We start from the raw sequence: 50,109 nt of genomic DNA on the forward strand, positions 1-50,109 counted from the left end.
CTTCGGTGCTTTCAGCTTCTCATTTCGTTCAGTCATGACCATTAGTGTCACTCCTTCAAATAGATCCGCAACCCCTTACACAGACCATCTGACACCCTCTTTTGGTGGGCACAACTCAGGGTACGTGGTCTTCCCCTTTCCGGGCCCGGGCCCGGAAACCGGGACCATGGTAGATCATGGGCCCCGTTGCCGAAGGTGGGCCCGGCGCGCGCGGGCAGCGGCAGCGACGCGAGCCGGCGCATCCGCTCGCCGCATTTCTCATGGTCCGCCCAGAGCCGCTCCGATAAGCTGGGCGCGCGGCTGTAGTTCACACCCGCCCCCGTACCGAGGAGCTTGTTCGTATGACTTTGATCGAGGAATTCCTCATGCCCGGCGGCGGCACGAGCATCAACACCCTGCCCAAGGTTTCGCTGCACGACCACCTCGACGGCGGTCTGCGTCCGCAGTCCATCATCGAGCTGGCCGACTCCATCGGATTCGTGCTTCCCACAACGGATGCCGACGCGCTCGGCGAATGGTTCTCCGACCAGTCCAATGCCGGCTCGCTCGTGGAATACCTGAAGACCTTCGACGTCACGACCGCCGTCATGCAGACCCGCGAGGGCCTGACCCGGGTCGCCCGCGAATTCGTCGAAGACCTCGCCGATGACGGCGTCATCTACGGAGAGATCCGCTGGGCTCCCGAGCAGCACCTGGCTCGCGGCCTCACCCTGAACGAGGTCGTCGAGGCCGTGCAGGACGGCATCGAAGCCGGCATTGAGAACGTCGAGCAGTCCGGCCGCAGCATCCGCATCGGCCAGCTCATCACCGCCATGCGCCACGCGAACCGCGGCCTCGAGATCGCCGAACTCGCCGTGCGCTACCGCTTCGACGGCGTCGTCGGCTTCGACATCGCCGGCGCCGAGGCCGGCTTCCCGGCCGGCAACCACCGCGCGGCCTTCGACCTGCTGGCCCGCGAATTCATGCCGGTCACCGTGCATGCCGGCGAGGCCGACGGGCTTGACAGCATCCGCGGCGCCCTCTTCGACGGCCGCGCCCTGCGCCTTGGCCACGGCGTGCGCCTCGCCGAAGACGTCACGATCGAACGCCAGGACGACGACAACACCTTCGTCACCCTCGGACCGGTCGCCCAGTGGGTGCGCGACCGTGAGATCACGCTCGAACTCAGCCCCTCCTCGAATCTGCAGACCGGAGCGGTCGCCGCCTGGGGCGAAGAACTCTTCGACCACCCGTTCGACCTGCTCTACCAGCTCGGCTTCAAGGTCACCGTCAACACCGACAACCGACTCATGAGTGACACCACCCTGTCCCAGGAACTCGCCCTGCTCTCGGATGCCTTCGGCTACGACCTCGGCGACCTCGAGACCTTCCAGCTCAACGCTGCCCACGCGGCGTTCCTGCCGCTGGAAGACCGCGAAGAACTCGTCGAAGCCATCGAAGCGGGCTTCGGCGACGCCTAGCCCCGCCGGCCAACCAAGGACGCCCCCGCATAACCGAAAGACACCATGCCACTCCCGCACCTCCCGCTTGACGCCATCACCATCGGCGCGCACGCTGACGACTGGACGGCGGCCATCACAGCCGCCGGCGACGCCCTCGTGCGTTCCGGCGCCGCCACATCCGCTTATACCGATCGCATGATCGCGGTGATCCACGAATTCGGTGCCTACATCGTTATCGCGCCGGGGCTCGCGCTCGCGCATGCCCGTCCGGGAGCGGATGTTCTCACCGACGGTCTCTGCGTCGTCACCCTGGCTGAGCCGGTCGCCTTCGGGCACCCGCACAACGACCCGGTCAGCGTGATCGTCGGCCTGGCCGTGGCCGGCGCCGACGACCACCTCCAGTTCGTCGCCGAACTCGCCAACGTGTTCAATGACCCGGCGGTGATTCCGGCGCTGGCCGGCGCGACCACCGCGGAATTCGTGCAGAGCGTCTTCTCGTGAAGATCGTCGTGATGTGCGGCGTCGGCCTCGGCACCTCGGCCATTCTCAAGGTCAACGCCGAGCGCGCGCTCGAACGGCTTGAGATCGAGGCGAGCGTACAGGCAACGGATGTCGCCGGCGTGCGTTCCGCCGCGGCCGACGCCCAGGTTATCCTGACCTCCTCGGAGCTTGTCGACGCGATCGGCAAAACCAACGCCGATGTGATCGTCATCAACAACTATTTCGACGTCGACGAACTCGTCGCCAAGCTCGACATCGCGCTGGGCTCCTAGCCCCGCCGCGTTCCGGGCCGCGTTTCTTTCCGGGCCCGGGCCCGGAAAGTGGGCCCATGATAGATCATGGGCCCAGGACCGTAAGGTGGGCCCGGCGGCGAACGCGCCGAGCGGCACGCCGGGCAGCACACCGACGGCCTGGACAGCGACGCCTCGAGCAGTGGCCCGAGCGCCCGCGACGGGCCTATGCTCAGCGCATGAGCGACAGCGTGAAGCAGGGTGCACGGGCCGAGCACCGCTGGCCGGCCGTACTGGGGTTGCTGGTAGCTCTCACGCTGTATGCCACCTTGCCGAGTACGTTCCTGCCCGGGCTGCGTTACACGGTCGTCGCGATCGGGCTCGCCATGCTGATCCCGCTCCTCGCCCTCAACCCCCACCGGCTGCATCGCGAAACCCGCTGGTCGAAATACCTCGCCACCGGCCAGGCGGTCTTGCTGGTCGCGGCCAACGAAGTCGCCCTCGTGCAGCTCGTGATCCAGCTCACGTCGGGCGGTAAGGATGATGGGCCGACACTGCTGCTCGCTGCGCTGCAGGTGTGGGTCACCAACGTCATCGCCTTCGCGCTGGTCTACTGGGAACTCGACCGCGGCGGCCCGGTCTCGAGGCGTCATGCCGACCGGGCCGACTTTCCGCCGGCTGATTTTCGCTTTCCCCAGGACGAAGACCACGACGCTATCGAGGAGGTCGCCGCCAGGTCGTCGCAGCGCACCGGTTGGGTCGCTTCGTTCTTCGACTATGTCTACTTCTCGTTGTCGAACTCCATGGCGTTCAGCCCGACCGACACGATGCCGCTCTCGCTCCGGGCTAAAGCGCTCATGGGGATCGAGTCGTTCGGCGGCTTCGTGCTGCTGGCCCTCGTCATCGCCCGGGCGGTCTCCCTGCTCGGCTAGCTCCTACAGTGCCGGGCGGGCCGCAGCATCCGTTCGCCGAGCCGTGAGTCTTGAGCGATTTCTCGCGCAAAATGGCCTCAAAGTCACGGCTCGGTGATTGAAACTCACGGCTCAGCGAAGCGGGTGGCCGACCCGACCCGCCGAGATCCCGCCATCGACGCGAGCGAATGCCCGCACCTACTCGATCAGCGCGCGCATTCCGCGGTCGAGCTCGTCGAGGGCAGCCTGCGCCGCGGCACGGCGCTCGACCTGGGTGCCGACCGTGCTTCGGGTGTCGATATACACCTTGAGCTTGGGTTCGGTACCGCTCGGGCGCACCATGACGCGCGATCCGTCGGTCAAACGGATGCGCAACACGTCACTCGGCGGCAGGTCACCCAGCCCCCACCGAAAGTCGTCGATCTCGTCGACGCGAATGCGTCCGACATGGGTCGGCGGGGATTCCCGCAGGCGCGTCATGACCAGGGCGATCGTGGAGACTTCGGAGACCCGCACCGAGATCTGCCCCGAGGCGTAGTGTCCGAACTTCTCACTGAACCGGTCAAGGTAGCCGGCGAGGGTCGTCCCTTCCGACTTGAGGTCGCTGACCAGCGAGAGCAGGGCGACCGCTGCCGAGATGCCGTCCTTGTCGCGCACGCTGTCCGGGTTGACCAAGTAGCCGAGCGCCTCTTCGAAACCGTAGACCAGGCCCGGCACCCGCGACACCCATTTGAACCCGGTGAGGGTTTCGACGAATCGCAGGCCGTAGGCATCCGCTACCGCGTGCAGAGCCGGCGATGACACGATTGAGCAGGCGAGCGCGCCCGGGTTTGAGGCGTCAGCAGTAGCCAGGGCTGCGGCGCGCCAGCCCAGAATCGCTCCGACCTCGTTGCCGCTGAGCCGGCGATAACCGCTCGCGCTTGAGAGGTCGGGAATGGCGACGGCAAGCCGGTCGGCGTCGGGATCGTTGGCAATAATGAGCTCGGCGCTCACCTCACGCGCAGTCTCGTAGGCGAGGTCCATCGCGCCGGGCTCTTCAGGGTTCGGAAAGGCGACGGTGGGAAAGGCCGCGTCGGGCGCGATCTGCGCGTCAACCAGGGTCGGCAGGTCAAAACCGGATTTTTCGAGCACGCGGCGGGTGGTGTCCCAGCCGACGCCGTGCATGGCGGTGTACACCGCATTCACCTGCGCCCGCGGTGTGTGGGCGATGCTGGCCGTTTCGGCGATGTAGGCCTGGACAACGGTTTCTTCGGCGGTCTCGTAGCTGGCGCGCGGCAGGTGCGGCACGTGCTCGTCGGCGGCGACGCGCAGAATCTCGTCCGAGATGGCCTTGTCGTCGGGGGAGACGATCTGAGCGCCATTGTTCACGCCGCCCAGATACACCTTGTAACCGTTGTCGTTCGGCGGGTTGTGCGAGGCCGTTACCATCACGCCGCAGCTTGCGTCGAGATGCCGCACGGCGAAGGCGAGCACGGGCGTGGGCAGCAGACGCGGCAAGAGGATGGCGCGCACCCCCGCGCCCGCCATCAGCGCCGCCGTGTCGGTCGCGAAGACGTGTGAGTTCTTGCGTCCGTCGTAGCCGATGACGACTGACGGGGTCACCCCGGGCGCAGCGTGTCGCAGCAGGTAAGTGGCCAGGCCAGTGGCGGCCTGCGAGACGAGCACGCGGTTCATGCGGTTCGGTCCGGCGGAAATCTCACCGCGCAGCCCGGCCGTGCCGAAGGCCAGCCGGGTATCGAACCGGGAATGCAGATTGGACAGCGCTGCGGTGTCGCCGTCGCCGACGGCATTGATGAGAGCGCGCAACTGTGCCTGCGTCTCCGGATCTGGGTCCTGGTTGAGCCAGGCCCGCGCGGCCTGTAACAGCGTCGCGGTGCGGTCGGTCGGGGTCTCCGGGGTCTCGTGGGCCACCGGCGCGGTCTCCGGGGTCTCGTGGGCCACCGGCGCGGTCGCTAGGTCGTCGATCTCAGCGCCATCGTCGGTCGTGATGGTCTGAATGGCAACCGTCGCTTCCACGGTGTCATCGTCGTTGTCCGGCACAATGGTCCGAATTGCGACGGTCGGTTCTGAGCCGGCATCGTCGCTGTCCTGCACGATCGGGAGGGCGCGGGTGGGAGTCGCGGTCTCGTCGGCCGGGTCGGCGTCGGTGACGTGCGGGGAAGCCGGCGTGCCTGGCGGGGTGACTTCGACAGTCGCATCCGCTGGCGGGCCGGAGTGCCGACCGCCACTACGTTCGACCGGCTGCTCGACGTTGTCGCGATCCGGGCCGCTCACAGCGCTGCCACGATCCGCGCGAGGAGCGCACTGATCACAGGTTCGGCCAGAGCACCGGCCTCGATAACCTCGCCATGACTGAGCGGGGTCGACTGAATGCCGGCGGCGAGGTTGGTAATGAGCGAAAGACCCAGCACCTCCATGCCGGCCTGCCGAGCGGCGATGGCCTCAAGCGCGGTCGACATTCCCACGATGTGGCCGCCGATCGCCTTGGCCATCTGTACCTCGGCGGGGGTCTCGTAGTGCGGCCCGCGAAACTGGCAGTACACGCCCTCATCGAGGGAAGGGTCGATGCCGCGCGCGACATTGCGCAGCCGCTTCGAGTACAAATCGGTCAGGTCAACGAAGTTCGCGCCCTCGATCGGTGAATCGAAGGTCAGGTTGATGTGGTCGCTGATCAACACCGGAGTTCCCGGCTTCCACGATTCACGGATGCCGCCGGCCCCGTTGGTCAGGATCATCGTCGTCGCTCCGGTGGCCGCTGCCGTGCGCACACTGTGCACGACCCGGCGCACGCCGTGACCCTCGTAGTAGTGCGTGCGGGCGCCGATCACGAGCGCGCGCTTGCCGCCGGGCAGCAGAATCGAGCGCAGGGTGCCGGCGTGGCCGGCCAGCGCGGGGGCGCTGAACCCGGTGATGTCGGCGGCGGCCACGGTGTGCGTGGTCTCGCCGATGAGGTCGGCCGCCTTGGCCCAGCCGCTGCCGAGCGTCAGGGCGATGTCGTGCCGGGGCACTCCCGTGATGCCGGCGATCTCCGCTGCGGCCGACCGAGCTGCCTCAAACGGGTCAGTTTCGGGCAGGTCTAACGGGTTGATCTCGTTCGTAAACATTTCACTACTCTAGAACCCCCGCCAACCAGGCGGAGATTTTGCGCGAATTCTGCTCATCGGCGCGCCGATCCGGCACTCTGGCGACAATACGGCTCGAATTGGGCCGATTTGGCGGACGATCCGCGCGCCGCGAACATACCCACGGTTTGGCGGGGGGTGCGCGGGCCACGAGAATGGAGTACATGGCCTATGAGTTCGAACGCAAGCAACGCATCGCAGTATTAGGTGGAGGGCCCGGCGGATACGAAGCAGCCATCGCCGGAGCACAGCAGGGTGCCGATGTCACCCTCATCGAAAGCGTCGGTGTCGGCGGCTCCGCCGTGATAACGGATGTTGTCCCCTCCAAATCCCTCATCGCCACCGCCGAGGCGTCCAACTCCATCGGAGAAGCTACCGACCTCGGTGTGCAGTTCTTCGTGCGCGGCGAAACCGGCAAGCCCACGCGCCCCGAAGTCGCCATCAACCTGGCCGCAGTGAACAAGCGCCTCCTCGCGCTGGCGCGCCAGCAGTCCGAAGATATGAAGGCCACGCTCATTCGCGCCGGTGTGCGCTACGTGCAGGGCCACGGACGGCTCGACGGCACCACCGGTATCATCGTCGCCACCTCCGGCGACTCGACCGCGACCGACTTCGACCGCATCGACGCCGACACCCTCGTCGTCTCCGTCGGGGCCAGCCCGCGCGTGCTGTCCTCCGCACTTCCCGACGGCGAGCACATTCTCACCTGGACCCAGCTCTACAACCTCAAGGCGATCCCCGAACACCTCATCGTCGTCGGCTCCGGCGTTACCGGCGCCGAGTTCGCCTCCGCCTACCGCGCCCTCGGCGCGAAGGTCACCCTCATCTCCAGCCGCGACCAGGTGCTGCCCGGGGAAGACGCCGACGCCGCCAACGTGATTGAGAACGTGTTCAAGCGCAATGGTATGACCGTGCTCTCCAAGTCGCGTGCTTCCTCGGTGGAACGCACCAAGACCGGTGTCGTCGCTACCCTCGAAGACGGACGCACGGTCGAAGGCAGCCACTGCCTCATCGCCGTCGGGTCGATTCCGAACACCGCGAATATCGGCCTCGAGCAGGCCGGCGTGCAGATCACCGAGTCCGGGCACATCCAGACCAACCGGGTCGCCCGCACCTCCATTCCGAACATCTACGCGGCCGGGGACTGCACGACCGAGCTCCCGCTGGCATCCGTTGCCTCGATGATGGGCCGCACCGCGGTGTTCCACGCCATGGGCGACACCGTCAACCCGATCGAGATTCGCAACGTCGCCGCGAACATCTTCACGCAGCCTGAAATCGCGACGGTCGGCTACACCCAGAAGCAGATCGAAGACGGACTCGCCCAGGGCGATATTTACAAGTTGCCGCTTGCCGTGAACCCGAGGGCCAAAATGATGGGAATCAAGGACGGTTTCGTCAAGATCTTCGCCCGCACCGGCAGCGGAACCGTCATCGGTGGCGTTATCGTCGCCCCCAAGGCGAGCGAGCTCATCTTCCCGCTGGCTCTCGCGGTCGAGCACCGGCTCACGGTTGACGAGGTCGCTCGCACGTTCCCGGTCTACCCCTCGCTCACCGGTTCCATAACGGATGCCGCGCGCGCCATGCACGTCGTCCGGTAGCCCCGAAATCCCCGCGCAGTTCTCGGGGTAGCCCGCGTTCTCGACGCCCTGCCCCTGCTTGTGTGGACGGGGTTGGGGTTCCGAGGTAGACCGCGGGAACCGGGTCTTCCGCTCCTCGCTCAGCCATCGCGGGTGCGTGGGAAGGGTCCGAATGCTTTTCTCGGATCCCTTCCTGAAAACCGGCATTGTTTGAGCTGAGGAGCGGTTGCCGCGTCCCCAACCCCGCCGGCAAAATCATTCGAAAGTCTGGTGTGCTGCCAGCCAATCGACGGGTGTCGAGCGGGCTACGCGGCGTCGGAGACGGTCAGCAGAACCGAACCGGAGGAGACCGTCGTGCCGACGACGGCGGCCAGGTTGCCCACGGTGCCGTCGCGGTGGGCGACGAGCGGCTGCTCCATTTTCATGGCCTCGAGCACGAGCAGCAGGTCGCCCTTGACGACAATGTCGCCCTCGGCGACCAGTAGCTTGACGATGGTCGCCTGCATCGGTGCCTTCACGGCGTCTCCGGTGGCGGTATCGACGGTGTGCAGACCGCCGCGACGCTTGGGGGCCGGGCCCACCGAGCGCGCGCTCGCGCCGCCGGGCAGCAGACGCGTCGGCAGGGTCACCTCGATGCGGCGTCCGTCCACCTCGACGACGATGCTGTGGCGTTTCTGCGGTCCGACGGCGTCTTCCATGCTGCCGGTCCACGGTTCGATGTCGTTGTCGAACTCGGTCTCGATCCAGCGGGTGAAGACGCTGAACGGCTTGCCGTCGGTCGGAGCGAAGGCCGGATCGCGCACGACCTTGCGGTGAAAGGGCAGCACGGTCGGCAGGCCGGCAACCTCGAACTCGTCGAGGGCGCGGAGCGAACGCTCCAGGGCTTCTTCGCGGGTCGCGCCGGTGACGATGAGCTTGGCGATCAGGGAATCGAAGGATCCGCTGATCACATCGCCCGACTGCACGCCGGTATCGACGCGCACGCCGGGGCCGCCGGCCGGCTTGAACACGTGCACCGGGCCGGGCGCGGGCAGAAAGCCGCGGCCGGCATCCTCTCCGTTAATGCGGAATTCAAACGAGTGAGCGGATGCGACGGGGTCGCCATAGGTAAGCTCGCCGCCCTCAGCGAGGCGGAATTGTTCGCGCACGAGGTCGATGCCGGTGACCTCTTCGGAGACGGTGTGTTCGACCTGCAGGCGGGTGTTGACCTCGAGGAACGAGACGGTGCCGTCCTGGCCGATGAGAAACTCGCAGGTGCCAGCGCCGAGGTAGCCGACCTCTTTGAGGATGGCCTTGGACGCACGATACATCTCGGTCGTCTGTGCTTCGGTGAGGAAGGGCGCCGGCGCCTCTTCGACGAGCTTCTGATGGCGGCGCTGCAGCGAGCAGTCGCGGGTCGACACGACGACGACGTTGCCGTACTGGTCGGCCAGGCACTGCGTTTCGACGTGGCGGGGGGAGTCGAGGTACTTTTCGACGAAGCATTCGCCTCGACCGAAAGCCGTGATGGCCTCGCGGGTGGCGGAGTCGAACATCTCGGCGACCTCCTCGCGGGTGCGGGCGACCTTGAGGCCGCGGCCGCCGCCACCGAAGGCGGCCTTGATCGCGACGGGCAGACCGTGCACGTCGACGAAGGCGAGTACCTCGGCGGCGTCGGTGCAGGGGTTCAGGGTGCCGGGCGCCATCGGCGCGTTGACCTTTTCGGCGATCTTGCGGGCGGAAACCTTGTCGCCGAGCTGCTCGATCGCCTCGGGCGACGGCCCGATCCAGATCAGTCCGGCGCCGATCACGGCGCGTGCGAAGTCAGCGTTCTCGGCCAGAAAGCCGTAGCCGGGGTGCACGGCGTCAGCGCCGCTCCGGCGGGCGATCGACAGAATCTTGTCGATGACCAGGTAAGTTTCAGCGCCGCTGGTGCCGTCGAGACCGTACGCCTCGTCGGCGAGACGGGCGTGCAGGGAATCGCGATCCTGGTCGGCGTAGACGGCAACAGAGAGAATTCCACTGTCCTTCGCGGCACGGATGACCCGAACGGCGATCTCGCCTCGGTTGGCGATGAGGACCTTCGTTATGAGTGACACAATCACTTAGCCTATTGGGCCGCACCGCATCCATTTTGGTTCTCTCCCACAAAAAGATCGGCCAGATTCTTGCGGATGCCTACAATGACAGCGCTCCGGGGCGATTCCACAGCGTCGGCCACTCGTGCCCGAGGCCGCGCACCAGCCGTCGAAGCGTCGGCAGCGACAGCCCCACCACGGTCGACGGATCCCCGACGATGCTCGTAATAAAGGGAGCACCGAGACTGTCGATCGTGAAGGCCCCCGCCACGAACAATGGCTCCCCGGTGGCGATATAGGCGTCGAGCTCGGCGTCGTCGAGGTCGTCGGCGAAGGTCACCTCGGCCACCGCGACCGCGCCGATCGCCGGCCCGGGCCGGCCATCAGCGACCTCGATCAGCCAGTGCCCGGAATACAGCGTTCCGGTGCGCCCGCGCTGGCGCTCCCAGCGTTCCCGCGCCGCTTCGGCGGTATGCGGCTTGCCGTAGATGACCTCGTCCAGCACGAACACCGAATCGCCGCCCAGCAGCAGCCCGTTCAACGGCTCCGCTGGCAGAACGGATGCCGCCGCCTCAGCTTTCGCCCGCGCCAGCAGCAGCACGAGATCCCGCGGCGCGAGCGCGGCTCCGGCGGCAGCCTCGGTCTCGGCGACGACTCGTGCTTCGTCGACGTCAGGGTTGATCAGCACCGGTTCGATGCCGGCCGCCCGGAGCAGGGCCAGCCGGGCCGGAGAGGTGGAGGCCAGATAGAGGCGCATGCTTGTCCTTCGCAGTTTCGGTGACTCCATTCAATCAGGCTCGATCGAGCACGAGAGGAAGGGGGGTGTGGGATCATCAAGGAATGAGCAATTCGAGTCACCAGCCCCAGGCCGCCGCCAGCCCCCCCTCTGAAACGGTCGGCAGCGAGCTCGAGCTTGACATCACCAACGTCGCGCACGGCGGAATCTTCATCGCCCGCCATGAGGGTCGCGTCATTTTCGTCAGCGACACCCTGCCCGGTGAACGGGTGCGCGCGCGCCTTACCGAGGCCAACCACAAGAGCTTCTGGCGGGCTGAGACGGTCGCCGTGCTCGACGCCGCCCCGGAACGCCAGCCGCACATCTGGAGCGCAGCATCCGTTGATCGCGCCCCCGAAGACCGCGCGGGCGGTGCCGAATTCGGGCACATTGAGCTCGGATTTCAGCGCGAGCTCAAACGCCAGGTGCTCGCCGACGCGCTGACGCGCATGGCCGGGATCGACAGCGACGTGGTCGTCGAACCGGTCGCGGTCAGCGCCAAGGCCAGCCCCGGCGACGCGATGGACGGCACCGGATGGCGCACCCGGGTGAGCCTGCACGTGGCCGCCGACGGTACCATCGGCCCGTACGCTGCCCGGAGCCACCGCGTGATCCCGGTCGACGATCTGCCGCTCGCCGAACACGAACTCGAGCTGCGCGCCCCGCTCGACACCCTGTTCCACAACGCCGCGAAGGTTGACCTGGTCGCACCGAGCAAGGGCGATGTGCAGGTGCTCGTCTCGGCCAAGGATTCCAACGGCAAGCCCAAGCGGGTGCCGCACGGTCTGATTCACGAGGTTGTCGACGGCCGCGAGTTTGAACTCGACCGGTCCGGGTTCTGGCAGGTGCACTCCATGGCCGCCGACACGCTTTACCACGCGGTGCAGAACATCATCGACCCCGATCAGTTCGACCCGCGCGCCTCCAACCTCGACCTCTACGGCGGTGTCGGCCTGCTCGCCGCGGCCGTCGGCGACAAGTTCGGCGCGTCGACCCGCATCACGTCGGTCGAAAGCGACCCGGAAGCGGTCACCTTTGCCGCCCGCAACCTCAAGGAATGGGCGGGCGCCACCGCCGAGGCCGACCGCGTCGACCGCTATCTGCAGCGTCTGCTACGCGAGGCGGATGCCGCGGAGCGCGCCCGCCTCGCCGCCGCCACCGTCGTGCTCGACCCGCCGCGCGCCGGCGCCGGCACCGCCGTCGTCGATCAGCTGGTGGCCCTGGCCCCCCGGCAAATCGTCTACGTGGCCTGCGACCCGGTGGCCCTGGCCCGCGACGTTGCGCTGTTCCAGAAGCAGGGATACCAGCTGCGCACCCTCCGAGCCTTCGACCTGTTCCCCAATACCCATCATGTTGAGGCCGTCGCACTGCTCAGCAAATAGCTATCCTTAAGACGAGCCAACGAGAAGGACAGCGACACAGTGAGTCACGCACTACCTGATCCCACCCCACGCACCCCCGAGCAGTCCGTTCGCGTCGGTATCGTCGACGACCACGAATCGGTGCGACTGGGCCTGCAGGCCGCCTGCGAAAACTCCGGCTACGAGGTGCTGTTCGCCGCCGCGACCGCTCAGGCCCTTGTGGATGGCCTCGCCGGACGAGCGTGCGACGTGATTGTGCTCGACCTCTCGCTCGGCGACGGTTCGCTCGTGACCGACAATGTGCACCTCGTCGCGAGCACCGGCTCGGCCGTGCTCGTGCACAGCATCGCCGACCGGGTTGCCTCGGTGCGTGAGGCACTCGCCGCCGGCGCCGCCGGAGTCATCCCCAAGTCCTCGCCGACCACCACGGTCATGGCCGCCGTGGCATCCGTTGCCCGGGGCGACGTGCTCAACAACCTCGAGTGGGCCACCGCGATCGACGCCGACCGCGACTTCGCCAAGGCTCAGCTCGGTCGCCGTGAACGCGACGTTCTGCACCTGTACGCCTCGGGCCTGCCACTGAAGATGGTTGCCCTGCAGCTCGGCATCGCGCACTCCACGGCGCGGGAATACCTGGACCGAATCCGGGTGAAGTACGTCGAGGTCGGCCGCCCAGCGCCGACCAAGGTCGACCTGCTGCGCCGCGCCGTCGAAGACGGAATCCTGCCAGGACTCGACGCCTCCGACGGTGACCGCGGTGTCTAAACGGGCCGCCCGCCCGGGCGCCCTGGTGTCAACCGATACGGCCGCGTTCGGCGCGGTCAATCCGGCCGACTTCCCGGACGACCTGTTCGGACAGCCCCGGCACCCGCGCAATCCGATCAGTCACTCCCAGATCGAGATCGCCCTGTCCCGTTCGGTGGCGGGTGTCGCGGTGGTCTTCGCTCTCCAGACGCTGCCGCTTATGCTCGGACAGCTGGAAAGTCGCAAGCCCGGTTCCGCCGTGCCCATCGGGATCGCCCTGGGCCTGTCAATTCTGGTGTTCGTGGTCGCAACGCTGGTTCGGCGCGGCATCCGCACTACGGCCGGCATTATCGCGGCCGTCTACCTCATCGCCCTCATCGTCTGGCCGCTCGTCATGCGCGACCCCACGGTCGTTCTCGACAGCAAACCGTGGCTCTGGTACTTGTGCACCGTCGCGACCTCGTGCGCGGCGATCGCGTTTCCGCTGCTCTGGGCCATCATTTACACAGTCGTCACGCCCGTCGTCTTTGGACTCGTGCGGGTGTTGCCCTCCGGCGGTGCGGCCGAAAACCTGCTCGCCGCCCTCGACACCTGCTACGCCATGCTGCTCGGCGGTGTCGTGCTCATCATCATCTACGTGCTCCGCGACGCGACCGACAAGGTCGACACCGCCCAGTCCAATGCACTGGCAAAATACGCCGTGGCGGTGCGCCACCACGCGACCGAAATGGAACGCGTCGAGGTCGACTCGATCGTGCACGACAGCGTTCTGGCGACTCTGCTCTCGGCCGCCGGTGTGCGCACCGCCAAGGGAGCCGAGCTGGCCGCGGCGATGGCTCGCAGCGCCATCATCCGCTTGCAGGAAGCCAGTGGCGAACGAACCCTCGACGATGCGACGACCGACGTGAGCCGTCTGGTCGACCGCCTTCGTGGCGCCGCCTTGAACACCGGCGCTTTCACCGTCACCGAGCGGGGGGTCGACGGCCTCAGCATTCCGGAGTTCGTCGCCGAGGCCTTGCACGCGGCGAGCGTGCAAGCCATGGTCAACAGCATGCAGCACGCCGGCCCAGCGCAAACCCGCAGCCTGACGATCTGCGGCAACGATCAAAGCGGATGCCGCATCGAGATCAGCGACACCGGCTGCGGCTTTGATCCGACCAGCGTGGCCAGTGCCCGGCTCGGCGTGCGAGTCTCTATTCGCGACCGGATCGCCAGCGTGGGTGGCGTCGCCGTGGTGAACTCAAGCCCCGGCCAGGGCACGACCGTGGTCATCAGCTGGCCGCAGGCTGAGGTCTCCGCCGACAGCGAAACGGATGGGGGCAGCGACGCGGGGCTTCGAATGGCGCCCGCATCGGTCGAGTATGCCGTCACCAGTCTCGACGCCGACCGGGCGGGTGATCGTTGATGACCAGCGTTGTCGGGGTGTCGCGCACGCTCACCCTCGTCGTAGCGGCTCTGTTCTCGGGATATCACGTGATTCTCGGGCTGTATTCGATCCAAGAGCCGGCGTCGTCGGTGCCGATCCTGGTCGCCATGGGCCTGTACGTGGGGGCGACAATGGCGAGCCTGTGGCCGAGCAGCCCGATGCGCATGTCGTTGCCGCGGGCGCTGTTCAACGTCGCGGTCAGCGCGGCACTCCCACTGATCGTGGGCAGCCAGCTCGATGGCTCTTCGGGTAATCTCGGCTACGCCACCTGGTACGTCGCCGCCATCGGCACGCTGATGACCATCACTGCCACCCGCAAGCGTCCCCAACTGGCCCTGCTGGGTGTGGCCGTGCTCGTCATCCACAGTGTGATCTGGGCCGGAGTCGGCGAACTCGGGGGACTGGGCGTCATCGGAAGCGTGGTCTGGGTGGTCGCAGCCGCGGTGCTCTCCCGTGCCCTGGTCAAGGCCAGCCGGGACGCCCGCCAGTATGCCCGAGCCGAGCGCGAGGCGAGCGGATGGCACGCAGCCCAGGAGGCTCACCTCTACGAGCGCCAGGTGCGTCTCACTCAGACCATGCGCCTTGCCATGCCGATGCTGCGACGCATCAGCGAGAGCAACGGTGAGCTGACCGCAGAGGAACAGCAGGAATGCCGGTTTCTCGAAGCGGCCATTCGCGATGAGATCCGCGGCCGCCGCCTGCTCAACCACGCGGTGCGGGAACAGGTCATGGCTGCCCGGCGTCGCGGAGCCAGCGTCACGCTCCTCGACGAGGGCGGTATTGACGATCTGGGCGGTGTGGCCCTCGACGACGTGCTGGGCACCCTCGCCCTCGCCCTCGAGCAGACGAGCGCCGACAAGATCATTGTGCGTACCGCGGCCGACAGCGTGACCGTCGCGGTGACCGTGGTGGGGCTGTCGAGCCCCGACCCGGCGGTGAGTGCCCTCGGGCCGGACTCTGCGGGTGACGATGAGGTCAACCTGTGGCTGGAAATCCCCCGTCAGATCACGCCCTAATCACCCGGCTCCCTGTTCGGGACCCTGGGTACGCGAAAGGGGACCAGCCGAAGCTGGTCCCCTACCGTTCATTCGAGAAAGGACGACAACCCGAATGCCATCCGTTCTCGCCCCCAACACATTCGCTCGCTTACCCTAGTCAGCGAATGATTGGTGGTGAAACTCCAGGAGTTCCACCGAGCAATTCCAGTATGCACTATTCTTCAAATTCGCGCTGTCGGCATTTAGGAGGACAGACACGAGGTTGGTTCCACTCCGTCCGGGCCCACCTTGTGAACCGGGGCCCAGTCTCTAAATTGGCCCCGTCCACGAAGAAAGTGGGGCGCCGGCGGGGGTCAGCCGGCGAAGCCGCGCCAGCGGCCGGCGCCGGGGTGCACCGGCTGGCGGATGGCGCGCTGGCCCTGCTGCCAGGCGCTCCGGTGCTGTACGGGAGCCGCCCGACGCTCGTCGGATTCCTCCCGCAACAGCCCACGGATGATGGCGCTCACCGCCGACACCTCGACGTCGCTGACGTGTCCGGTGACGAAAATGAGCTCCGAGGGATCGAACTCTGAGGGCTTGGGCATTAGAGGGGAATGTTTCCGTGCTTCTTCGCGGGCAGGGTGGCCCGCTTGGTACGCAGGGCGCGCAGGGCCTTGACGACCGACACGCGGGTGGCGGCGGGCTCGATGATGCCGTCGAGCTCTCCGCGCTCCGCGGCCAGAAAAGGGCTCGCCACATTGTAGGTGTACTCGTTGGCCAGGCGGGTGCGCACAGCGGCGACGTCTTCGCCGGCCTGCTCGGCCGCCTTGATCTCGGCACGGTAGAGAATGTTCACGGCGCCCTGGCCGCCCATGACGGCGATCTCCGCGGTCGGCCAGGCCAGGTTGGTGTCGGCACCGAGCTGCTTGGACCCCATCACGATGTACGCGCCGCCGTAGGCCTTGCGCAGAATGACGGTGACCAGGGGCACGGTGGCTTCGGCGTAGGCGTAGAGCAGCTTCGCCCCGCGACGGATGATGCCGGTCCATTCCTGGTCGGTGCCCGGTAGAAAACCGGGCACGTCGACCAGGGTGAGGATGGGAATGGAGAACGCATCGCAGAACCGCACGAACCGTGAGGCCTTCTCACCGGCCTCAATGTTCAGCGTGCCGGCCATGGCGTTGGGTTGGTTGGCGACGATGCCGATCGAGCGGCCCTCGACCCTGGCGAAGCCCACGACGATGTTCGGGGCGTACAACGGCTGCGTCTCGAGAAACTCGCCGCGGTCCACGATGTGCTCGATGACCGTTTTCACGTCGTAGGGCTGGTTGGGGGAGTCGGGGATGATCGTGTTGAGCCGACGGTCAGCATCCGTTGTCTCAAGCTCCACCTCGTTGTCGAACACCGGCAGCTCGGCCAGGTTGTTGTCGGGCAGGTAGCTCAGCAGTGCGCGGGCAAAGTCGAGCGCGTCGGGCTCATCGCTCGCGAGGTAGTGCGATACCCCGGAGACCTTGTTGTGGGTGAGGGCGCCGCCGAGCTCCTCCATGCCGACGTCTTCACCGGTGACGGTTTTGATCACGTCGGGGCCGGTGACGAACATCTGGCTGGTCTTGTCGACCATGATCACGAAGTCGGTCAGCGCCGGCGAGTAGACCGCGCCGCCGGCGGCCGGGCCGCAGATGATCGAGATCTGCGGGATGACGCCCGAGGCGGCCGTGTTGCGGCGAAAGATTTCGCCGTACTTGCCGAGGGCCACAACGCCCTCCTGAATGCGCGCTCCGCCGGAGTCGAGAATGCCGATGATCGGCACCCCCGTCTTCAGGGCGAGGTCCATCACCTTGATGATCTTCTCGCCGGCGACCTCGCCGAGCGAACCGCCGAAGATCGTGAAGTCCTGGGAGTACACGGCCACCTGGCGGCCGTGAATCGTGCCGGTGCCGGTGACGACGGCGTCGCCATAGGGACGCTTCTTTTCCATGCCGAAGGCCACGGTGCGGTGCCGCACGAACTCGTCGAGCTCCACGAAAGAACCCTGGTCGAGCAGCAGGTCGACGCGCTCGCGGGCGGTCATCTTGCCCTTGGCGTGCTGCTTCTCGATGGCGGTGGCCCCGCTGGCGGTCACAGCCTCGTGATAGCGCAGCTTGAGGTCGGCGAGTTTTCCCGCCGTCGTATACAGGTCGGGTGCCGCGGCGGGCGTCTTGTCAGTCACCATTTCACTCTACCGGCACCCCCCGACCGCTCCTCGTTGACGATGTTCTACAACTTTGCCCCGCAACACTGGTTCTTTCCCCCTCCGTCGGGTCCCTCAGACTGCAGAAACCGGACTTCCCCGTGCATAACTCCTGCAATTTTTTCAGAAACTGCCCGAAATAGGTGTTTTGAGGCCAGATTCGAGAGAATTGCAGGAGTTATGCACACGAGAGGGTAGGCACGATGGATTTTTCGCTCAGCCGCAACGAGGTGAGCCGGTTCGAATACCGTGCCGAGGCCTCCTCCACCAACGATGTGCTCAAAGATCTCGCCAGTGCTATTGGTTTATCTGAGGCGGATGCCGCAGCCTGGCCCGACCTCTCGGTGGTCGTCACCGACAACCAGACTCAGGGGCGTGGCCGGCTCGGTCGTGTCTGGCTGGCCCCGACCGGCAAAGCCCTGGCCATCTCCGTACTCATTCGCCCGGAGTTACCGCCGCACAGCCTCGGCTGGTTCCCTCTCCTGGCCGGGGCCGCCATGACCCGGGCCGTGCGCACCATCGTTGAGGCCAGCACGCCGCCGGTGCACGACGTAAATCTTAAAGAGGCCGAGGATCCCCGCCACGACACGACCCTGAAGTGGCCCAACGACGTGCTCATCGACGGCTACAAGGTGTGCGGCATCCTGTGCGAACTCCTGCCCGACGGCAAGGGCATCGTCATCGGCGCCGGCCTCAACCTCTCGCTCGATGAACACAACCTGCCCACCCTCACCTCGACCTCGCTCCTGCTAGTCACCCGCACCGCGCCCGACCCGGACGCAGTCCTCGCCGCCTACCTGCACGAGCTCGTCACCCTGTATCGGGCCTTCGTCGAAGCCGACGGTGACGCACAGAAGAGCGGTCTCCACGAGGAAGTGTCGAGACTCTGCGGCACCCTCGGCAGCGTCGTGCGGGTGGAACTGCCCGGCGGAGTCGACCTGGTCGGCACCGCCACCGGCATCGACGCCGAGGGACGGCTTCGAGTCGTCAACCAGGCCGATGGCGAAGAACGGTCTGTCGCCGCCGGCGATGTCACCCACCTGAGGTATTAATAGAAGTAATGAAACCGAAGAAGACAGAGACCAACGAGACCGAACCCTCAGGCTACGCCCGGGAGAGTCGGCCGGAGGAGGTCGTCGCCCGCTTGCGCCCGCACGCCCGGGTGCTGCTCTGGCCCACCCTGCTGCTCTTCGCCCTGGCCGGCGCCACCGGTTACTTCGCCGGCAACCTGCCCGAACCCTGGCAGAACGCGGCCCTGCTGCCGGGCGCCATCGTGCTGGCCGTGCTGGGCTGGCTGCTGCCGCTCGCCGCCTGGCTGACCAAGCGCTACACGATCACCACCCGGCGGATCATCTTTCGCCACGGATTCTTCGTGCGTACTCGGCAAGAACTGCTGCACAGCCGCGGCTACGACGTGAGCGTGCGGCAGAACTGGCTGCAGGCCGGGTTCCACTCGGGCACGGTGCTGATCAATTCGGGGCTGGAGCATCCGCTCATCTTGAAAGACATTCCCAACGTCGACCTGGTGCAGAGCGTGCTGCACGACCTGATGGAGCAGTCGGTGACCGTCATGGGTTCCCGCCGGCAGGAGCAGTCGGCGCACGCCGACGAGTCAGCGTTCTGGGGCCGCCGCTAGCGCAATCGCGCCACTGCGAGTGTCCGCATGGGCAGCGGATGCCGACGCGCCGCTGCGACTCGGCGCAAACACCCAGTAGCGGTACAGAGTGAAGCGAAACACCGAGCCCAGAAAAAGACCCACCACGTTGCCGGCGATATTGTCGGCGAGAACGCTGGTGTAGCCGAGCACATAGTGGCTGAACCACAGGCATCCGATGCCGATGCCCATACCGACCAGGCTCACCGCGAGAAACTCCAGGCCCTCGCGTGCCGTATGGTTTTGGCGATACTTCCTGAAGGTCCAGTGCCGGTTACCGAGCCAGTTCACCAGAATAGCCAGCACGGTCGAGATGATCTTGGCGTAGATGGGGCCGGCGTGCACGTCGGCCGAGTCGAGCACTGTGGTGCGCAGCAGGTTGAAGACGGTGAAGTCCACCACGAAGCCGAGGGCGCCGACGGTGCCGAACTTCAGGCCCTGGCTCAGAAAATTGAGCAGGCGCTGCTTCAGTGTGATCGACATGCGTCCGTCCGCCGTTCGGTAAAGTGGCACTAGGAATGCAGTGAAGTCTCGCAGTCTACGGCGTGCGGAATTCTCCGGGCTGAGTATCAACGTGCGTTTAGCTGAACGCGTGCACAGAAAATGGTGAACAGATGGCTTTGACCGTCGGTGTGATTGGCGCGGGCCAGCTGGCCCGCATGATGATTCCCGCGGCCGTGAACCTCGGCATCGACCTCAAGGTACTCGCCGAAGCCGACGGTATGTCCGCCGAACTGGCCGCCGTCAGCGTCGGCGACTACCGCGACCTGCCCACGGTGTTGGCCTTCGCGGAGACCGTCGACGTGATCACCTTTGACCACGAGCATGTGCCGCAGGAGATTCTGCGCGAGCTCGTCAGCGCCGGCGTCAAAGTGCATCCCGGCCCCGACGCGCTGCTGTACGCGCAAGACAAACTGCTCATGCGCGAGAAGCTGGCCGAGCTGGGCTTGCCCGTACCCGATTGGGCGCGCATAACGGATACCGCCGGCCTCGCCGAATTTCTGCAGGCGCACGGCGGCCGCGCCGTTGTGAAGACCGCCCGCGGTGGCTACGACGGCAAGGGTGTGCGCGTCGTCAGCCACGAACACGACGTTGCCGACTGGTTTCTGGCGCTTGCCGAGGACGGCAACGGCGGCGCCCTGCTGGTCGAAGAGCTCGTGCACTTCAGCCGGGAACTCGCCCAGGTCGTCGCGCGCCGCCCGAGCGGGGAGATCGCGGTCTGGCCGGTGGTGGAGACCGTGCAGAAAGACGGTGTCTGCGCCGAGGTGATCGCGCCGGCCCCGCAGTCTGCAGGCCGCCTCGCCGACGTCGCCACCGACATCGCGGTGGCCGTGGCCAAGGGAATCGGTGTCACCGGGGTGCTCGCCGTCGAACTGTTTCAGACCACGGATGAGCGCCTCCTCATTAACGAGCTCGCCATGCGTCCGCACAACAGCGGCCACTGGTCGATTGACGGCAGCACGACGAGCCAGTTCGAGCAGCACCTGCGGGCCGTGCTTGACCTGCCGCTCGGGGCGACGGGCGCCCGTGACCCGTGGACGGTCATGGTCAACATCTTCGGGGGGCCCTCGGAAGGCTCGCTCGGCGACCGGTATCAGAGCGCCCTCGCGGAGCATCCGCTGGTGAAAGTGCACAACTACGGGAAGGCGTCACGGCCTGGCCGAAAGGTCGGCCACGTCACCGCGGGCGGCGACGATCTCGACGAAGTTGCCTACCAGGCGCGTGCCACTGCACAAATCTTTCAGTCTTGAGCAATAGGATCATCTGCGTGCCAGACAACATCGAGCCTTCCGCTGTGCCCATAAACGCTGTGCCCATGAACAGTGTTCCCGTGAACTCCAGCGCGCCGCTCGTCGGCCTGGTCATGGGCAGCGACTCCGACTTCACCGTCATGAGTGCCGCCGCGCAGACCCTCAAGGACTTCGGGGTGGCGCACGAGGTGCAGGTCGTCTCTGCGCACCGCACCCCCGAGAAGATGCTCGACTATGGCCGCAACGCGCAGGCCCGTGGCCTCAAGGTGATCATCGCTGGAGCCGGAGGAGCAGCGCACCTGCCCGGTATGCTCGCCGCCATGACCACGCTGCCCGTGGTCGGGGTTCCTGTTCCGCTCGGACTGCTCGACGGCCTCGACTCGCTGCTGTCGATCGTGCAGATGCCGGCCGGCGTGCCGGTCGCGACCGTGTCGATCGGCGGGGCCAAGAACGCCGCGCTCATCGCGATCAAGATTCTCGCCACGAGCGATGACGCGCTACGCGTGAAGCTCGAAGACTATTCCGTCGCACTCGCCGACCTGGTCGAGCAGAAGAACCGGGACCTCCAAGAGCGATTATGAGCAGTGTGACTGACCCGATCCGGCACCCGAATTCCGGCTCCACGCGCATCATGACGACGCGTGCGTGGTGGTTGGTCGTACTCAATTTCGTGCTCCCCGGTTCGGCGCAGGTACTCGCCGGCAATCGACGACTCGGCCGGTTCGGCCTCGGCGCCACGCTCATCCTGGTGGCCTCGGCAATCGTCGCCGGGGCTGTCTACCTGTTCTGGCCCGCGGCCGTGCTCACGGTGTTCACGAGCACGATCGGCCTTTGGGTCGCCGCCGCAGTGCTCGCGTTCTACGCGCTCACCTGGCTCGTGCTCACCGTCAACACCCTCAGCCTGATCAACCTGCTGAAAGCCGCGCCCGGCGCCCGCCCGCTGATCGCCGCCTTCTCCGCGGCCCTCATGGTCGTCGTTTGCGGCACGGCTGGCTATGGCGCCTTCGTCGCAACCTCGGCGAGCGGATTCCTCTCCTCCGTCTTCGTCGCCGGTCCGAGTGAACCGCCGGTCAATGGCCGCTACAACATCCTGCTGCTCGGCGGGGACGCCGGCGCTGACCGGGACGGCCTGCGCCCCGACAGCCTTTCCGTGGTCAGCATCGACGCCACGACCGGCCAGGCCACGACCATCAGCCTGCCGCGCAACCTCGAGGACGTGCCGTTCTCGGCCGGTTCCTCGCTCGGCGCGCTGTACCCCGAGGGATACGGATCGATCGACGGATGCGACGTGTCGGCGTGCATGCTTAACTCCATTTTCACCGAAGCCGAGCTCAAACGCCCCGAGTACTACCCGAATGCCGTGGCCGAAGGCAGTTCCCCGGGAATTCAGGCCACCCTCGAGGCCGCGCAGGGCATCACCGGGCTCACCATTCAGTACTACGTGCTGATCGACATGCAGGGGTTCTCTGACCTCATCGACGCACTCGGTGGCGTCGACATCACAGTTTCTGAGCGCCTTCCCATCGGTGGCGACGAGCAGCTCAATGAGGTCGAAGGCTGGATCGAGGTCGGCCCGCAACACATGGATGGCACCACGGCCACCTGGTATGCACGGTCACGACACACGACCAGCGACTACGACCGCATGGGCCGCCAAACTCAGTTGCAGGAAGCTCTGCTGGCGCAGTTCAACCCGGCAAACGTGCTCACCAAATTTCAGGGTATCGCCGCTGCCGGTTCTAAGGTGATCAAGACGGATGTTCCCCAGGGCATGTTGGGCTACTTCGTCACCCTGGCCGCCAAGACCAAGGAACTACCGGTGATCTCGGTGCCGCTGATTCCCGAGAACGGCGTCGACCCCGAAGACCCCGACTACGCCGTCATCCAGGCCATGGTCGCCGCAGTCCTGGCTCCCGCGCCCACCGTCACCCCGGCTCCATGACCCCGACGAGTCGCCACGCCTGATCTTCCGGCGTCGCGCACGCCAGATCCGGCATGTGCGCCCAGACGCTCTGCGTGGCAGGCCGTGAGCGCTGGCAGCCGCTGGCAGCCGCTGGCAGCCGCTGGCAGCCCTGCTGCAGTGTGCGACCGCGCGACCGTGCCGCGTCTCTCGTGATTGCCGAAGCGGATGGCTACGTGTGTTATAAGTCGGCGTGCAGCTGCCACACCCGTTCGGCGGAGTCGCGCCAGCTGAAGGCGCGTGAGCGGTCTCCACCGTGCACCGTCACGCGGCTCCGCAGCACGCTGTCGCCGAGCACCCGGTTGATCGTTTCGGTGAGACGCGCAGGGTGCTCTTTGGTGTTTGATCGCTCGACCGCGACGCCGGCATCACCGGCGGCTTCGAGCAGTGCTGGGGCGTCGGAGTGAACGACCGGAATGCCGAGGTGGAATGCCTCGATGATCGGCAGTGCGAAGCCTTCTTCCAGTCTGGGATAGACGAAAATGCACGCCCGGGCAATCACCACGGCCAGGTCGGAATCGCTCAGGCCCGACAGCGCGCACGCGCGCCCCGGTGCGAGCCCGGCCTCATCGGCAACCGAAGCTAGGTCGAGCTCGCCCCAGGTGTCCGGACCGAGCGCGATCAGCGGCAGGTCGGGCGCATTCGGCAGCCCGAACGCCGCGATCAGCAACGTCACGGCCTTGCGTGGGTCAAGCGACCCGGAGGTCAGAATGTACTGCAACGGGCGGCCCAGCTCCTGCACGCGCTCTTCCACGATGGGAATGGCCGGCAACACGAGCCCGCGCCCCACTGCCCCGCCGATCACGCGCACCCGGTCGCCCAGGTCTATAATCTCGGTTAGTTGCCTCGCCACAGCATGGCTCGGCACCACCGATGGCATCGGCGTGCTTGCGGGCGCGCTTCAGCATGCCTTTTGTCCAGGCCACGGTCGTTGGCGTCAGCGACGATGGATGCGTCCACGCCAGTACATCGCGCCGGGTCACTGCAATCTGGGTGCCGTCGTGGGCACGGTTGTGGCGGTCCAGGGGAGCGAGAAGTCCCGGTGCGTGGATCAGGCCGGTGCCGGCCGATGCAGTTACGCCCAGTGCCCAAGCTGTTGCCAACTCGCGGCGGGACAGCGTCGTCTTGTGCAGGTTGGCCAGGCCCGGCAGGGCGGCCTCAATGAGTTCCTACTGTGCGGCGGGCGCGGTGGCCGTCAGTGCGCGCGTGAGTTCCTCGGTGTAACGTCCGACGCCGCCCGGAACCGGGGCGACCATCTGGTCGACGACTACCCGCAGAGTGATCATGCTGTCTCGAAAACCCCCGCGGCGAAAGCTTCGGCCTGGGCCGACTGCCAGCTGCGCATCGGCTCAAGCCCGGCGGCCGCCCAATTGGCGTGGCCGAGCACGGAGTACGCGGGCCTGGGCGCCGGCAGAACAAACGCCGAGCTGTCGGTCGGCAGCACGCGTTCCGGGTCAAGTCCGGCCAGGGCGAACACGTCGCGGGCCTGGTCGAACTTCGAAGCGACCCCGGAGTTCGTGCCGTGGTAGATACCGGCGGGCGCGTCGGAGTCGAGCAGCAACACGATCTGGGCGGCGAGGTCCAACGTCCAGGTGGGCTGGCCGACCTGGTCGTTGACGACGTTCAGCGTGTCGCGCGTGCCAGCGGCCTTGAGCATGGTCTTGGCGAAGTTCGGACCGTTCTTGCCGTACAACCAGGCCGTGCGCACGATGTAGCTGCGGGCGCCGTTCTCGGCGAGCACGAAGTCTTCACCGGCCGCCTTCGTGCGGCCGTAGGCCGAGATCGGGCTGTGCGCGGTGTCCTCGGCGTAGGGCCTGGTCGCGCTGCCGTCAAAGACGTAGTCCGTCGAGATCTGCACCAGTTTCGCCCCCACAGCGGATGCCGCTCCTGCCAGATTGCGCGGCCCCACCGCGTTGATCTGGTAGGCATCGTCTTGGTTTGTCTCGGCGTCGTCGACCTTGGTGTACGCAGCGCAGTTGATGATGACGTCATGCTCCGTAGCGGCGGCCATCACCGCGTGAAGGTCGGTCACATCGAGCTCACGTCGGCCGAGGGCCGTCAGGTCGCGTCCGGCCAGCGCCGTCTGCAGGTCGCGCCCCAGCATGCCGGTGGCTCCGGTGATCAAATACCGTGTCATATCAGCGCCGCTCGAGTCGTGACGGAGTGCAGTTGCCTGCAGGGGTTACAAGTCCGCATGCAATTGCCAGACCCGCTCTGCTGAGTCGCGCCAGCTGTACGCCTTCGCACGGTCCAGGCCACGCAGGCGCAGGGCGGCCCGCAGCTCGCGATCGTTGACCGCGCGCGCCACGGCCGCCGCCAGGCGTTCCGGATACCCAGCGGCATCGTTCAGTGCCACAATCTGCCCGGCCTCTCCCGCAACTTCGACGAGTGCGGGAGCGTCGCTGTGCACCACGGGGGTGCCGAAACTCATCGCCTCAAGCAGGGGAAGCCCGAATCCCTCGGCCTGGCTCGGGTACACGAATACGCTTGCGCGCGAAAGAATGAGCGCGAGGTCGCTGTCACTCACGAAACCCAGGGCGCGCACCCGTCCTTCGGCCAGCCCTGCCTCGTCGGCTACAGCGGCCACGTCCAGTTCTCCCCAGCCCTGCGGCCCGACGATGAGCAAGGGCAGGTCGGGGGCACCGGGCAGTCCGAGCCCGGTGATGAGGGCGGTCAGTCCCTTGCGCGGTTCGAGCGTGCCGACCGTCAGAATGAACTCGCTGGGCAGCTGGAGTTCAGCAGCTCGCTCATCTGCGTTCAGCGGAAGACGTAATTCGCTGCTGACGGCACCGCCGATCACGCGTATGCGGTCCCCGAAATCGATAATCTCCGACAGTGCGCGGGCGACGGCGTGGGTGGGAACGATGATCGCGTCGGCGTGCTTTCTGGCTCGTTTCGCCATCGCTTTGTGCCAGGTGACACCGTGCGGAGTCAGGGTTTCCGGGTGCGTCCACGGCACAACGTCATGAATGGTGACGGCGACCTGATTCTGGTCTGTGGCGCGATCGTGCCGTCGTAGGGGCGCCAGCAGGCTTGGCGCGTGTACCATGCCCCCTCCGGGCAGGGAGGTCAGCCCCAATTGCCAGGCCGCGGCGAGTTCCCGGCGCGGCAGCGTCGTCTTGAACAAGCTCGCCAGGCCGGGCAATCGTTCCAAAACCGAGGCATACTTCTCGGGAGTCGACGCACACACCACACCTTCGACGCTGCAGTCGTCGGGGGCAGTCGCGATCAGCTGGCGCGTGATTTCTTCTGTATAGCGCCCGATGCCGCCTGGTACAGGTGAGAGCATCTGTTCCACGATCACGCGCAGTGTCGTCATTTACGTCTCATCTCCGATGAAAGTTCGAGCGTGCACGGCGCAGGGGCCGGGTGACACGGGTCATGTCAGCTGAGCGCCGCACGAGCCTTGAGCGGTTCCCACCACTCGCGGTTGTCGCGGTACCACTGGACCACCTCGGCGAGGCCCTGGTCGAACGGAACCTCGGGGGCATAACCCAATTCGGCCTGTATCTTGCTGATGTCCACCGAATAACGTAGGTCGTGGCCGAGCCGGTCGGTGACGCGGTCAACGTAAGACCAATCCTTGCCGGTCGAGTCGAGGAGCAGCTGGGTGAGCTCCCTATTGGTCAGCTCGGTTCCTCCGCCGATGTTGTAGATTTCGCCGGCGCGGCCGCCCACGAGCACCATCGCAATGGCGCGGGTGTGGTCGTCAACGTGCAGCCAATCGCGAATGTTGTTGCCTTCGCCGTAAAGCGGAACGTGCAGGTCGTCAATGAGGTTACTCACGAAGAGGGGAATGACCTTTTCGGGGAAGTGGTACGGACCGTAATTGTTCGAGCAACGTGTGATCGACACGTTGAGGCCGTGCGTGCGGTGGTAGCTGCGGGCGAGCAGATCGCTGCCGGCCTTCGACGCGGAGTAGGGGGAGTTGGGCTCTAGCGCCCGCTCCTCGTTCCAGGAGCCTTCGGCGATAGACCCGTAGACCTCGTCAGTGGAGACGTGCACAAACCGTGCGAGCTTGTGGCGCAGCGCCGCGTCGAGCAGTTGTTGGGTTCCGAGTACGTTGGTTTCCACGAAGATCGTCGAGTCCATCACGGAGCGGTCAACGTGCGACTCGGCGGCGAAGTGCACCACCGCGTCGAGCCCGGGAAACAAGGTGTCGAGCAGTGTGCCGTCGCGAATGTCACCGTGCACAAAGCTGTAGCGCGGAGAATCGGCGATCGGGGCGAGGTTTGCGAGGTTGCCCGAGTAGGTCAATGCGTCGAGCACGACAACTTCGGCACCTTCTAGGCCCGGGTATTTGTCTTCAATCGTGCGTCGCACAAAATTGGAGCCGATAAAACCGGCGCCGCCGGTGACGAGGATCTTCATCTAAAAGGTACCGTTCCATTGACTGAGGGGACCCGGTGATTCTACCGGATCTTTCGTAGCGGCTTCGGCGGCACTGGTCAATGCGTCTTGTTGCGTTGTTGGAATCGCGAACGTACCCAGAGACCGGCCGTGATGGCTTTCCGCAGAGGCCACAGAAGTACACCGCTGTACTTGCGTGAGAGGAATTGATTGGCGCTCTCGTGATGTGCAGCGAGCATGCGGGTCGACTCGGTTTGGGTCGAATGGGCGCCGGTGTGGGTGACGGCCGCGACGGGCTCGTAAATGCAGCGGTACCCCGCCTTTTGGAGCCGGTACCCCAGGTCGACATCTTCAAAATACATGAAGTAAGTGTCGTCGAAACCGTTCAGTTCCTCGAAGACTGAGCCACGGATCAAGAGACAGGCGCCCGACAACCAGCCACTCTCGCGACGGTGGGGTTCACCCTTGGTTCCCTGGAGGTACCGGCGCGTCCAGGGGTTTGAGGTCCAGATATTTGCGAAGAGAGCATGCCCCAAACCCGTTCGAATTGAAGGCAGGGCACGCGCCGACGGGTAGGTGGTTCCGTCAGCGTTCAGAATGCGGGGTCCGACGGCGCCGATGGACGGATCGGAATCGCCGACAGCGCGAAGGATATCGATGGAATCGGGCGCCAGCACAAGGTCGGGATTGCAGACCAGAACCCAGGCCGGTGTTTCGCCGAGGCTTGCAAAACCGGCATTGATGCCGTGACCGTAGCCATGATTTTGATCGCGAAGATACTCCGCTCCGTATTCGGCGGCGATGGCATGTGCTTCACTGCCGAGCGGTTTGTTGTCGACCACGACGATGCGGAGTGGCTGTGCGCTCGCGGCGGCGACGCTGGCCAGGAACGGCCGGAGGACATCGTCTGATCCGTGACTTACCGTAACCACAGCGATCATGACGTCGAGACTTCCTCGACGTTCGAGATAGCGCGATCGCGAGTATGTCCGAGTCTCATGCGTGCAGGTACCGTTCCGATCGAGAAGAAGTCGTGTCAATTCTACCGGCACAGTCACTGTGTAGACTTCTGGGGGTGCAGATCCGTGAACTCAAGATCCCAGATGCCTACGAATTGACCCCGAAACAACACGCGGATGACCGAGGGCTGTTTCTCGAGTGGTATCGGTTCGACCGTCTTGAGGAGACCATTGGTCACGCACTCGACCTTCGCCAGGCGAACCTGTCGGTTTCGCGCAAGGGCGTAGTACGCGGCATCCACTTTGCGAGCATCCCTCGCGGCCAGGCTAAATACGTGACCGCCGTTTCTGGTGCTGTGCTCGACTATGTCATTGACATTCGAGTGGGTTCGCCCACCTTCGGCCAGTGGGATTCCGTGCTCCTCGATGACGTCGAGCATCGCAGTGTGTATCTGGCCGAAGGGCTGGGGCATGCGTTTGTAGCACTGACCGACAATGCGACCGTCACCTACCTGGTCTCCGACACCTTCAACCCCACACGCGAGCACGGTATCAACCCACTCGATTCGGACGTCGCCCTGGTCTTCCCGCTGGAAGCGGGGGTGCCATTGCTTTCAGAGAAAGACACTGACGGGCCCTCGCTGATGGAGGCGCAGTCGCTTGGGCTCCTCCCGACCTGGGCGGAATCGCGGGCCTTTTACGAATCGCTCAACGGATCATCGATAGGAAAGGCGTGACATGCGCGGGATAATTCTGGCTGGGGGGTCGGGAACCCGGCTGTGGCCGATAACTAAAGGCATCTCCAAGCAGCTCATGCCGATATATGACAAGCCGATGGTCTACTACCCCCTGGCAACGCTCATGATGGCGGGCATCCGGGAAGTTCTCATTATTACGACGCCGGAATATGCCAGCCAGTTCCGCGCTCTGTTCGGGGATGGGTCCGAATTGGGTCTTGCCATTCAGTATGCGGTGCAGGCGTCCCCGGACGGGCTCGCGCAGGCGTTCACCATCGGCGAAGAATTCATCGGAGACGACAGCGTCGCCCTGGTTCTCGGCGACAACATCTTCCACGGTGCCGGCCTTGGAACGGCCTTGCGGGGCAATGCGGGGATTGACGGGGCGCTCATCTTCGCGTATCACGTTGCCGAGCCGGCTGCCTACGGAGTCGTAGAGTTCGACGGAGAATTCCGGGCCGTGTCCATTGAAGAGAAGCCCGCCGTTCCCAAGAGCAATTACGCCGTTCCGGGTCTCTATTTCTACGACAATTCTGTCGTTCAGATCGCCAAGTCGATCAAGCCGAGTGCCCGCGGTGAACTTGAAATTTCAACGATCAATCAGGAGTACCTCGACCGCGGAAAACTCCGCGTTCAGGTTCTCGACAGAGGCACAGCCTGGCTCGACACCGGAACGTTTGAATCCATGATGCAGGCAAGTGAGTACGTACGCGTCATCGAAGACCGCCAGGGTTTCAAGATCGGATGCATTGAGGAAATCGCGTGGCGCGCGGGCTGGATCGACGATGCCCAGCTGGAACTCCTGGCAGCTCCACTCAACAAGAGTGGCTACGGCAAGTACTTGACGGCCCTCCTCGCTAGTATTAAGGGCTGAGTCGGGGACGTCGTCTGACGCTACGGAGCGTTGGAAGTGCCGCGCTGAATGCCGGCGAGAATGTCCATCATTGTTGCCGTGATTCCCGAGGGGAGACTTTCCTGCTCTCGATCGTCGAGGTCTGTCCACACGACGGAATCGAGACGCAGGTCGAGGGCCTGAAGTGCGGCGGCCGCCGATGATCCGAGCATCACCCGCGGATGACCCTTCGAGAGCACGCGGAAATATCCGAGCAGCGAACTGATCGTGACCGCGCGACCTGAAATCAGGTTCTTCGTTGCTTGAATCGTGCCGCGCTTTGCCGTCACCTCCAGCGCACGCAAGGTGGAGTCCGCGATGAGGGCTGCGCAGTCCGTGACAAAGATATAGTCGCGTAGGGTATCCAAAGGAACGTAGATCGAGGTGGGCGGTCCGGTGTACTGTGCGCGAGCGACGTGGGAGATGAGTCCCTGCATCTTGTCGAGTCTCTGGCCGGGCCCGTAGAGGTTTGAAATGCGTCCACTCAGACTCGATACCCCCGACCGGCGCGAGAACTCTTCGAGAATTGCTTCACCGTGCAACTTGAAATGACCGTATGGAGAGATGGGGACGGGCATCGTGAGCTCGGTGAAGGGGGGATTCGCCGATCCGCCATAGACGCCACCGGCCGACGATGCGAAAAAGATGCAGCCCCTTCGGGCGAGGGGATGCCCCTTCACGCTGCGTTCGATCGCACTGAGTACCACTCTAAACTGTCGGAGTTCCTCCGTCATCGCCTCAGCAGGACTCGACGTGACCACGGTGCCGGCCGCCCAGAAAACGGCCCACCCGCCACCGACTGTGCTGGCCTGGTGCAACAGCTCCCGCATGCCGCGTTCTGCGGCCTGTTCGAGGAGGCTGTCGTCATTCCACGGCAGCGATGGCTGCTCTATTCGAAGCCAGTTCGACCCGCTCTCGAGCTGCCTGGTCGTCGCCCGACCGAGCATTCCGCGAGCGCCAATAACCCACGCGGCAGCCGTCACGACACGTGCTGGTGACGCCGACCGAGTGGCCCGTGCGAGGGATCGGTTGTGATGAGGTAGGGCGGTTTGCCCATCGCCATGTTGACATTGACTCCGATGTACTCGGCGATCACGCCGAGCGAGAACAGTACTGCGCCTGAGCTCAACAGAACGATGACGATGGTTGACGCCCAACCTTCCGGCACGACGTTCCCGAACAGCCGGGAGAGCCCGATCACCATTGCAAGCGCGGCGCCGATCAGGCCGATAGCGACTCCAAGAATGCTGACGAACCGAAGCGCACGTGTGCCGCTGGAGAGAATCATGCTCCAGAAATGAGAGAAGAGTCGGCGAGCGGAATATCCGGAACGACGGTCTCCTTCGCCACGGAGTCGCACGGGCGAGGTGACCACCTTTCCGGCGACCCATCCCATGGCAACATCAAGATAGACCCCGGACCCGGAGTAGGCTGCGACGCTGCGACCGATATTTCCGAGGATGAGTCGGTAGCTTTGATAGTCGGGCGCGTTCGAGCCTGTGAACAACTTCGTCAGTAGCCATTTCGCCCCAGACGAGGCCGAGTTGCGGAGATATCCGTGTGGCGCGGGGTTCGTCGGCTTGGCGTACACCACGGATGCCTGCTCACGCATGGCTGTGTCGAGAAGCCCGCCAATCTCGGCCGGGTCATGCTGCCCATCTTCATCGAGGGTCACGATCCATTCGCTTCCCGAGGACGCCATTCCAGCAAGGGTCGCGGCATGCTGGCCATAATTACGGCTCAACCAGATTGGCCGGACAAAGTCGTACTGGTCACTCAACTCACGCATGATGCGCGGAGATTCGTCGGGACCATTGTCGCATACCAGGAGAACCTCGCGCACCAGGTACCCATAACCGTCCGGCGAATTCGTGACATTGGTGAGGAATTGTAACTCGGCGATGAGAGCGGGCAAGGTCTGCTCGCCCTGGTAGACCGGAATGACGACGGAGATTTCGTGCGGTCGTTCTGGGGTCACATTGTCACTTGGATTCGGTTCTGTAGGCACAATGCCAATTTAGCACGCGGGCTTTGGGCAGCAGGGTCTGACGCTGGTGCCGGAACGGATGTTTTACGGCGCGGTCTGCGGGAGGACTGCCGGTAAACTAAGTTATCTCTGTTCCGACTTGCGGGAACGATCAGAGCCGGCGGGATTGCCGGTGTCAGGGTTCACGAGCTGTCCAAAGGAAGGATTCGACGCGTATGTCTAACCCATCGAATCTACGTCCACGACTGCAGACCACGCTGGACAGCTTGAAGAGGCTCACAGGAGTAATCCTTCGCGATCAACGAGTCCGGTTCCTCATCGTCGGCGGCACGAATACCGTGGTCGGGTTTGGCTTGTACACCGGACTGTGGCTGACCATCGGACACGTGATCGGCTATCTGGGGAGTCTGTACGGCTCATATGCGCTCGCCAGTCTTTTGGCGTTCAATCTTTATCGACGCTTCGTCTTTCACGTCCGGGGCAATGTCCTCGTAGACTTTCTTCGATTTCAGGGCGTCTACGTGGTCTCGTTGGTCATCAATACTGTGTCGTTGCCGTTGCTGGTTGAACTGCTGGGTTGGTCGCCCCTCAGCGCTCAAGCGGTGATTGTCGTTGTCACCACTACTGTCAGCTATGTCGGCCACAAGTTCTTCTCATTCCGTCGTCGCCCGTTACCGTTCGACAGAAGTGCTCCGGATACACCCTCTGTCTAGACGCAGGTGGGTCTTGAAGACCTAGCCGCGATTCGACGCAAGTTTCAGAACCACGTCTTGTTCGAGGTGAATCTCACCTAGGACGGTTTTGGAAACCGGGGTCCCGTTTAGATCTGTGACCTGAACGGTGATCGGATGGTCTCCCGGCTTCGCGGCTAGCGCTACGGTAAACGCCGCTGTGGAACCGGTGTAGTCCTCGCTGAGCACGGATCCGTCGGGGAGGGTGATGGTTGTCCTGCCCTGAGTGACGCTGCTCGTGACCACCATCGAAATCGTCACCTCCACTGCGCTGGACCGCACGTTCACAAGGGCCAATCGAGGATTGGCGTCATTGCTCTGGGCGACAGTCAATCCGTTTTCGTCGAGTGCCGCGTTGAAGTCCGGCGGGAAGGTGAGCATGACCGGTTTGGTGATCAAAGCGAGAAGCTCAGCGCGATCCACGGTAGATCGGCTCGCATCTTGCTCTGCGCGGAAACTCGCAATATCGAAGTAGGCGAAGCGTCCGTTGGGGCTGGTGAAAGCGGATGCTCCGCTCGCTTTCACGATGGCGGCTTCGAGCTCGCGACCGCTGTCGGCGAGTCCGGCTCGATCCACTAAAATCCCGTCCGACCCGGCGGCTGAGGCGAGGACTGCCGTCAGGTCGGTCGGGTACATCGCGAGCTGACCCGGCCAGTCGGTGGTCGGTCTGCCCTTGATCCCGGCGTTCGACCATCGGACGGTGCTCGTATGGAGGTAAGGGATCAGCTGATCGGAGGCAAGAAGACCCGTTGCTGCAGAGCTTTCCGGGAATGGAATGTAGGGGAGAACAAGCACCATCGCGCCAGTGGGAAGAGAGGCCTGAATCGTGCTGAAATATTCGGCATCCGCGGTGTAGGCAGCCTCGTTGCTGGCGTACTCGTCACCCGCGTTACCCGGAGTCTGATCGTAGAACCCGACACCCAGCAGAACAACGGCAAGGAGCGCCGCGACCGTGCGTTGGGTGCGCGGTCCGTGGCCTGAGCCCCATCGTCGCCGAGCCAGGTCGAGAAGAAGGCCCACAATCGCCAGGCAGAGAAGAGCTATGAGAATCGACATCCGGTTCCAGCCGCGCAGGCTGCTCGTGGCAAAAGATATGACGGTCGACAGGCCGCCCAGGGTGGAGAACAGGAAGGCGATGAATACGAGAATTGAAAGGTTTCCGAGCAACGACCATGAGCCGCCAGTTCTGTGCTCCGACGGAATCTTCGTACGCGCCACGATGAGAATGACAATGAGCACGAATGCCGCGACGAGTCCGACGGCGCCGATGACGCCGAGGGCCGGCTGCTCCCCAACAGCCAAATAGAAGGAGTCGTACTGGGCGCGCAGGGCGGCGAGCGGTTCCAGGCGGTGCCCCGGCCACGGCAGCAGGAGTTGCACGAGCTTGAGCGAATAGAATTCGGTCTCAGCGCGACTGCGCTCCAGTCCGGAAAGGTTCTGCCCGTGTTCCTGCTGATACAGAAAATCCGGCAGCATATTTATGATCATGACCGCCACAGTGAGCAGCCCGGCGCCAGCGGCACCCCAGAACACGCGCCAGTTTCGATCCCGGATGAGCACGGCGATGCCCGACATCGCCAGCAGTACCAGAAAGAATATTGAATAGTAGCTCGACGAGGTGCCCAGCAAGGCCAGAAATACAACTGAACGCATCGTCGGGCTCATGATGATACGCACCATGCGGTGCCGAGATTCTCCCCATCCCCAGAGAGGGCGGCGCTGAAAGAGAAGAACGCTCAGCCCCAATGCCAGAGGCACGGTGTAATACGAAGCGAGCCACAGATGGCTCTCGCCGCGTATGAAATGGTATGGGGCCAGGGAATAGAGCACGGCGAGCACGAGGCTCAACGACCGTGAGATGGTGCATACGCGCAGGAACCAGACCGCGGTCAGAGCGGTGAGAATGAAACCGGCGATGTAATACACGTTCATTGCCGTTCCCCAGTCGGACGTGAAGAGACTGAGAAACTTTGCCGCGATCAGGTGCAGGTTATCCGCGGTGGGAAAGTCGCTGTAATGCTGGCCGAAGGGCGCTCCCAGCCGGGGCTGATGTTCATACCAGCCTTCTTCGATCACCGTTTTGAAGTGCGCGCCCACAGGGAGAGCATCTCCTCGGTAGGTGAACGGCACCGACAGGTTCGCACGCCACAACTGCAGGGTTATGATTACCAAAACCGCCGACAGCACCGCTGCCGCCGAGTACAGCAGCACATCGGAACGACGGAGGCGAATCATGTCTCTTCTCGTGACATGCGATTCTTGAGCCAGACATAGCTAACGCGACGCATCAACGCCATTTGCCGTGCCCGCACGTTTCCCAGACGTACGTCGCGTCTAGTCAGGATGTCTGGCCGCGACTTAAGCAGACTCCGATGGAACGCGAGTGCCTGGTCGGACTGTTCCTTGGCGAGTTTGACGCTCCACTGGCTTGTGCTCATGCGAAATGCCGACAGGCTTTCGGGAACGAGGGCAAAATCCCCGTGCTGGAGCACGTTCACATAAGTGGCTTCGTCGATGAGGTACGGTCGTTCCGACTGCCACAGGCCGCTGGCGAAAAGGGTGCTGCGTCGCATGAGTACCGAGGCGGGTTCTCCGAAGATATTCGTTCCGGCACGCACGACCTGGCGGATCGCCGTTGCTCCCGACATGCGTCTGCGCTTGCCCCGGATACCCCAGCGCCGCAGGACCAGGTCGCCGCGAGCATCGATGATGTCCCGCGGTGACGCGACCAGCGCAATTCCTTCCGCGAAGGCCTGAAGCTGAACTTCGATACAGCGCGGATAGAGAATGTCGTCTCCGCAGACCAACTTGATGAACTCGCCCGACGCGCACTCGGTCACCCGATTCCAGTTGCGTATCGCACTGCCGCCGGCAGGAGTCTGCAGCAAGGTCACTCGATCGTCGCTGAGGAAATCCTGCAGGCACTCCCACGTGCCATCCGTTGAACCATGGTCGGCGACAATCACCTCGAGATCGGCATGCGTTTGCCCGAGGACGGACTCGACAGCCGCCCGAATGTACTCCACATTGTTAAATGCAGGAATCACGACTGAAACGGTGCAAGTCACGATAAGCCTGTCTGTGGAAATGGACGATGTAAGCGCGTGCCGAGTCCCATATTAGCGGATGCGCTCACCTCGGCCCGTGGAACGCAGCGTCGGCGCCGGTTAGGCTAGATCGGCGGTACCGGTGAGATGTCGATGTCACCTGTCGAACGTCAACACTGTCAGCGCGTCATGAGGAGTATTTTGCCCAATCAGCCCTTCGCCACGGATCCGTCACCGCGCCGGACGATGCGCCAGCGGATTGCGGGCCGCGAATTCTATTTCTACCTGTTAGTTGGTGCCGTCACCATATTTGTGACCTGGATGGCATACGACCTGTGGAAGATCAACTGGTATATCCCGATCAATTACGAGGGCGATGCCGTGCTTATCGCTTCGCATATCAAGACCGATATCGAGACGGGCTGGTATGAGAGCCAAAGTCTCCTCGGCGCACCGTTCGGGCAGGTGTACCACGACTGGAAATCAGCCGACAATCTCCACCACATTTTTGCATCGGTAATGGGCACATTCATTCACAGCTTTGGTGTTGTGATGAATCTGTACTTCTTGCTGGGATTTCCGCTTGCTGCACTCACCGCCGCGTGGTTCCTCCGCTTAATCGGCGTGTCTCGCGCGATCGCACTCGCCCTCGCGGTTCTGTACGCGATTGCTCCGTACCACTTCATTCGCGGTGAGAACCACATGTGGCTGTCCGCCTACTACCCGATCCCGCTGGCGTTGGGCGTTGTCTACTTGATCGCCCGGGGCCGTCCCATCTGGCGTGCGGACAACTCCCCGACGCGCCTTGTCTCTTGGTTCACTTGCCCAGCGGCATTCACCGTCTTTGCGCTTGCTCTTGTCGGCACGGCAAATTCCTACTACGCCTTCTGGATCGTCCTGTTCATCGGCGTCGCGGGCCTATTCCAGCTTATCAACGGACGACGGTGGCGATCATTCGTCGGCGCCGTGGCGGCCGGTGTGTTCACGGTTCTCGTCATGCTGGCCAATATGCTGCCCGACATAATCTACAGCTGGCAGAATGGCGCCAACGATGCTGCTGTCGTGCGTTATCCCGTTGAGGCCGAGCTGTACGCGCTCAAAATCGCGCAACTCATTCTTCCCCAGCCTGGGCATCGAATTCCCTGGCTGAACGAGCTCAGAACCTATTACGAAGGCACCTATCCATTTCCTGCCGAACAACCTGCGCTCGGGTTTGTTGCGACCTTCGGATTCCTCGTCGCCCTTGTCCTGACGCTCTATGCCGTGTTGACGTGGAATCGCGGTCGCACGGCGGGTCGCCACTCCGAACTCCTGGCGGCTCTCGGAGTGATCTCGGCCTTGACGATGTTCGGGTTGCTTTTGGCGACACTGGGTGGATTCTCGACCCTGGTCTCCTTCTTCACCAGTGACCTTCGTGGATGGAATCGAATGTCCATCGTCCTTGCGATGCTGTCCCTCGGCGTCACCGGTCTTGTGATCGATCTGGCACTTCGAAGCCTCGATCAACGAGTCTCCCTCCGAACGGGTCTGCTTCCGACTATCTCGGCGGCGACGGCTGTGCTGCTGCTCGGCGGTGGCTACCTCGACCAGGTCGCTCCCTCGCGCGTTCCCAACTACTCAGCAACCAAGGCCGCCTTCGATCAGGATGAGGCTATGGTGAAGGCCATCGAAACGATCGTGCCCGGCGAGGCTATGATCTTCCAGCTGCCATACCGAAAGTTTCCGGAGACGCCACCGCCGCGAAACAATGTGTGGGACACGGATCAGTTGAAGCCGTACCTGCACTCCGACACCCTCAGGTGGTCGGGTGGCGGGATCAAGGGACGACCGACCTCTGAGTGGAGCGGGATTGCTGCGGCAGAATTGACCGTTTCTCAGCTTGCGACGGTAGCGACCTTCGCCGGTTTCGCTGGAATCCTGGTCGACCAGAACTCGTACGAGCCTGACGATGCAGCCGCCACGGTCAACAGCCTGACCGAGACGCTCGGCTCACCCGTGTACCAGTCGCCCGAAGGTCGATATGTCTTCTTCACCACCGTATCAGTCACGGCCGGGCTCGCCGGGACGACGAGCGAGGAAAACGCCAAGCTGGGTGCTTGGATGGTCACGCCCGTGCTCGCAACGTTCCAACCGGACGCTTCCCAGGGATACAGCGCCCCACTCCTCGGTTCCACGTATGAACCCGGGTTTACTCTCGACAACCCCCGTGACAAGCCAGTGGACATCGCCCTGACATTTCATCTGTCCTATCGGCAAGGGGACGCGACGTTGCGCTTCACCTATCCCGACGGCAGTACAACGGAGCTGCAGACAGGTGTGGAATCGAAATCTGTGACCCTGAATGTGACAGTGCCACCGGGTCGCAGCAAAATTCCGCTGGCTGTGAGAGACGGTGCCGCACCGCTATCACCAGTCGGCGGAGACAGCGGTCCCATTCAGGTCGGCAATATCCGTGCCACTGACCTCGAACTGATGAAGGCTGTTGAGGTCGTTGTGCCGACTCTGACGACTGTGCAATAGGCGCTAGGAGCGCTACGAGCGCAGGGCTCGCCGGTAAGCATCTTGATGCTTACCGGCGGTTGACGCCCACGTGAATGAATGCGACCGCTGAATACCCGCTTCGCGCAGTTCCCGGCAGCGATTTGGGTCAGCGACCAGTGCGCGCAGGCTCTGGCTGATGGCTTCGACCGACACCTCGGTGTATTCCACGGCGTCGCCACCAATTTCTGGGATGGCCAGTCGGCGAGTGGTGAGGACGCACGCTCCCGTGGCCATCGCTTCGAGAACAGGGAGACCAAATCCCTCACCAAGGCTGGGATAAGCCACCACCGCAGCACCGCCAAGAAACGCCGAGAGTTCGGTCAGGGGCAGGTACCCCAGCTTGCGCACGTCAAACCCATCCAACACGGCTCGAGTGATGGCCGGCTCGATTTCGTGATCCCAGCCGTCACCACCTGCGAGAAGAAGTGCTGGTCTGGAAGCCTGCGTCCGGTCGCCCATCGCGTTGCGATACCCGGCGATGAGCGTTGGAATGTTCTTGCGTGGTTCTAGTGTGCCGAGAAAAGCGACCCATCCTGACGGAAGCTGGTGCGCGGTGCGAAAGGACTCAATCGACTGCTCGCTTGGTCGATGAAACTGCTCTGCGTCATAGCCCAGCAACGCCACCACGACGTCGGACGGGGTAGCTCCGGTCACCCGGACATATTCATCTGCGGTTGCCTGGCTCGGTGTGACGACGGTGAGACGGAGGATTCGACTCAGGTGTATCCACGCTTTGAAAAAGATCTTCTTCACCGGGGAGTGGAGGTCGGGCAGGCTGAAGAATGTCATATCGTGCAAGGTGACTACGCGAGGCAGCCTGGTCAGTACGGGGAACGTGTAGTGCGGTGAATGGATGACATCGATCTGGAGCCGACGTGCCAGGGCCGGCAGGAATGTCTGTTCCCAGATCAAGCGGTGCAGAACACGGTTCACTCGAGCTGGTGCTGCGACGACCGACGCGCCACTGGCTCGAAATAGATCGGTGTCGTGTTCCTGGCACACGACCGTGATTTGGGCGCCGAGGCCGACCAGAGCCGGAATGACGCTGTCGACGTACCGCCCTACCCCGCCGCGGGATCGTGGGACGCAGGTGGCATCGATTAAGACGGATGGCGCAGTCATCGGAATTGCAGTTTAAGCGTTGCGCGCGGTCAAGAGTGAGACATCGTTGTCGACCATGTCGGCCACGATCTCCGCGAATGGTTTGGTCGGCTTCCAGCCGAGCACCCGAAGAGCTTTTGAGGCGTCTCCGACCTGTGCGACAGGATCCACCGGTCGGGTGAACGCGTCGTTGAGGTCGACAAACCTCCGCCAGTCGGCAATGCCGACGCGAGCAAACGCCAAGCGGGCAAAGTCAGCTATGGAGTGTGAGATTCCCGTCGCAATGATGAAATCGTCGGGTTCATCCGCCTGCACGGTGAGTGCGAGTGCCCTGGCATAGTCAGGAGCCCAGCCCCAGTCGCGGCGAGCATCCAAGCCCCCCAACTCCAAACGATCCTGCAGACCCAGTGAGATCCGAGCGACCGAAGCCGTAATCTTTCGAGTGACAAAGGACTCGGGTCGGCGCGACGATTCGTGGTTATAGAGGATGCACGATGAGGCGAAGAGTCCGCGCCCGCGGTAAACGTTGATTAGGTGGTGGGAGTACGCCTTGGCTGCCCCATAGGGTGATGTGGGTCGCACAGGAGTCAGCTCGGTCTGCGGCGATTCCTGGGCATTTCCGAACAACTCGGCACTCGATGCTTGGACGACCCGAACCGGGCGGCCCCGCCGTTCCTGCAGTTGCCAGGCCGATTCCAAGATCTGGGCGACGGGGATGGCGTTCACTGCGGCGGTTTGAATGGGCTGCTGCCAGGACTGGAAAACACTGCTCATCGCCGCCAGGTTGTAAATGTGGTCTGGTCCCACATCCTCGATCAGCAGTTTCAACCGTTCGGGTTCGGACATATCGACCCGGTGATACGCGACGTCCGGGTGCGCAATGGCCGGGAGGTCAACCTCCGCCTCAGAACGTACGGCGCCGTGCACTGTGAAGCCCTGCGCGAGCAGGGCTTCGGCCAGATAGGAGCCGTCCTGACCGGAAATGCCGGTGATAAGTGCAACGGTCATCTGGTTTTACAGCCCGGCGAGGAGCTTCTGCTCAGCAACATCGCTGTCGACCATCATTCGAACGAGCTCGGCGAACCCAACCTTGGGGTCCCAGCCAAGGGTAGTACGTGCCTTGGTCGAGTCACCGATGAGAAGGTCGACTTCAGCCGGGCGCATGAAACGGGGATCCTGCTTGACGTACGGTGCCCAGTCTTCGATGCCGACCTGACGGAACGCCAGATCAAGGAACTCCCGAATTTCATGGGTCTCGTTCGTGGAGATGACGTAGTCATCCGGGGTGTCCTGCTGCAGCATCCGCCACATGGCCTCGACATAGTCACCGGCAAAGCCCCAGTCGCGGCGGGCGTCGATGTTGCCCAGGGTGATGTGCTCCTGCAGCCCCAGGGAGATGCGAGCCACCGCGATGCTGATCTTGCGCGTGACGAACTCCGGGCCGCGACGAGGCGACTCGTGATTGAAGAGGATGCCCGACGATGCGTGCATGCCGTACGACTCACGATAGTTGATGGTCATGTAGTGCCCATAGACCTTGGCGACTCCGTAAGGGGAGCGTGGCCAGAGAAGGGTATCTTCCTTCTGGGGAACCATCTGAACTTTACCGAACATTTCCGAGCTGGAAGCCTGGTAGAAACGCACCTTCTGCGGATCGTTGTGCGAGTACAGCCGCACAGCTTCGAGTGCATTCAGCACCCCCAATCCGGTGACCTCGCTGGTCATGTGCGCGTTCTCCCAGGAGTACGCCACGAATGAAATCGCACCGAGATTATAGAATTCGTCGGGCTTGGCAACTTCGAGTGCACGGAGAATGCTGGACAAATCAGTCAGGTCGCCAGTGAGAATTTTCACTCCGGGAACGGTGTTTTCAACCAGTTCACGTTTCGGGTTGTTCTGGCCGCGCATGAAGCCAAAGACTTCATAACCTTTAGAGAGCAGCAATTCTGCGAGGTACAGACCGTCCTGGCCAGTAATTCCGGTGATAAGTGCGCGGGGCATAGTCCTCTTCGTTTCCGTGTTTAGCGAGTCGATCCCAACCCTATCCGCAGATCGGTGGGGGTGCTGTCAGGGCGGCTGCCCTGACCCTAGTAGACCCGGGTGGCGTCGACCAAAAGGTTGCCGGCCGTGGTGCTTTGATAGGTTTCCAACCGAAGAGTCGTGTGGTTTTCTTCTCTGATCGGAAGTTCGATCATAACCCGAGTCCATTCGGCGCCTGCCGTGAACGGTAGGCTCGTGGCCTCGGTCGTCCCGCCCAAGGCCCACAGTGCTAAGACACCATTGAAGGGCTGACCGTCCTCGGATCTCACCCACACCTCCGCCGTGTACGTGTGGCCCGGCGTGGTTTGCCGCTGTACGTCTTGCCGAATGGACCCGCCGGCCGTCGACGTGTTTGTTGCCGCGAAGTAGCTGCCGTCCTTGGCAGCCAGCGCTGTTGACGATGAACGGACCTGAGTGTTCACTTCAGATCCACTGCGTTCCCAGGGGGCGAAAACGTTCCCTTCAAATGAGCTGGCCCGGAGAACGTTCTGCGCGAGAACCGCGTTGTCTAACCAGAGCGTGTCCGTCGTGTTGGCCATATAGACCTCTGCCTTGAGTGCACTGGACCCACTCGAGCCCAGGTCGACCTCAACGTCCACTTTGGTCCACGTGTTGCCGACTGCAAACCGGGTGAGGTTCATCGGTTTTGATTGTGCGCCAAGTCCCCAGAGCGCCACGGTGCCATTGAACGGCACGGTGTCGCTGGAGGAACGCAGCCAGACGGAAAAGACGAACTTGCCGGTCGACCCGGCCGGCACCGACACTGTCTGGGAGAAAGATCGTTCGGCCACAGGCGTATTGGACGCCGCGAACCACGAGCCGGATTGCGTTAAGGCCGGGTCGTTGTAGATCTGACGGTTCATGAACCCATTACCGGGGACCCAGTTTGCGAAGGATCCTTCGAACGATGGGTTGGCGGCGAGGTTCTGAACGGGTGGCGCCGCGCCGAATACCATCGATGCATTGTCGATCCACAGGGTGTCTGACGTGTTTTGCAGGTAAATGTCGAGACGAATCTTCGATCGATTTTCCTTGCGGATGGGAAGTTTTACAACAATCTCCTGCCACTGGTCGGTGGCGGTGAAACTCTTGTTGGCCTGTTCGTTTCCCGAGCCGCCGAGGCCCCAGACCGCCATCGTCCCTGCATACGGACGTCCTGAGGCGGACCGGACCCAGATCGTCGCGGCCACCTGTTCGCCGACGACGGTTGTTCGAGCGACGTCCTGTGTCATGGCGCGTCCCGCCACGCTTGTGTTCGTGGCAAGGAAGTAATTTCCGTGCTGAGCCTGCTGGGGACCGTATGCAACGAGCTGATTGATGGGGCCGTTGCTCCCTCCCCATCCGTCGCTTGAGCCGCCTTCAAAGGACGCTGATTTCAGCCGACCCTCGGTGGGGCTCCCGAACCAATCATTGAAGATCCGCGAGAAGTTTCGGTTGCCGTAAGACGAGCATCCGTCGCCCGAGCCGTAGTAGTTGGCCAGAGCGGCCGAATTCGGCTGGTACGGGGTGTAAATGTACAGATTCGCGGTGGCCTGGTTCTCGATGTATACCGAGCTGGAACCGCAGGCGGCGGTCGGGTGCCACTGAATGTTGTTGTAACGCCCGGGCTGATAACCGCGCGTGGAACTTGTTTGCGTATAGCGCTGGAACTGACTGGCCGCATTGTAGACCTGATTGAAAAACCCGTAGTAATTGGCGTCGCAATCAGCCGTGTCGGGGCAGCCGTATCCCGTCGCGGCCCGGTATTGCTGAGCGCTCGGTGCGATGCTGCTGACGAGGCCCTGTTCCTTTTCCAACAACACGAGCAGAACTTCCTGGCTGATTCCACACGCTGCCCCCACTCGCTGGATGATGTCGGATGCAGGTTCATTGGAACGCCCGTTATACGTTGCGCAGAACGACGTTGCCGCGATCGTGGGGGTCGATACTCGGTAGTCTTTGAGGCACGGCTGGCCCCTGGAGGCAGTGCAACTCGCTTCCTTGCTCGCGATGAAGGACTGAATCACATTGGCGGAGAGTGCATTCCCGTTATAGAACGTTTCGTCGCTAATGATGTTGCCAGCTTTGAACTGACTCGCATCGGCGGCGGAGGCCGAGTTCGCGGTGAGAGTCCCGGTCACAAGGGAGGATGCTGCCAGAGCCAACACGGCTACCGTTGCCCACTGGGCCCGGGTTTGACGGAATCGTGCAATCCCTCGCGGAGAAAGCCGACCTCGTTCAAGTCGTTGTGGTGCGTGGTGCATGGTGCTCTGTGCCTTCCCCAGGCCCCGAATTGATGCCCTACACGCCGAGTTTATGTTGTGGATGCACCAGGCGGAACCGTTTTCATTAAAAATGGAATCGGGGTGGAGGCTCTTCCTGCGGCTTCTGTCGTACACTGAGGCAATGCCTGAAAGCGAAGCGTTCGGTTCATCCACCGCGAACGAGCCCGAGCCATCGTCCCTCTCGGAGCGTCTGGCCGAGGTGGAACTTGAGCGGGACCAGCTGCGGAGCGAACTGGATGCGCGGGAGAATGACTCTGTCGCCTCCTGGCTCGAGGTCGTCGGCACTGAGTCACGCATTCTCGGCGATATCCACAACACCCTGTCCTGGCGCATCACGAAGCCATTGAGGTTTGTGCGAAAAGTGCAGATCAAAGCGGTCGAACTTGGCCCTGCACGATTTTCCCAATTGGCCGTCGCCGACCTCAAGCGACGGCACGTCGGGCGCCGGCGTTGAGCTCGACTCGTTTCCGCACGGAGCCAAACCTTAACACCGCTCTTCTCGGTCGTTTGAAGGCAATTGCCCCGCATTTCGTTTCCGATCAGGTCACGATCGTAAAGCTTGCGTTGCGTGGAACCGGACCGTTGTTGGCGCACCTGGTAAACATCGCCCGCGCTCGGCGCGGCAATGATCTGGTTTGGCTCCTTATCGCTGGAGTCACGGCTGCGTTCCCCAGCCCTGAAGTTCTGCAAATGACGCGCCGAGCTCTTACCCTGGCCGACGAACGCACGGCCTCCAGTGTGTTCCTCGAAACCTGTTTTGACGCTGCGGTGAGATTCGCCGATCTTGACAAGGGCATCGAGGTCATTTCAGCGGGAACCGTCATCGACGTTGATTTCTGCGCCAACCATGTTCACAACACCGGGATTCAACGTGTCGTTCGCCAGACCATGTCACGATGGACGACTAATCGAGACATGACCCTGGTGGCCTGGACGGCGAACGGCAGCGCCATGCGGTCGATGACGGATCTGGAACGCAGCCGGGTCGTCGAGTGGAATACTTACACCGAGCCGCAGGTTGATAGGGCACCAGTCGACCCGCCGACATACCGGATTGTGATCCCTTTTAACAGTGAAGTCATCCTCCCGGAGGTTCCGCAGGCGGTGCTGTGCAACCCACTGGCGGCCCTCGCCCAGTATTCCGGCAACCGGGTCGGCCTGATCGGCTATGACACGATCCCGGTCGTGAGTGCTGACACGTTGGATTCCAACGAGACCGAGCGCTTTGTGCGCTATCTGACCATCCTCAAGCACTCGCAGCGGGTGGTCGGCATCAGCGCGGCGGCCACGGAAGAGTTCGCGGGTTTCGTGTCCGCACTGCCCGCCCAGGGTCTGGTCGGCCCCGTCGCAGTCGAGGTCAGCCTGCCCGTGGACTCCCCGGATGGCGCCGCCTACGCTCAGGCGGATATCGCTGATTCGCCGCTGGTGGTCTGCATCGGGAGTCAGGAGCCTCGCAAGAATCACCTCGCGGTGCTTTTTGCCGCCGAGGTTCTGTGGCGCGAGGGGCTCGATTTCCGCCTCCGTTTCATTGGCGGGGGAAGCATCCTCTATACCCGGGACTTCGACAAGCGCGTGCGCCAGCTCAAACGACTGAACCGCAAGGTGGAAGTGCTTCGGGGCGTCAACGACGCCGTACTCATAGCCTCCTACCGGGAAGCGCGATTCTCACTCTTCCCCTCCTTGCACGAGGGCTATGGACTGCCGGTGGCAGAATCCATCGCCTTGGCGACGCCGGTATTGACCAGTAATTACGGTAGTACCGCAGAAATCGCTGTTGACGGTGGGTGCCTCGCGGTGGACCCCCGCGACGACGATGCGATCACGGATGCCATGCGCATCATGCTCACCGATGATGCTGTGCTCGCACGGTTGCGTGCGGAAATCGTCGAGCGATCAACAAGGAATTGGGACGACTATGCCGATGAGCTATGGGATCAACTGGTTGAGCCTTTGAGAGTTGCGCGCAATGTCTGACGCCAAGCAGCCCCGCCAGTCGAGGGATGATCGCCTGCGCGTGCTGCTGAATGCGCTGGCACCGGAGACCTCTTCGTCGATCGCGAATTCCGAGCTGTTCGCCGCCGTGTGTCGGCAATACGCCGAACCGGCGACGGACCGGGTGTGGCTTGCCCTGGCAGTGCTGCGCGCAGATTTTCCGACCCGCGATCAGGTCATCGACATGGTGCGACGGATCCGGCTCGATGGTGCGGAGGTTGCCCTCCGCGCAGCGCTGCGATCCCCGGTTCGTCGCGGATTGCTGTCGTCGGGTTCGGTTCGACCGGTGCGTGTCGTCACCGATGTCACCGTCGTCGATGTGCACCACACTGCTCGAACCGGCCTGGCCACGGGCATTCAGCGGGTCGTGCGCAAGACCGTCGACGAGTGGGTGAAGACCAAGGACCTAGTGCTCGTCGGCTGGGGCTCCACCTTTGGCGGCCTTCGCGAGCTGTCGGCGGCAGAACGTACTAACGCGCTGTATGGGACCGATCCGCACGCGGGGCACGCAGGGATCGGCGAGGTCACTGTCCCGTGGAAATCAACGTACATTCTGCCGGAGCTTGCCATCGAGCCCGAACGCACACTGCGCATTTCTGCGCTGGCAGAGTTCTCCGGCAACACGACCTTCGCCATCGGGTTTGATTGCGTTCCGCTGACCTCGGCCGAGACGACCGGTCTCGGGATGGGCGGGGCGTTTGCAAAGAATTTGGCCGCCATTGCTCGGTTCGATCGAGTAGCGACGATTTCCGTTGCCGCTGCGGTCGAATATCGCGGGTGGCGCAGGATGCTGAGCGGAGCGGGCCTGAGCGGGCCTGTGATCGAACCCGTGTTCCTGGCCTCCGATGCCGGGACGGTCACAGATACCGAGCTTGCGTTCGCCCGAAGCCAGCTCGTGATCGACGACCTTCCGCTTCTGATGTGCGTGGGCAGCCACGAACCGCGCAAGAACCACCTAGCGGTTCTCACTGCCGCGGAGCTGCTTTGGCGCCAGGGACACAAATTCTGTCTCTCCTTCGTCGGTGGCAACTCGTGGGGCGGACTGCAATTCACGACCCAGCTCGCCCAGATGAAGGCACTCGGTCGACCGGTGCAGAGTATTTCGGCCATTTCCGATGAAATCCTTTGGGGCGGTTACCGGTTGGCTCGTGCCACCGTATTTCCCTCCCTGAACGAAGGGTTCGGCCTTCCCGTGGCGGAGTCGCTCGCGGTAGGCACGCCGGTCGTAACCTCGAATTTCGGCAGTATGCAGGAAATTTGTGAACAGGGGGGCGCAATATTGGTTGATCCACGAGACGACCACGCCCTCGCTGAAGCGGTGGGAAGCGCAATGTTTGACGACACGGTGAATGCCGACCTGCGCCTCGAAGCGGCCAAACGGCAGAACAAAGGGTGGGACGACTACGCCACCGAGCTGTGGAACTACTTCCACAAAATCTCATAGACTCGACCACTGGACAGGCGTCCATGAATCACTCGGAGCCACATGACTAGCAAAGCCCAAGAGCGCGCCGATCGATTGGCGACCCTTCCCTTCCAGACGTCAACCTCCTCCAGCGCCGGCGCAATCGGCGGATTCTGGGGTTCGATCAAGGAGGTTTTGGCTCACAGAGAACTCCTTGACCTTCTGATTCGACGCGAACTCAAAGCACGGTACAAAGATAGCAGCCTCGGGTTTCTATGGAGCCTGATCAAACCGCTCACCATGCTTCTCATCTACTACGTAGCGATCGGGCAATTTCTCGGCGCGGCACGTGGCATCCCCGACTTCGCTATCTTCGTGTTCGCCGGGCTAACCATCTGGGGACTTTATAGCGAGATCGTATTGTCGGGCACCATGTCGATCATCGGCAACGCTGGACTGATCAAGAAGGTCTACTTGCCGCGAGAGATCTTCCCATTGGCGGCGGCCGGTTCGGCCATTTTCAACTTTGCCATTCAAATGATCGTGCTCGTGGCTGCCACCGTGGTGTTGGGGCAGTTTCCACTGTCGTGGAATCTGCTCTACGTCCCCGTCGCCATTCTCATCGTGCTGGTGTACGGAGTCGCCTTCGCCATTCTGCTGTCGGCGCTCAACGTCTACCTGCGCGACATCCAATACCTGGTCGAAGTAGCCATGCTGTTGTTGTTCTGGGCTTCGCCCATTGTTTACGCCTGGTCGTATGTCGTGAACTCGGCGGTCGTGGTGAGCCATTCCTGGATAGCGTCCCTGTACCTTCTGAATCCTGTCTCGAACGCAGTCCTCGCATTTCAGAAAGGAATGTGGCAGGCCGGTTCCCAAACGCGCACCATCGGCGAAACCGTCGTGAGCCCCCAGCCCTGGCCCGTCGACCTCGACCTTCGTCTGCTCGTCGTGACGATCATCGGTTTCATCCTGCTGATTGTGTGCCAGCGTGTTTTTCAGAAGCTTCAAGGTAACTTTGCGCAGGAGATCTAATGCCGCACGTCTCGAATCGACCATCAATCGCCAACGCGCCGGTCGTTATCCGTACCAAGGACGTATCCAAGCGATTCATCATTCGCAAGGACAAGTCGCTCAAGGAACGAATCGTCAACTTCGGCCGCTCCAAGCGCCATAAAGAAGACTTTTGGGCGCTACGTGATGTCGGATTTGAAATCACTGCAGGGTCGAGCGTGGGGTTGGTCGGGGCCAACGGCTCCGGAAAGAGCACCCTGCTCAAGGTGATCGGCGGCATCATCCAGCCCAATGATGGCAGCGTCGAGCGCCGAGGACGTCTCGCGGCTCTGCTCGAGCTGGGCGCCGGTTTTCACCCGGACCTGACCGGCCGCGAAAACGTTTTCCTCAACGGTTCCATTCTTGGCTTGAGCCAGAAGCAAACCGCCGACTACTTCGATTCCATCGTCGACTTCTCCGAAATCGGAGATTTCATCGACACTCAGGTCAAGTTCTACTCCTCCGGAATGTACGTGCGGCTCGCGTTTGCGATCGCCGTGCATGTGGACCCGGATATTCTCCTCGTCGACGAAGTGCTCTCCGTTGGCGATGAGCCCTTCCAGGAAAAATGCATGGCCAAGATTCGCGAATTTCAGGCCGAAGGCCGCACCATCGTCTTCGTGTCACATTCCGCTGCCCAGGTCGCGGACCTCTGTGACCGAGTCGTCGTACTGTCGCACGGGAAAATAGTTTTCGATGGGGCCACGGACGAGGGAATCGTGGCTCTGCGGGAGTCCTTCGGTCAGTAGGGCTTACCGGCTGCGTCGCTGCAAAACCAGTGCACCGATTTTCCATTTAATGAGACCGATCGGACCTCGGTGCTCCAGGTCCTGGAGCCTGTGCGCCAGAATCTCCGCCTGCTCGGCCCGCGGGCGCAAGTCGTTTTCCATGCCACTGGCAGTCTCGCGAACGCGCGTGAGCTCATCCCGCAGCGATGCGACTTCTGCTAGGGAAGCGTCCAGTTCGGTATTCAGCCACCGCGCATAGTCCTCAGCGATGCTGAGCGCGATTGCCATGGGTTGATCGGTGCTCAACAGATCATCGTCGCGAACGGACTCAAACTCCGCTTCGGGAACCACGCAGAGCTGGTCGAGTGGAGCGTCGGCGAGTGGTGCCGTGGCGAGTACATCCTTCCATGTTCAATGAACGCCAGGCCGGCCCGGTGCGACGCGAACTGGCGAAAACGCAGATCGCGTTCAGTGGATGCGCCGGAGAGATGCGGTGCTCGCGCCACGGGTTCCAGAATCACCGAGAGGCCGAGTGCTTTTAGGCGAAAAGCGAGGTCGGCGTCTTCGAAGTAGGCGGGGCGGTACCTGGTGTCATAGCCGCCAATTGTCGTGAATACGTCCCGTTGTACTAGCAGGGCAGCGCCCGATCCATAATCGATGGGACGTCGAAGAAGATACGGTGCGGCATCCGGCGATTCCGGACGGATTCCAGCTCCCAGCTGGACCGTACCCGCCGTGCTGACCATGCGGGATCCGGCCTCCTGAATTGTTCCGTCACCGTTGAGCAGAACTGCAGCCACCGCTCCGATGGATTGCCCTGTCGCCGAGGAGTCAGCCGACGTTACCAGCGCGGTGATCATCGAGGGGGCGACGACTGCATCATCGTTGAGAAAGAGCAGGAAGCGCCCACGGGCGAGAGCAGCGCCACGATTGCAGCCATCCCCGAATCCGGTATTCGCTTCGACGTCCACCACGCGCACCCCCGCGACCTGAGCGCGGACTGCCTGGCGCACATTCGGGAGAGCACCATTCAATACGACAATCACTTCATACGGGGGAGCGTCGACGGAGCGGGACACTGATTCCAGTGCTTCGAGAAGCGGATCGACCAGCCGCCACGCGAGAACGATCACGCTCACCACCGGCTGCGATTCCGGTGCAAACGACACTGTCGGTATTAGGCCTTTCCCCGTGCACGGTGGCGGAGCGAGTCTGGTCTGATTGGAGATTTGGGACAATGTCACCGCAGAAGGGTACCACGGGCGACTCTTGGCGCGGCATTCGATACGTCAGTGGGTAGGTAACTAGTCAGGTTCTTTGGGGTGACTGTGCGTTTCTCCGACAGGTCGTGTTTTGACGGGTGGTTTGGCGGGTCGTGGTCAGGACCGTGAGGGGATCCAGCTGTTGCTGGTGAATGCGTCGAGTAGAACTTCAGACTCGTTCACTGCTTGTTTCCTGGCCGTGGACTCACGGAACGGATGGCCACGAAGTATTCTGCGCTTGCGCTTGCGCTTGCGCTTGCGCTTGCGCTTGCGGTGGGGCGTAGGCATCCCGAAATTTTTTG

Annotated in this window: 45 protein-coding genes and 1 pseudogene; 23 read left to right on the forward strand and 23 right to left on the reverse strand. The window is 63.3% G+C overall.

What is annotated here, in order from left to right; genetic code table 11:
* Positions 1 to 341: 341 nt before the first annotated feature.
* The 4 genes from E3T43_RS10965 to E3T43_RS10980 all read left to right on the forward strand — a co-directional run bounded on the left by E3T43_RS10965 (position 342) and on the right by E3T43_RS10980 (position 3,105).
* On the forward strand, positions 342 to 1,460 hold the full coding sequence (locus E3T43_RS10965; RefSeq protein ID WP_092452338.1) for an adenosine deaminase: 1,119 nt from the start codon (positions 342 to 344) through the stop codon (positions 1,458 to 1,460).
* Between the two features lie 45 nt (positions 1,461 to 1,505).
* Positions 1,506 to 1,943, forward strand: coding sequence for a PTS sugar transporter subunit IIA (locus E3T43_RS10970; RefSeq protein WP_134443753.1), 438 nt, complete (start codon positions 1,506 to 1,508; stop codon positions 1,941 to 1,943).
* On the forward strand, positions 1,940 to 2,215 hold the full coding sequence (locus E3T43_RS10975; RefSeq protein ID WP_134443752.1) for a PTS sugar transporter subunit IIB: 276 nt from the start codon (positions 1,940 to 1,942) through the stop codon (positions 2,213 to 2,215). Before E3T43_RS10970 ends, E3T43_RS10975 begins: the two co-directional genes overlap by 4 nt.
* A gap of 197 nt (positions 2,216 to 2,412) precedes the next feature.
* Complete coding sequence (locus tag E3T43_RS10980) at positions 2,413 to 3,105, forward strand: DUF1345 domain-containing protein (protein ID WP_134472489.1); 693 nt, start codon at positions 2,413 to 2,415, stop codon at positions 3,103 to 3,105.
* 177 nt (positions 3,106 to 3,282) lie between these two features.
* On the opposite strand, the gene E3T43_RS10985 is transcribed toward E3T43_RS10980, so the two are convergent.
* Together E3T43_RS10985 and E3T43_RS10990 are read right to left on the reverse strand one after the other, a co-directional pair.
* The gene (locus tag E3T43_RS10985) at positions 3,283 to 4,995 is read right to left on the reverse strand and encodes a phospho-sugar mutase (RefSeq protein ID WP_134472509.1); all 1,713 of its coding nucleotides are present in this window, start codon (positions 4,993 to 4,995) and stop codon (positions 3,283 to 3,285) included.
* Between the two features lie 359 nt (positions 4,996 to 5,354).
* A complete protein-coding gene (locus E3T43_RS10990) occupies positions 5,355 to 6,188 on the reverse strand; it encodes a purine-nucleoside phosphorylase (protein WP_134443750.1) in 834 nt (277 codons plus the stop codon).
* 182 nt (positions 6,189 to 6,370) lie between these two features.
* Here E3T43_RS10990 and E3T43_RS10995 point away from each other — a divergent pair, with 182 nt between their 5' ends.
* Positions 6,371 to 7,807 carry an NAD(P)H-quinone dehydrogenase gene (locus E3T43_RS10995; protein WP_134443749.1) on the forward strand — a complete coding sequence of 479 codons (1,437 nt, stop codon included), beginning with the start codon at positions 6,371 to 6,373 and terminating at the stop codon, positions 7,805 to 7,807.
* 284 nt (positions 7,808 to 8,091) lie between these two features.
* On the opposite strand, the gene E3T43_RS11000 is transcribed toward E3T43_RS10995, so the two are convergent.
* Positions 8,092 to 9,864: a biotin carboxylase N-terminal domain-containing protein gene (locus E3T43_RS11000; RefSeq protein WP_134472490.1), complete on the reverse strand. Its 1,773-nt coding sequence runs from the start codon at positions 9,862 to 9,864 to the stop codon at positions 8,092 to 8,094.
* A gap of 79 nt (positions 9,865 to 9,943) precedes the next feature.
* Positions 9,944 to 10,600: a nucleoside triphosphate pyrophosphatase gene (locus tag E3T43_RS11005; RefSeq protein WP_134472491.1), complete on the reverse strand. Its 657-nt coding sequence runs from the start codon at positions 10,598 to 10,600 to the stop codon at positions 9,944 to 9,946.
* A gap of 83 nt (positions 10,601 to 10,683) precedes the next feature.
* On the opposite strand from E3T43_RS11005, the gene E3T43_RS11010 reads away from it, so the two are divergent.
* The 4 genes from E3T43_RS11010 to E3T43_RS11025 are packed head-to-tail and all read left to right on the forward strand — an operon-like array spanning position 10,684 to position 15,165.
* The gene (locus tag E3T43_RS11010; protein WP_134443746.1) at positions 10,684 to 12,000 is read left to right on the forward strand and encodes a class I SAM-dependent RNA methyltransferase; all 1,317 of its coding nucleotides are present in this window, start codon (positions 10,684 to 10,686) and stop codon (positions 11,998 to 12,000) included.
* 39 nt (positions 12,001 to 12,039) lie between these two features.
* Complete coding sequence (locus tag E3T43_RS11015) at positions 12,040 to 12,744, forward strand: response regulator transcription factor (RefSeq protein ID WP_134472492.1); 705 nt, start codon at positions 12,040 to 12,042, stop codon at positions 12,742 to 12,744.
* Complete coding sequence (locus E3T43_RS11020) at positions 12,737 to 14,128, forward strand: sensor histidine kinase (protein WP_134472493.1); 1,392 nt, start codon at positions 12,737 to 12,739, stop codon at positions 14,126 to 14,128. The genes E3T43_RS11015 and E3T43_RS11020 overlap by 8 nt, the downstream gene beginning before the upstream one ends.
* Positions 14,128 to 15,165 (forward strand): hypothetical protein, encoded by a 1,038-nt coding sequence (locus tag E3T43_RS11025; protein ID WP_134472494.1) that lies wholly within the window; start codon positions 14,128 to 14,130, stop codon positions 15,163 to 15,165. Before E3T43_RS11020 ends, E3T43_RS11025 begins: the two co-directional genes overlap by 1 nt.
* A 335-nt stretch (positions 15,166 to 15,500) precedes the next feature.
* Here E3T43_RS11025 and E3T43_RS11030 read toward each other — a convergent pair whose 3' ends face one another.
* Positions 15,501 to 15,731, reverse strand: coding sequence for an acyl-CoA carboxylase subunit epsilon (locus E3T43_RS11030; protein ID WP_092452307.1), 231 nt, complete (start codon positions 15,729 to 15,731; stop codon positions 15,501 to 15,503).
* A complete protein-coding gene (locus E3T43_RS11035; RefSeq protein WP_134472495.1) occupies positions 15,731 to 17,338 on the reverse strand; it encodes an acyl-CoA carboxylase subunit beta in 1,608 nt (535 codons plus the stop codon). Before E3T43_RS11035 ends, E3T43_RS11030 begins: the two co-directional genes overlap by 1 nt.
* A 221-nt stretch (positions 17,339 to 17,559) precedes the next feature.
* On the opposite strand from E3T43_RS11035, the gene E3T43_RS11040 reads away from it, so the two are divergent.
* Together E3T43_RS11040 and E3T43_RS11045 are read left to right on the forward strand one after the other, a co-directional pair.
* Positions 17,560 to 18,408, forward strand: a complete 849-nt coding sequence (locus E3T43_RS11040; RefSeq protein WP_134472496.1) for a biotin--[acetyl-CoA-carboxylase] ligase — start codon at positions 17,560 to 17,562, stop codon at positions 18,406 to 18,408.
* A gap of 8 nt (positions 18,409 to 18,416) precedes the next feature.
* On the forward strand, positions 18,417 to 18,992 hold the full coding sequence (locus tag E3T43_RS11045; protein ID WP_134443740.1) for a PH domain-containing protein: 576 nt from the start codon (positions 18,417 to 18,419) through the stop codon (positions 18,990 to 18,992).
* Here E3T43_RS11045 and E3T43_RS11050 read toward each other — a convergent pair.
* Complete coding sequence (locus E3T43_RS11050) at positions 18,969 to 19,493, reverse strand: GtrA family protein (protein ID WP_134472497.1); 525 nt, start codon at positions 19,491 to 19,493, stop codon at positions 18,969 to 18,971. The genes E3T43_RS11045 and E3T43_RS11050 overlap by 24 nt on opposite strands.
* 131 nt (positions 19,494 to 19,624) lie before the next feature.
* Here E3T43_RS11050 and E3T43_RS11055 point away from each other — a divergent pair, with 131 nt between their 5' ends.
* From E3T43_RS11055 to E3T43_RS11065, 3 genes are all read left to right on the forward strand, one after another.
* Positions 19,625 to 20,761 carry a 5-(carboxyamino)imidazole ribonucleotide synthase gene (locus E3T43_RS11055; RefSeq protein WP_134472498.1) on the forward strand — a complete coding sequence of 379 codons (1,137 nt, stop codon included), beginning with the start codon at positions 19,625 to 19,627 and terminating at the stop codon, positions 20,759 to 20,761.
* A 65-nt stretch (positions 20,762 to 20,826) separates the two neighbouring features.
* A complete protein-coding gene (purE, locus tag E3T43_RS11060; protein WP_134472499.1) occupies positions 20,827 to 21,342 on the forward strand; it encodes a 5-(carboxyamino)imidazole ribonucleotide mutase in 516 nt (171 codons plus the stop codon).
* Positions 21,339 to 22,703 carry an LCP family protein gene (locus E3T43_RS11065; RefSeq protein WP_241978944.1) on the forward strand — a complete coding sequence of 455 codons (1,365 nt, stop codon included), beginning with the start codon at positions 21,339 to 21,341 and terminating at the stop codon, positions 22,701 to 22,703. Before purE ends, E3T43_RS11065 begins: the two co-directional genes overlap by 4 nt.
* Before the next feature lie 199 nt (positions 22,704 to 22,902).
* Here E3T43_RS11065 and E3T43_RS19255 read toward each other — a convergent pair whose 3' ends face one another.
* The 5 genes from E3T43_RS19255 to E3T43_RS11090 all read right to left on the reverse strand — a co-directional run bounded on the left by E3T43_RS19255 (position 22,903) and on the right by E3T43_RS11090 (position 28,012).
* Entirely contained in the window at positions 22,903 to 23,574 is a 672-nt protein-coding gene (locus tag E3T43_RS19255; protein ID WP_241978945.1) for a glycosyltransferase, read from the reverse strand.
* Between the two features lie 429 nt (positions 23,575 to 24,003).
* Positions 24,004 to 24,858, reverse strand: coding sequence for a dTDP-4-dehydrorhamnose reductase (rfbD, locus tag E3T43_RS11075; protein ID WP_134443737.1), 855 nt, complete (start codon positions 24,856 to 24,858; stop codon positions 24,004 to 24,006).
* A gap of 45 nt (positions 24,859 to 24,903) precedes the next feature.
* Complete coding sequence (locus E3T43_RS11080; protein ID WP_134443736.1) at positions 24,904 to 26,040, reverse strand: glycosyltransferase family 1 protein; 1,137 nt, start codon at positions 26,038 to 26,040, stop codon at positions 24,904 to 24,906.
* A gap of 65 nt (positions 26,041 to 26,105) precedes the next feature.
* Positions 26,106 to 27,092, reverse strand: a complete 987-nt coding sequence (gene rfbB / locus E3T43_RS11085; protein ID WP_134472500.1) for a dTDP-glucose 4,6-dehydratase — start codon at positions 27,090 to 27,092, stop codon at positions 26,106 to 26,108.
* Between the two features lie 77 nt (positions 27,093 to 27,169).
* On the reverse strand, positions 27,170 to 28,012 hold the full coding sequence (locus E3T43_RS11090; protein WP_134443734.1) for a glycosyltransferase family 2 protein: 843 nt from the start codon (positions 28,010 to 28,012) through the stop codon (positions 27,170 to 27,172).
* Between the two features lie 134 nt (positions 28,013 to 28,146).
* On the opposite strand from E3T43_RS11090, the gene E3T43_RS11095 reads away from it, so the two are divergent.
* Together E3T43_RS11095 and rfbA are read left to right on the forward strand one after the other, a co-directional pair.
* Positions 28,147 to 28,767, forward strand: a complete 621-nt coding sequence (locus tag E3T43_RS11095) for a dTDP-4-dehydrorhamnose 3,5-epimerase family protein (RefSeq protein ID WP_134472501.1) — start codon at positions 28,147 to 28,149, stop codon at positions 28,765 to 28,767.
* A 1-nt stretch (position 28,768) separates the two neighbouring features.
* Positions 28,769 to 29,641, forward strand: coding sequence for a glucose-1-phosphate thymidylyltransferase RfbA (rfbA, locus tag E3T43_RS11100; RefSeq protein WP_134443732.1), 873 nt, complete (start codon positions 28,769 to 28,771; stop codon positions 29,639 to 29,641).
* 20 nt (positions 29,642 to 29,661) lie between these two features.
* Here the strand turns inward: rfbA and E3T43_RS11105 are convergent, their stop codons facing one another.
* Both E3T43_RS11105 and E3T43_RS11110 read right to left on the reverse strand, forming a co-directional pair.
* On the reverse strand, positions 29,662 to 30,642 hold the full coding sequence (locus tag E3T43_RS11105; RefSeq protein WP_134443731.1) for an NAD-dependent epimerase/dehydratase family protein: 981 nt from the start codon (positions 30,640 to 30,642) through the stop codon (positions 29,662 to 29,664).
* Positions 30,639 to 31,637, reverse strand: a complete 999-nt coding sequence (locus E3T43_RS11110) for a glycosyltransferase (RefSeq protein ID WP_241978946.1) — start codon at positions 31,635 to 31,637, stop codon at positions 30,639 to 30,641. Before E3T43_RS11110 ends, E3T43_RS11105 begins: the two co-directional genes overlap by 4 nt.
* 224 nt (positions 31,638 to 31,861) lie before the next feature.
* Between E3T43_RS11110 and E3T43_RS11115 the strand changes: the two genes are divergently transcribed.
* Complete coding sequence (locus tag E3T43_RS11115; protein WP_134443730.1) at positions 31,862 to 32,359, forward strand: GtrA family protein; 498 nt, start codon at positions 31,862 to 31,864, stop codon at positions 32,357 to 32,359.
* 21 nt (positions 32,360 to 32,380) lie between these two features.
* On the opposite strand, the gene E3T43_RS11120 is transcribed toward E3T43_RS11115, so the two are convergent.
* Together E3T43_RS11120 and E3T43_RS11125 are read right to left on the reverse strand one after the other, a co-directional pair.
* On the reverse strand, positions 32,381 to 34,612 hold the full coding sequence (locus E3T43_RS11120; RefSeq protein ID WP_134472502.1) for a hypothetical protein: 2,232 nt from the start codon (positions 34,610 to 34,612) through the stop codon (positions 32,381 to 32,383).
* Entirely contained in the window at positions 34,609 to 35,424 is an 816-nt protein-coding gene (locus E3T43_RS11125) for a glycosyltransferase family 2 protein (RefSeq protein ID WP_241978947.1), read from the reverse strand. The genes E3T43_RS11120 and E3T43_RS11125 overlap by 4 nt, the downstream gene beginning before the upstream one ends.
* 201 nt (positions 35,425 to 35,625) lie before the next feature.
* Here E3T43_RS11125 and E3T43_RS11130 point away from each other — a divergent pair, with 201 nt between their 5' ends.
* Complete coding sequence (locus E3T43_RS11130; protein WP_134472503.1) at positions 35,626 to 37,944, forward strand: hypothetical protein; 2,319 nt, start codon at positions 35,626 to 35,628, stop codon at positions 37,942 to 37,944.
* 12 nt (positions 37,945 to 37,956) lie between these two features.
* Here the strand turns inward: E3T43_RS11130 and E3T43_RS11135 are convergent, their stop codons facing one another.
* The 4 genes from E3T43_RS11135 to E3T43_RS11150 all read right to left on the reverse strand — a co-directional run bounded on the left by E3T43_RS11135 (position 37,957) and on the right by E3T43_RS11150 (position 43,226).
* A complete protein-coding gene (locus E3T43_RS11135) occupies positions 37,957 to 39,087 on the reverse strand; it encodes a glycosyltransferase family 1 protein (RefSeq protein ID WP_134443726.1) in 1,131 nt (376 codons plus the stop codon).
* Between the two features lie 12 nt (positions 39,088 to 39,099).
* Positions 39,100 to 40,074: a GDP-mannose 4,6-dehydratase gene (locus tag E3T43_RS11140; RefSeq protein WP_134443725.1), complete on the reverse strand. Its 975-nt coding sequence runs from the start codon at positions 40,072 to 40,074 to the stop codon at positions 39,100 to 39,102.
* A gap of 6 nt (positions 40,075 to 40,080) precedes the next feature.
* On the reverse strand, positions 40,081 to 41,067 hold the full coding sequence (locus E3T43_RS11145; protein WP_134443724.1) for a GDP-mannose 4,6-dehydratase: 987 nt from the start codon (positions 41,065 to 41,067) through the stop codon (positions 40,081 to 40,083).
* A gap of 86 nt (positions 41,068 to 41,153) precedes the next feature.
* A complete protein-coding gene (locus tag E3T43_RS11150; RefSeq protein WP_134472504.1) occupies positions 41,154 to 43,226 on the reverse strand; it encodes a carbohydrate binding domain-containing protein in 2,073 nt (690 codons plus the stop codon).
* A gap of 265 nt (positions 43,227 to 43,491) precedes the next feature.
* On the opposite strand from E3T43_RS11150, the gene E3T43_RS11155 reads away from it, so the two are divergent.
* The 5 genes and pseudogenes from E3T43_RS11155 to E3T43_RS11175 form a co-directional block, all read left to right on the forward strand.
* A complete protein-coding gene (locus tag E3T43_RS11155; RefSeq protein ID WP_134443722.1) occupies positions 43,492 to 43,824 on the forward strand; it encodes a hypothetical protein in 333 nt (110 codons plus the stop codon).
* 53 nt (positions 43,825 to 43,877) lie between these two features.
* On the forward strand, positions 43,878 to 45,344 hold the full coding sequence (locus E3T43_RS11160) for a glycosyltransferase (protein WP_134472505.1): 1,467 nt from the start codon (positions 43,878 to 43,880) through the stop codon (positions 45,342 to 45,344).
* Positions 45,337 to 46,806, forward strand: a complete 1,470-nt coding sequence (locus E3T43_RS19260) for a glycosyltransferase (RefSeq protein WP_134472506.1) — start codon at positions 45,337 to 45,339, stop codon at positions 46,804 to 46,806. The genes E3T43_RS11160 and E3T43_RS19260 overlap by 8 nt, the downstream gene beginning before the upstream one ends.
* 42 nt (positions 46,807 to 46,848) lie before the next feature.
* Entirely contained in the window at positions 46,849 to 47,799 is a 951-nt protein-coding gene (locus E3T43_RS11170) for an ABC transporter permease (protein ID WP_134443719.1), read from the forward strand.
* A pseudogene (locus E3T43_RS11175) lies at positions 47,799 to 48,557 on the forward strand (ABC transporter ATP-binding protein); the annotation flags it as partial. The gene E3T43_RS11170 and the pseudogene E3T43_RS11175, both read left to right, overlap by 1 nt.
* Positions 48,558 to 48,569: 12 nt before the next feature.
* Here E3T43_RS11175 and E3T43_RS11180 read toward each other — a convergent pair.
* The 3 genes from E3T43_RS11180 to E3T43_RS18770 all read right to left on the reverse strand — a co-directional run.
* On the reverse strand, positions 48,570 to 48,833 hold the full coding sequence (locus E3T43_RS11180) for a hypothetical protein (protein WP_166791311.1): 264 nt from the start codon (positions 48,831 to 48,833) through the stop codon (positions 48,570 to 48,572).
* A gap of 14 nt (positions 48,834 to 48,847) precedes the next feature.
* A complete protein-coding gene (locus tag E3T43_RS11185; protein WP_166791312.1) occupies positions 48,848 to 49,714 on the reverse strand; it encodes a glycosyltransferase family 2 protein in 867 nt (288 codons plus the stop codon).
* A 210-nt stretch (positions 49,715 to 49,924) separates the two neighbouring features.
* Positions 49,925 to 50,109 (reverse strand): hypothetical protein (locus E3T43_RS18770; RefSeq protein ID WP_206751401.1); only part of this gene is annotated, 185 nt, incomplete at its 5' end.

This window comes from Cryobacterium sp. Hh7 (assembly GCF_004403155.1).
Taxonomy (GTDB): domain Bacteria; phylum Actinomycetota; class Actinomycetes; order Actinomycetales; family Microbacteriaceae; genus Cryobacterium; species Cryobacterium levicorallinum.

What these genes read in the sequence shown, in the direction of transcription:
- E3T43_RS10965 (WP_092452338.1), top strand. Translation starts at nt 342, where the DNA reads ATGACTTTGATCGAGGAATTCCTCATGCCCGGCGGCGGCACGAGCATC.
- E3T43_RS10970 (WP_134443753.1), top strand. Translation starts at nt 1,506, where the DNA reads ATGCCACTCCCGCACCTCCCGCTTGACGCCATCACCATCGGCGCGCAC.
- E3T43_RS10980 (WP_134472489.1), top strand. Translation starts at nt 2,413, where the DNA reads ATGAGCGACAGCGTGAAGCAGGGTGCACGGGCCGAGCACCGCTGGCCG.
- E3T43_RS10990 (WP_134443750.1), bottom strand. Translation starts at nt 6,188, where the DNA reads ATGTTTACGAACGAGATCAACCCGTTAGACCTGCCCGAAACTGACCCG.
- E3T43_RS10995 (WP_134443749.1), top strand. Translation starts at nt 6,371, where the DNA reads ATGGCCTATGAGTTCGAACGCAAGCAACGCATCGCAGTATTAGGTGGA.
- E3T43_RS11005 (WP_134472491.1), bottom strand. Translation starts at nt 10,600, where the DNA reads ATGCGCCTCTATCTGGCCTCCACCTCTCCGGCCCGGCTGGCCCTGCTC.
- E3T43_RS11010 (WP_134443746.1), top strand. Translation starts at nt 10,684, where the DNA reads ATGAGCAATTCGAGTCACCAGCCCCAGGCCGCCGCCAGCCCCCCCTCT.
- E3T43_RS11025 (WP_134472494.1), top strand. Translation starts at nt 14,128, where the DNA reads ATGACCAGCGTTGTCGGGGTGTCGCGCACGCTCACCCTCGTCGTAGCG.
- E3T43_RS11030 (WP_092452307.1), bottom strand. Translation starts at nt 15,731, where the DNA reads ATGCCCAAGCCCTCAGAGTTCGATCCCTCGGAGCTCATTTTCGTCACC.
- E3T43_RS11035 (WP_134472495.1), bottom strand. Translation starts at nt 17,338, where the DNA reads ATGGTGACTGACAAGACGCCCGCCGCGGCACCCGACCTGTATACGACG.
- E3T43_RS11040 (WP_134472496.1), top strand. Translation starts at nt 17,560, where the DNA reads ATGGATTTTTCGCTCAGCCGCAACGAGGTGAGCCGGTTCGAATACCGT.
- E3T43_RS11045 (WP_134443740.1), top strand. Translation starts at nt 18,417, where the DNA reads ATGAAACCGAAGAAGACAGAGACCAACGAGACCGAACCCTCAGGCTAC.
- E3T43_RS11050 (WP_134472497.1), bottom strand. Translation starts at nt 19,493, where the DNA reads ATGTCGATCACACTGAAGCAGCGCCTGCTCAATTTTCTGAGCCAGGGC.
- E3T43_RS11055 (WP_134472498.1), top strand. Translation starts at nt 19,625, where the DNA reads ATGGCTTTGACCGTCGGTGTGATTGGCGCGGGCCAGCTGGCCCGCATG.
- purE (WP_134472499.1), top strand. Translation starts at nt 20,827, where the DNA reads ATGAACAGTGTTCCCGTGAACTCCAGCGCGCCGCTCGTCGGCCTGGTC.
- E3T43_RS11065 (WP_241978944.1), top strand. Translation starts at nt 21,339, where the DNA reads ATGAGCAGTGTGACTGACCCGATCCGGCACCCGAATTCCGGCTCCACG.
- rfbD (WP_134443737.1), bottom strand. Translation starts at nt 24,858, where the DNA reads ATGACACGGTATTTGATCACCGGAGCCACCGGCATGCTGGGGCGCGAC.
- E3T43_RS11080 (WP_134443736.1), bottom strand. Translation starts at nt 26,040, where the DNA reads ATGACGACACTGCGCGTGATCGTGGAACAGATGCTCTCACCTGTACCA.
- rfbB (WP_134472500.1), bottom strand. Translation starts at nt 27,092, where the DNA reads ATGAAGATCCTCGTCACCGGCGGCGCCGGTTTTATCGGCTCCAATTTT.
- E3T43_RS11090 (WP_134443734.1), bottom strand. Translation starts at nt 28,012, where the DNA reads ATGATCGCTGTGGTTACGGTAAGTCACGGATCAGACGATGTCCTCCGG.
- rfbA (WP_134443732.1), top strand. Translation starts at nt 28,769, where the DNA reads ATGCGCGGGATAATTCTGGCTGGGGGGTCGGGAACCCGGCTGTGGCCG.
- E3T43_RS11115 (WP_134443730.1), top strand. Translation starts at nt 31,862, where the DNA reads ATGTCTAACCCATCGAATCTACGTCCACGACTGCAGACCACGCTGGAC.
- E3T43_RS11120 (WP_134472502.1), bottom strand. Translation starts at nt 34,612, where the DNA reads ATGATTCGCCTCCGTCGTTCCGATGTGCTGCTGTACTCGGCGGCAGCG.
- E3T43_RS11135 (WP_134443726.1), bottom strand. Translation starts at nt 39,087, where the DNA reads ATGACTGCGCCATCCGTCTTAATCGATGCCACCTGCGTCCCACGATCC.
- E3T43_RS11140 (WP_134443725.1), bottom strand. Translation starts at nt 40,074, where the DNA reads ATGACCGTTGCACTTATCACCGGCATTTCCGGTCAGGACGGCTCCTAT.
- E3T43_RS11145 (WP_134443724.1), bottom strand. Translation starts at nt 41,067, where the DNA reads ATGCCCCGCGCACTTATCACCGGAATTACTGGCCAGGACGGTCTGTAC.
- E3T43_RS11155 (WP_134443722.1), top strand. Translation starts at nt 43,492, where the DNA reads ATGCCTGAAAGCGAAGCGTTCGGTTCATCCACCGCGAACGAGCCCGAG.
- E3T43_RS19260 (WP_134472506.1), top strand. Translation starts at nt 45,337, where the DNA reads ATGTCTGACGCCAAGCAGCCCCGCCAGTCGAGGGATGATCGCCTGCGC.
- E3T43_RS11170 (WP_134443719.1), top strand. Translation starts at nt 46,849, where the DNA reads ATGACTAGCAAAGCCCAAGAGCGCGCCGATCGATTGGCGACCCTTCCC.
- E3T43_RS11180 (WP_166791311.1), bottom strand. Translation starts at nt 48,833, where the DNA reads ATGGCAATCGCGCTCAGCATCGCTGAGGACTATGCGCGGTGGCTGAAT.